Below are 57,671 nucleotides of genomic sequence, written 5' to 3'. Positions count from 1 at the left end.
GCGCAGCCGGGCGAGGACCGGCTCCCAGGCCGGGAGGCGTTGTGGGGGAAGGCAGCGGTGCAGGTAGTCGGCGGCGGCTCGGGGGGTGAGCGGCTCGGCCTCCAGCACTTCCGCCGAGGTCAGCACATCCCCCGCGGTGGCGACGGTGTGGGCGTATTCGTCGGTGCGGCAGGTCACCACCACCGGATCACCCTCATCCAGCGACCGGTTCAACGCGGTGAGCACGCTGGCCCGGGCGGGGACGGGCATTTCATCCAGCCCGTCCAGCATCGGCAGGATGCGTCCGCGCTCGGCCAGCCGGTCCGCTGCGCCCGGGGGCATGCCGGGGGTGCGCAGCAAGGGGTAGTCCCGGTCCAGCACGGCGGCAACCCAATCGGCCAGGCGGGGGTGGCGGTCGACATCCCAGTCGGCCGCCGACAACAGCACCGGCACCGCCTCTCCCTCCCGCCGGGACTCCAGCAGGCTGCGCAGCAGCTGCACCGCCAGCGTGGTCTTGCCGCTGCCCGGAGCGCCGAGGATGACCAGCCGCCGCCTGCGCAGCGCTCGGAACCGCTCCACTAGGGCGGGGATGTCATCACTGCACGCCTCCTCCAGCACCCCGGGAGTGCGGTTGACGGAATGGTCCACCAGCTCGGCCCGTCCGGTGGCCCGCCAGCGCACCGGCATCGGGGCCGGGTCGTTCAGCGACCGCGCCTCGGCCTCCTCACGCCATTGTTCGGCCACCGCTTCGGCCAGCTTTGCCGCGGCCTGTTCCAGCTCCTCGCCCGAGGGGGCCGGTCGGGGGGCGGTGCTTGTTCGCCACCAGCCCACCAGCCATGCCAGCACGGCCGGGACCGCCAGTACCGCGGCGGCGATGCCGGCCACCCATGCGGCCGCTTCCAGACCCTTGGTCATCCAGGTCAGGACCGTCCAGGCCAGCAGCCCGGCCACCCCGACCAGCCCGGCCGCCAGCACGGCCATCCGCCACACCCGCACCGGTCTGCTCTGCCCCGCCATACCTCTCATCATCACGATCGGAACGCTCGACGACAGCGGAAGTGTCGAAAACGTCTTTCACCAGCAACAACAGCACGCTGCCTCTCTTGTAAGAGGTAGAAAATACGCAACTGACACTGCGGATCCGAGCGTCGCGGCGATCGACACGATGTACTGATCCGGACGGGCGCTGTGTGGCCTACGGTCCGAATGACCGATGAGCTGGAGCAGCCAGGGTGTCGTCGCCGCCAAGGCGATAACTGCAAGCAGTTCTGGAGAAGCGACCGTTGCTTTATCGGTGATGGAGTCGGCTTATGGTTGAGATTTGGGTGATGCTCAATCGCGGAGGTTGGATACAGGGTTCGGCGGTGTGTGCGCCAGTATATGTCCTGAGGATGGTTGTTTTGGGCCCTGGCCAGATCGGCCTCGCTGTCCAGATTGCCTTAGTTTGGACATTATCTGGTGGCAAACCTGTTAGGGAAATGTTGTAGGGCTATCTTTTTGCTGAATGAGGACCCTGTTTGCTTGTGGTCGATTTTTGAGAATGTGTTTGAGGGTATCGTGAAACTGTTTGGTGATGTCGCTTGTTTGGTCTTGGTGGCAATTCTTGGTTTTGGTGGGAAATGCTGTTTGTTGGGGTGAATTGAGTCCACGATGTCGGGAAGTCGGTTGTGGCGAGTTGAACAGGTGTCGGGGTGCGACGGGAGATGACGAACCATGGGACAGAGCCCTGAGGAGCCTCTCCCAGATGGTTGAGGTGGTGGTATGCGGTACGGGCGGCCATGGCCTGAGCGATGTGATGCTGAGCTTGGCGGAGCCGAACAACGGTGTCCACCAGCGTGATGAGGCTGGTGATCAAGAGCAGGGCCGTGTGGGCGGTGCGGTCCTTGCCGGGGGTGGTCAGAGCCAGAACCCGGGCTGCGGTACGCAGAGCAACGCCTGCCGGGCTGGGCGGTGGGGCGGGGGTGTAAGGGGTCCGGGCGGCGCGGTCATAGGCGTCAGCGGCTTTGCGTAAGTGGGGGTTGCCGGTGGCCCGTGCCGCGGTGTGCAGGAGGTCGGCGGCGGCCCAGCAGATGTCGCCGGCCGCGTAGGGGTTGATGGCGAGATGACGCCGAAGGTGGGCGGTGGCGTAGGCGGCGGCGCGGGCGGCGTCCTGGTAGATCGCCTGCCGCTCTTCGGCGGTCAGTCCCGGCCAGTTGAGAGGGGCGGGATCAGAGGACCAGCGGCGGCGCAGAGCGGGCATGGTGAGGTCCTCGGCCAGGCGACTTCCGCTGTACCAGAGTGGTTGTCCGTCAGGGCCGACATGATCGGGGAGGGCGAGGGCATAGCCGGTGATCTGGCCGGGGTGGAGCGTGCTGTAGCGGAGACGGACGAGCATCCCGGTTCGATGCAGGTGGTCGAGGAATTCCTCGATGCTCCGGGACTGCGCCGCCGCTCGGCGGGCCATGGTCCGCAGGACGGTCCGGACGGTCCGGGAGGACAGGTGCCGTCCGGATATCGGGCCGTAGTGCGCGGATTGCGGACTGGTGCGCCGACCGCGGGCCGGACGGGCGGACCAGCGTCGGCGGAGTTTGGGCAAGGTCAGGTCGGGAGCGAGCTTTCCACCGCCATACCAGATGGGCTGTCCTGCCTGGTTGACGTTGCCGGGCAGGGCGACCGCATAGCCGATCCGATGGTTCGGATCGTGGCGGCCTGCACGTGGCGGCGCAGCACGATGCGGGCGGGTTCGGCGTGGCCGTGACGGCGAGCCTTTTCACTCTCGCCGCGTTTGGGCCGGCGGGCGGCGGTTCGGTCCGCCGGCGCGGTGCGGAACAGACCGTAACGCTCCTCGACGGCCCGGCAGGCTGCGCGGATGCGGTAGCCGTCGTTCCAGACCTTCGGGCGAGTACCGTCCAGGCGGGCAAGGGTGGCCACGATGTGGATGTGGTCGTCGGCATGCCGCACCGCGATCCACCGGACCGCCTCGCTGTCTCCCTGCGGGGCCAGGCCGACGTGGTCCATGATCTGGCGGGCGATCTCGCCCCACTGGTCGTCCGACAGGATCGGGTCGTCGGGGTGGGCACGGACCGGCAGATGCCACACCGGTCGCGCATAGTTCCGTTCCCCGAGCAGGACCAGCGGCTGGGTGAGCAGCGCATCCAGCCGTCGGAAATCACGGCTGCCGTCTGGCCGCAGCACGGGCTCCAGCGCAGCCGGGGCATCGAAACCGGCGACGATGCGCGGGTTGCGGTGCTCGTTGAACCGGCCCGGCCCGTACAGGTAGCGGATCAGTCCTTGGACGCGACGCCCGCGCAGTACCTTGGCGATCACCGTACCGTCGGGCTGTCCGGGCTTTCGTGGCCCGGGTGGCGCCCGTCCAGGAAGCTGAGCCGATGGCCCCGCAGCTGATGCCGGTCCCCGAGGGCCGAGCAGGTGAACCCGGCACGGGCTGTCGGCTTGGTGAACGGTTCCGAGGAGAGAGCCGGATATCCGCAAGTCGGCTGCGGGCTTTCAAGCCGTTCGCTCTCACTCGGGCCGAGCGGAGACTCGAGCAACATGGCCGCATCGGCTGCTCGCCGGGTCGATCCGGTCACCGCAGACGCTCTCGGATCTCTTCGGCCAAGTCGTCCAAGTTCTCCACGGTCGCCGAGGCCACTCGCGCATACCCCTGAAGAGCCTCGGTGGGGTAGCCGAGGGCGTGCAGCGCGGTCACCGCCTGGTTGAGGTTGTTGCCGATCCGGCGGACCTGAGCTGAGGCCCGAAGCAACTGGCCCAGCAGCTCCCGCAGCGGCGTCCATTCGGGTGGATCGGTGCGTTCGGCCACCGCGACCAGCACTTGGCCTGCATAGGCGGCCACCGCCATCTGCTGCTGTGCGGCGGCTGCGCGCACCGCCGCGTACTCGGCCTCGGTGAGCGAGACCCGCACTCCGCGGGAACGCCCTCCTTTGTGCCGACGCCGCCGGTGCCCTTGACGACCCGTGCCGCCGTGCCGTGCCGTCATCGGCGCCCCTGCCATGGGGACGGACCGCGCCCGGTCCATCTCCTCGCTCCGGCCGGAGCGAGGAGATGCCCACGGCTCTGGACCGCGTCGGTCCAGGGACGCATCGACCATTAAGGGCATTACTTGCTCTGCGTCGCGGCAGGTCCTTGCCCACAGGCTGAGCTCGGCGCCACGACGGGCCTTCACCCACACGCGGGAAGCGTGTGATCATGGCAGGTCTCTCCGTATCTTGGCCGCGTGGGAACGCAGGGTGGCGACGGCTTCCGCCGGAGCGGCGGTCTCGACGGCCCGGTAGGTTCCGCTGGCCGTCCGTACTCGGGCGATGCGATCGGCGGTCTCCAGGACGCAAATGCGGCCGTGGGGCCAGGGGCCGAGCATCAGCCCGGCGATGCGGTGCTCTTCCGCGCGTTGCATGACCGGGTGGACGACGTCGGCGTCGGCTCCCGGAGTGGCGAACCAATAGGTGAAGACGTCAGTTCGTGGGACGCCGCATGTGATGTCCGGATTTGCTCGCTCGGCGTCGGCGAGGGTGATCTCCAGCTGCAGATGGGTGATGGCGTCCTCCAACAGGTCGAACACATGGAGGTTCGGAGAGAACGCCTGCTGCAAGGCGGCGTCGAAGGCCCCTTCGAACAGCAGCTCCAGCTCTTTACGAGTGATGATCACCTGGATCCGCGCCGAATCCGCGGTGAGCAGCTCGACCAGGACGGCGCGTAGGAAGTCATGGGCTCCCGGGCCGGTGATGCCTGCGCCGAGGGGATGACCGAGCTCCCACCCCAGGACCATGGGATCGGCCAGTACCGGAGGCTCGACGGGATCCGACCACAGGCCCAAAGCGGATCGGTCGAGGTGATGTGCTGGATGAAACTCCGGCTTCGGCTGGAGTGCGCGAGGCGTTGTTCGCGCCGGCCTTCGCCGGAGGCTCGTCGCTGCGCACGCGATGAGGAAGCCCGAGGACAACGCCATGATCAGAATCGCGACGGTGCCGACATCGGCCGGTTTGAGCGGGCCCGGGCCCTGGTGCGCGACATCGGAGGTCGGCTTCCCCCGGCTGTCGGCGCTCACTGCGGGAGGAAGCGGTGACCGGAGCTCTGCGGGACCGCGGACGGGAGCGCTCTCGTCCGCAGTCGAGGACGACGCCGTGGCAGGTGCGGCCGCGGTGGGGGAGGGGCGGCCAGGGGACACTCGCCGGTGGTTGCCCCGCTTGGTCAGACGTTCCCTGTGCGGCCGGTTCCCGGACATGGGCCCTCTGGCCACTCGGGTGCGGGGGTTTTGTGAAGTCGCCGCTCTAGGACGCCGGACGGCGAAGGCTTTCTTGCTCGGCTTGGTCGGATGGACGCGCTGACCGAGCGAGAACCGTTCGGTGCGGAGACCGGAGACTATCCGGCGGCAGAGCCGGCGCGCGTCCACGACACTCCTGGCCACCGGTGACTGCTGTATCCGGCAGTGCGGCTTGTGCACGGCGACGGCAACCCAGCGCGGGCTCGTCGGCTCGTCAGGGGAGACGGTGAGGCCAACGGGGCCAGCGCGAGCGCCATGGCGCACACGCCACCTGAGAGCATCGCTCCGACGGCGCTTCGTCTCAGCACCGACGGACTCACCGGCACCGTCCGCGTTCTCCTGGTGCTGTCTCGTCCCATGCCAACCCCCCGTTCAGTGACGCTTGTCGGGCGGCTATGGAACTCGTGCACGACTGCAGGAACCAAGGCGTGAAACGCTCAGCAACGACAAGAGGCCACCGAAGAAGCAGGAGTCTGGCCCGGCCACATGCCGGAACTCCCTGTTCACCGATGGACCGGGCCGACCGAGGCGCCGGGTGACCGGATGGCGACAACTCACCAAGGCGAGGAAGTGCTCACCTCGTTGCGTTCGGTGACCGTGCGGACGCAAGAGAAGAGAGAACCCGCCGCGCGCTTCGGTAGCAGTTCTCACACGAGACGCTACTCTCTGTCGCGGAGGTGTCTGTGAGCGGGTGGGACGAACAGAGCGCCCGGCGGCTGCTGGAAGGCGTCATCCCCGACGAGCTGCTGGCGGTGTATATCAAGCTCCTCGCCGAGGACGGTTGCCCGCAGCCCGAGGCGGTTTCTTTCTTAGGCGGCCCCGAGGCGGTCGAGGCGTTGACCCGCCGCGGCATGGCGCACATCCGCCCGGACGGGCCGGTGGCCCCGCCGAAACTGGTGCCCGCGCCCCCTGACCTGGCCCTGCAGGGTGTGCTTGCTGAGCTGGGACGGCGCCTGGTCACCGACCAGGAACGTCTGCTGACCGGGCATCGCCGGCTGAGCGAAGCGCATCGGGCTCCCACGGCGGACGCCGACGGGCTGCCGGATCGCCTGGTGGAGATCGTGACCGATCGGGCCGAGATCAGCCGCCTGTCGTACTCGCTGATCAACGCCGCCCGCCGTGACTGGCTCACCCTCGACAACTATGTGCTGGAGACACCGGTTGAGGAGAGCACCGGTTTTGCTCCGCTGCCGGTCTTTGACGGTGAGGTGACCTGCCGGGCGATCTATGAGACCAGGTGCGCCGAGCATCCCATCGGGGTGAAGACCATCGAAGCCGCCGTCCAGGCCGGAGAACAGGCCCGGCTGCTGCCGCGCATCGGCATGAAGATGAAGCTGGCCGATGAGGCCGTGGCGCTGCTGCCGCTCACGCCCACAGGCATGTCGGGTGCGCTGCTCGTTCGGTCACCGGTCATCGTGGGCGCGTTGCGGGAGTACTTCGAGCTGCTGTGGGAACGCGCCATCCCCTTCGGCGGCGCCTCGGCCGAGGCGCCGCTGACCGATGTCCAGGCGGCTGTGTTGCAGATGCTCGCCCAGGGACTGTCGGATGAGGTGATCAGCCGCCGGATGAATCTGAGTCTGAGCACGGTGCGGCGTCATATCACCGCCATCCGGGAGGCGCTCGGTGTGGAGACCCGTTTCGCCGCCGGGGCCGCAGCAGTCCGCCGCGGCTGGATCCAATGACCCTTGATGTTGTTGATGTTGGGAGAGCGGCCCCGTGCCCGAGTACGTGGACTTCGTCCCCCGCCACCGGTTCCAGCCGACCCTGGCCCTGTCGCCGGACGCCACCGCCGTGGCGTATTCGAGCAACGTCTCCGGGAGCTATGAGCTGTGGGTCGTCCCCGTCCACGGCGGCGAGCCGCGCAAGGTCGCAGGACTGCCCGGTGGTGCGGTGCGGCAGATGGCCTGGACGCCTGATGGCAAGGAGCTGGTGTTCTCCGCCGACCGGGGCGGGGATGAGCAGTACCGGCTGTACCGCGTGCCGGCCGAAGGCGGTGAGCCGACCGAGATCTCCTCCGGCGGTGACTGCCAGCGCATTTTGCCGGCTGCTCCGTTCGACGCCACCGGCCGGCTTCTGGCGTACGCCGCCAACGACCGTGACCGGCATGTTCAGGATCTTGTGGTGCTGGATCTGCAGGAGGGGACAGAGCGTCGCTTCATCCCCGCGCCCGGTGTGGCGTTTGAGCCGGTGGGGTTCTCTCCGGACGGGCGGTGGCTGCTGTCTGCCGGATTCCGTTCGCACACGGACATCGACTGCTACCTGATCGACCTGAGCGACCCGAGGCCCGAGCCGGTGTGCGTGAGGGCCGGGCGTGGTGGTGGGGTGTCCGACCCTTGTGCCTGGGCGCCGGACTCCACCGGGTTCTATCTGCTCACCGATGCGTGGGGTGAGTTCACCGCGGTGGCCTTCTACTCCCTGACCGAAGGAACCTTGACCCCTGTCGCTCGGCCGGAGTGGGACGTCGAGCTCCTCGACGCCGGCGCAGACACGTTGATGTGGTCGGTCAACCAGGCCGGACGCTCCGTTCTGCACGCCCACCGCAACGGCACCCCGGTGGCTTTGCCCACCCTTCCCTCAGGGGTCATCACCGCGTGTGATGTGGCCTGTGACGGGTCGATCGCGGCGGTGCTGATCGACGCGGCCACCCGCCCTGCCGAGATCGCCGTCCTCGACCTGGAAGGGTGTCGGTTCCGCTACCTCACCGACACCCGGCCCCCGGCCCTGCAGACCATCGAGCCGACCGAACCTGAGATGGTCACCTACCCCGCAGGGGACGGCCGCCATATTCATGCCTTGCTTTACCGCCCTTCGGGGGAGGGGCCGCATCCGGTGCTGTTGTCCATCCACGGCGGCCCAGAGGCCCAAGAGCGCCCCACCTACGTCCGCGCGGGCCTTTACCAGTACCTCCTCGCCCGGGGCATCGCCGTCTTCGCCCCCAACATCGCCGGCTCCACCGGCTATGGCACCGCCCACCAAAGGCTCATCTACCGCGACTGGGGCGGCATCGACCTGCACGACCTGGACCACGCCGTCCGCTACCTGCACACCTTGGGCTGGGTCGACCCCGACCGCATCGCCGTCGCCGGAGCCTCCTACGGCGGTTTCGCCGCCCTGTCCTGCCTGGCCCGCCTCCCTTACCAGTGGGCCGCCGGCGTTTCCATCTGCGGCCCGGCCAACCTGCTCACCCTCGCCCAAGCCTCACCGCCCACCTGGAAGACCTTCGTGGCCACCGTCCTCGGCGACCCCGACACCGAGGCCGAACGGCTCTTGGCGCGCTCACCGGTCACCCACGCCGACAACATCACCGCCCCGCTGTATGTCATCCAAGGCGCCCAAGACCCCCGCGTCCCCCAAGCCGAAGCCGACCAGCTGGTCCACCGCCTCCGCGCACGCGGTGTGAACGTCCGCTACGACACCTACCCCGACGAAGGCCACGGCTTCACCAACCGGGACAACGAGATCAAAGCCTATGGCGAGATCGCGGACTTCCTGGTATCGCAGCTTCGCTGAACCGTCTGAACGGTCTTTGGTCAACGACTTGTATGACGAAGTTGATTTGTCGATAGTGCTGGCCGCGCAGTCGGTGTGCGGAAAATAGTGAAGCGGTAACGTTCCGGGCTATGTCCGATAAACCCTCCCTCCTCGCTTTGCTCAAGAGCCGCTCAGTCGCCTTCCTGGCGACGGCTTGACTGAGTTCCAGCGCCGGTGACGGTTTTGGTCAGATCGCCCTTGCCTGGGGGACTTTGCAGCTCGGTTACGGGCCAGGTGGTCTTGCGCTCGTCCTGGCGTGCCGGGCGGTGCCGGCATTGCTGGTGCTCGCTGGAGGAGCTCTGGGCGACCGGTTCCGACGGCACGCGGTGCTGGCCGGTGCCGAAGCGCTCGCCGCGGTGATCTGGGCCGCTTTAGCGCTGTGCTTCCTCTGGGGAACAGCACCCTTGGCGCTGTTGTGCGTGCTGGCCGGAATCTCAGGACTGGAACGGCCGCTGTTCATGCCTACCCTGCGCAGCATCGTGGTCGACCTGGTCCCCGGCGAAGACCGCCAGCGCGCCAACGCACTGCTGGGCCAAGCCGATGCGGCCGGGCTGCTCCTCGGGTTGGCCCTGTCCGGGATCGTGGTCGCCGCTGTGGGGTCCGGATGGGCCGCGGCCTTGAAGGCCGCATCCGGAATCATCGGTGTGCTGTCGCTGATCCGTCTCAACACCTCGGCCTGGGGAGGGGAACGGCACGGACTGCTCGGCGATCTGCGGGCCGGCTGGCGGGAGTTCATCTCCTGCCAGTGGGCGTGGGTCCTCACCGCCCAGTTCACGGCGGTGGCCGTCGCGGTCAGCGCCTTCATGGGCGTGGCCGGTCCAACCCACATGAGTCAAGACCACGGCGGAGCCCGGGCCTGGGGCATCGTGGCCGGCTGTGAGGCTTTCGGTGCCCTGATGGGCGCGTTCGTGGCCGCGCGCTGCAGCCCGTCCCGCCCTCTCTTGGTCACTGCGCTGCTTCCGGCCTCGGCGGCAGGTCCCATGCTGCTGTTGGGCGGCGGCGCTCCCTGGCCGGTGTTAGCGGTGGCGATGTTGATTCCCGGGGTGTGTCAGACGATTTATTTCGTGTTGTGGTCCACGACCGTCCAGCATCACTTCCAGCCTCAGGTGCTGGCTCGCATCAACAGCTGGGGCCTGCTGGGAAACTTTGCCCTCACCCCCATCACCCTGCTGGCGGCCGGTCCCATCATCACCACGATCGGTGCACGCAACACCGCGATCACCTGCGGGCTGCTCATCTTCACCGCGACCGCCATGGCGATATGCGCACCTCAGGTGCGGCGGTTTCGAACATCCCCGGATAAGTCTGCTATTTTTGACAAACGAGAAGAGCTAGTGGGTCATAGGGGAGCACAAGATTGACCAGTCGGCGTCGACACGTCTTACGGAATACGCCGTGAGCCTTGCTGCGTCGACACCATCGAGCAAGCCGCTCTGGTTCCAGAGCAGCGCTTGACGGTGACTTTCGTTGGTAAGGACTCGCCGGCTGTTTGAGTTCATTTGGCTGCATCGATCCCGGCTCTACGGCCCCTGCCTGCGTGCTGTCTCAACGTGACCGACGCCGAGTGGACCGCGACCACCTTCACCGCGGCCTGCCCGCCGGACGGTCCGCACGGTCGCCAGAGCCCAGGAGGCAGGGGGCGGGCGTGCTGTGGCTCAGCCTCTTTGGAGCCGGCCTCCGCCGCCGGATGCTGCAACGGCGATCTCCCCCAAAGCTGACGGCGAGCTGGCGATGTTGATCACAGGCGTACTTCGGTAGACCCGAGTGGGTCTGAGGCAGAGCCTCGATTGCTCCTCTGGGCCCGGAGCTTTTGCCGATGAGCGGCGGCCCGCCCGGGGAGACGGTCGATATGTCCTGTTTGGTGTGGTCGGTGAAGAACTTCGTTTGAACACGGTCGGTCGGTGGGCTGCTGTGACCGTGGAAGCCCTGGTGAGGCAAGGGATGCTGCGACACCGGTCAGGACGGGACGGCAGGTCGTCGGCCACGGTCGAACGACGGTCAAACGATCAAGAGGCCTGATCATCGAGGTGATGATCAGGCCTCTGACCTGGCGTTTCGCGTCGGGATGGCGGGATTTGAACCCACGACCCCTTGACCCCCAGTCAAGTGCGCTACCAAGCTGCGCCACATCCCGATGCCTGTCGCAGCAGGCGTGACTTACCTTAGCGCAGTCGGAGGAGTAGTGCGTACCGGGTTTCCGGCAAGACGGTCCGAGCGGGGGCGGGAGGGCCGGTGGGGAAGAGCGGGGTGGACTGCGTGAGAGGGCGCGCGGCGGGGACGGGAGCGCTGGTCATCGCGCTCGCGCTCGGGATCGCCGGGTGCGCTTCGGGGGAGCCGCGGGGGCAGGAGACGCGGAGGAGCCCGGGGGTGCGGCCCTCGACGCCCTCCGCGGGACCTTCCGCGAGCGCCGCGCCGCCGGCGGTGCGGGTTCCGGCGGGGACTCGGGCGGGGTTCGTGGTGTTCGACCGGGCGGCGGGGCGGGTGACCGTCAGCCGGGACGCGCACGGGACGGTGCGGTCGGCGTCGGTGGTGAAGCTGCTGATCGCCGTGGACTTCCTGGAGCGGAACCGGGCGGTCTCGGCCCGGGATCGGGCTCTGCTGCGGGGGATGCTGCGGTCCAGTGACGATCGGGCGGCGACGGTGCTGTGGAACCGCGGGGGTCGTGGGGCCATCGTGTCGCGGACGGCGCGGCGGATGGGGTTGCGGGACACGGCTCCACCGCCGGCGTCCAGGCCGGGGTATTGGGGGTACACGGCGCTCAGCGCGGCCGATGTGGTGGAGGTCTACCGCTACCTGCTGGAGCGGGCCGACGCCCGGGTGCGGGGGCTGGTGCTGGGGGAGCTGCGCAGGGCCACCCGGTGCGGCCGGGACGGGTTCGATCAGTACTTCGGGATTCCTCGGGCGGTGCCGAGGCCATGGGCGGTCAAGCAGGGGTGGTCGGGGTTCGGGCTCGTTCCGTCGGAGCCGTGCGGGGCGGCGCGGGGCGACGTCGCGGGGGTGCGGCCGGTGGCGGTGGCGGCGCCGACGCTGGGGGTGGGGCGGCCGGTGCTGCACACGACGGGGACGGTGGGGGAGGGGGACCGCTGGGTGGTGGCGGTGTGGACGTTGTCGCCGCCGGGGACGTCGTTCGCGGCGGCGGCGTCGCGGATCACCGCGCTGACTCGTCAGGTGCACCGGGCGGGGACCCGCTGACGATCACCGGGGTCCGGTGGCGGGTCCGGGTGGTCGGCGGTTGTTTCGCCGCTGTTGCTTGATTGTTATCGCTCGCAACAAATGTGTGCCCTCTCCCCCCTGGCGCTGCTGGTCGCGGCGACATATGTTGCGGTGCACAACATTCGTGCGGCGGGGCCGCGACCCGGACCCCGCCGGGCGACGCGCGTTGCCGCATCATCCGCGACACCCCGAGGCCGCCATCCGCGGCCGCTACGCGAGAAAGGACCCGTGCAGATGCGCAAGGGCTTCCTGGGCCTGGCCGCCCTCACCACGGCCGCCGCCCTCACCCTCACCGCCTGCGGCGAGGAGTCCTCCGGAGGCGACTCCGCCTCCGGCGAGGTCAAGGGCAAGGTCGGGGTGATCCTCCCCGACACCAAGTCCTCGGTCCGCTACGAGAGCTTCGACCGCCCCTACCTGGAGCAGGCGTTCAAGGCCGCCGGCGTGGAGTACGACATCCAGAACGCCGAGGGCTCCGCCCAGCGCTTCCAGACCATCGCCGACCAGATGCTCACCAGCGGCGTGACCGTGCTGCTGATCGACGGCATCGACTCCAACTCGGCCGCCGCGGTGACTCGCAAGGCCCAGCAGCAGGGCGTCAAGACCATCGACTACGACCGGCTGACGCTGGGCGGCGTGTCGGACTACTACGTCTCCTTCGACAACGTGAAGGTCGGCGAGGAGCTGGGCAAGGGCCTGCAGAAGTGCCTGGGCGACAAGCAGGCCAACATCGTCTACCTCAACGGCGCCCCCACCGACAACAACGCCACCCTGTTCGCCCAGGGCGCCCACTCGGTGCTCGACAAGGTGTCCGGCTACAAGAAGGTCGCCGAGCAGGCGGTCCCGGACTGGGACAACCAGCGCGCCGCCACGATCTTCGAGCAGATGTGGACCCAGCACAACGGCCAGATCGATGGCGTGCTGGCCGCCAACGACGGGCTCGGCAACGCCGCGGTGTCCATCCTGAAGAAGAACAAGGCCGCCGGGAAGGTCGCCGTCACCGGTCAGGACGCCACCCTGCAGGGTCTGCAGAACATCCTGGACGGCACCCAGTGCATGACCGTCTACAAGCCGATCAAGCAGCAGGCCGAGGCCGCGGCCAAGCTGGCGATCTCGCTGCTGAAGGGTGAGAAGGCCGAGACCAACGGCACCACCAAGGACCCCGAGGGCAACCGGGACGTGCCGTCGGTGCTGCTCACCCCGATCGGGATCTACAAGGACAACGTCAAGCAGGTCGTCGACGACGGGTTCGTCAAGAAGGAGGAGCTCTGCGCGGGCTCCTACGCCGACAAGTGCAAGGAAGCCGGCATCCAGTGACGGCCGCCGCGGGACGCCCGCGCCCGCCCGGCCCGGGCGTCCCGCGCCGTCGGGAAGGAACGACGTGGCTGACGTAGCCGATGAGAAGACCCCGGTGCTGCGGCTGGCCGGAGTCAACAAGAGCTTCGGTGCGGTCAAGGTCCTGCACGATGTGGACTTCGCGGTCTACCGGGGGAAGGTGACCGCACTGGTCGGCGACAACGGGGCGGGCAAGTCCACCCTGATCAAGTGCATCGCCGGCATCCACCCGATCGACTCCGGCCAGTTCTACTTCGAGGGGCGTCCGGTCAGCATCAGCACCCCCCGTGACGCGGCCGCGCTCGGCATCGAGGTCGTCTACCAGGATCTCGCGCTGGCCGACAACCTCGACATCGTGCAGAACATGTTCCTGGGGCGGGAGCGCCGCCGGGGCCTGGTGCTGGACGAGGCGTCGATGGAGGAGTCGGCGCGGCAGACCCTCAGCAAGCTGTCGGTGCGCACCGTCAAGTCGGTGCGGCAGCTGGTGTCCAGCCTGTCGGGCGGGCAACGGCAGACCGTCGCCATCGCCAAGGCGGTGCTGTGGGAGTCCAAGGTGGTGATCCTGGACGAGCCGACCGCCGCGCTGGGCGTGGCGCAGACCCGGCAGGTGCTGGAGCTGGTGCGGCGGCTGGCCGACACCGGGCACGCCGTGGTGCTGATCTCGCACAACATGAACGACGTGTTCGAGGTGGCCGACCGGATCACCGCCCTGTACCTGGGGCGGGTGGCCGCGGACGTGGCGCGCGAGGAGGTCACCTCGACCCAGGTGGTCGAGCTCATCACCGCCGGCCGGTCGGGCGACCTGGGCCTCGCCTCGACCGCCGAGAGCATGTGAACGGGGCCCGTCATGTCAACATACGACCTCAAGGAGGCCGCCGTGAAGGTGGCTGACGCGGACTTCGCGCTGGACCGGCGCGAGCAGACCGTCACCTCGGCGGTCCGCGACTACTGGGCGCGGGTGCGGGGCGGGGAGCTGGGCGCACTGCCGTCGATCTTCAGCCTGGCCTCGCTGGTCATCTTGTTCACCGCGTTGCGGCCGGAGACGTTCCTGTCCGAGCGCAACATCGCCAACCTGTTCGTGCAGGCGATGTCGGTGACGATCCTGGCGCTGGGCCTGGTGTTCGTGCTGCTGCTGGGCGAGATCGACCTGTCGGCCGGGGTGACCAGCGGGGTGTGCGCCGCGGTGATGGCCAAGCTGATGACCGAGGCCGGGCAGCCCTGGTACGTCACCGTGCCGGCCGCGCTGCTCACCGGGCTGGTCATCGGCACCTGCATCGGGCTGCTGGTGGCGGTGGTGCGGATCCCCTCGTTCGTGGTGACCTTGGCGTTGTTCCTCGGCCTGCAGGGCGTCACGCTGCGGCTGATCGGCGAGGGCGGCACCGTCCCGGTGCGGGACGAGGTGATCGTGGCGCTGGCCAACGACAACATGCCGATCTGGCTGGGGTGGACGCTGGCGGTGCTGTGCACCGCCTGGTTCGCCGCCTCCCAGCTGCTGCGCTGGCGGCGGCAGAGGCGGCGGGGCCTGGCCCGCCGGCCGCTGGGGCTGGTGCTCGCGCAGATCGCGGTGGTGGGGGCGGCGCTGCTGGGCCTCACGTTCCTGATGGGCCTGGACCGCGCCCCCAGCCCGGCGATCGTGCTCAACGGCGTCCCCTGGGGCGTGCCGCTGGTGGGCGTGCTGGTGATCACGGCGACGTTCGTGCTCAACCGCACCGTCTACGGGCGGCACGTGTACGCGGTCGGCGGGAACGCCGAGGCCGCCCGCCGGGCCGGCATCCACGTGACCGCGATCCGGATGTCGGTGTTCATGATCGCCTCCACGCTGGCCGCGGTGGCGGGGATGGTGGACGCCTCCCGGCTCAACTCGGTCACTCCCGACGCCGGCGCCGGCAACGTGCTGCTGTACGCGGTGGGCGCCGCGGTGATCGGCGGCACCAGCCTGTTCGGCGGCAAGGGCCGGGCCCGGGACGCGGTGCTGGGCGGCCTGGTGGTGACGGTGATCATCAACGGGCTGGGGCTGCTGGGTTCGCCGGCGTACATGCAGATGCTGATCACCGGAGGGGTGCTGCTGCTGGCGGCGAGCATCGACGCGTTGGCGCGCCGCCGTCAGGCGGCCACCGGGCGGTGAGCCGGCCGGGGAGCGTCGAAGGAGCCTCAAGGGGGCGTCGCGCCCCGTCGTCGGGCCGGGGCCTGGATCTTCGGCCCCGGCCCGACGGGTCCCGGCTGATAGGCTCCGGCGTGGGACCGTCTCGCCCGCCGTGGCGAAGGCGCGCCAGTGGGAGCCCCTCGACGAGATGTCCGTGACGCCTGTTCTCGATCTGCGCGGTGTCGACAAGAGCTTCGGCCCCGTGCAGGTGCTGCACGGCGCCGCCCTGTCGGCGTACGCCGGTGAGGTGACCGCCCTGGTCGGCGACAACGGGGCCGGCAAGTCCACGCTGATCAAGTGTCTGGGCGGGATGCTGCCGATGGACGGCGGCGAGTATCTGTTCGAGGGCCGGCCGGTCCGGGTGGGCTCTCCCCGTGAGGCCGCCGCGCTGGGGATAGAGATCGTCCACCAGGACCTGGCGCTGTGCGAGAACCTCGACGTGGTGCAGAACATGTTCCTGGGCCGGGAGCGGCGCAGCGGCATGGTGCTGGACGAGGCGGCGATGGAGGAGATGGCCGCCCGCACCCTGACCGGTCTGTCGGTGCGCACCATCAAGTCGGTGCGGCAGCCGATCTCGTCGCTGTCGGGCGGGCAGCGGCAGAGCGTGGCCATCGCCCGCGCCATGCTGTGGGACAGCAAGGTCGTGGTGCTGGACGAGCCGACCTCGGCGCTGGGCGTGGCGCAGAGCCGTCAGGTGCTGGAGGTGGTGCGGCGGCTGGCCGACAGGGGGCGGGCCGTGGTGCTGGTCTCGCACAACATGAACGACGTGTTCGCCGTGGCGGACCGGATCTGCGTGATGTTCCTCGGCCGGACCGTCGCGCAGGTCCGCGCCAGCGACGTCACCCACGCCCAGGTCGTCGAGTTGATCACCTCCGGTCGCAGCGGGGACGGCGTGGAGGCGGGGCGGCCCGTGCCGGTGCACGGCCGTGGGACGGGGCCGGGCGGCGGGGCCGGTCGGGGATGATGCGCGCCGCACCGTCTCCCGAGGAGGTCCGCCGGCACAACCTGGGCACCCTGCTGCGCCACATCCATCTGCGGGGGTCGGCCTCGCGGGCCGAGCTGGCCGAGGGCATGGGGTTGAACCGCAGCACCATCATGGCGCTGACCAGTGAGCTGACCGCCGCCGGCGTGGTGCGCGAGGAGCTGCCGCGCAGCACCGGCCGGCGGGCGGGCCGTCCGTCGCTGGTGGTGCGGCCCGAGTCCACCCGGGTGTACGTGCTGGCGTTCCAGATCGGCGTGCATCGCCTGGTGGCGGCCCGGGTGGGGCTGGGCGGGGTGATCTTGGATCGGCGGGAGACGACCCGGCCGCGTGGACCGTTCGATCCCGATGAGATCGTCGGCGTGTTGGCGTCGTTCACCCGCCAGCTGGTGCGCCGGGCCGATCCGGACGCGGTGTGCGTGGGCGCGGGGGCGGCGTTCTCCGGCATGGTCCGCAGCTCCGACGGGATGGTCCGCTACGGGCCCAACATCGGCGCGGTCGACGTGTCGCTGGGGGAGATGCTGTCGCGGCGGCTGGGGCTGGGGCTGACCGTCGCCATCGCCAACAACGCCAATCTGGGGGCGTTGGCCGAGCATCGCCGCGGTGTCGGGGTCGGCTGCCAGAACCTGCTGTACCTGCACGCGGACGTCGGGGTCGGCGGCGGCATCATCGTCGGCGGCCGGCTGCTGGAGGGCGCCGACGGCTACGGCGGCGAGGTCGGGCACATGGTGGTCAACCCGGCGGGGCGGCGCTGCGGCTGCGGTTCCCGCGGCTGCCTGGAGGCCGAGGTCGGCGAGCTGGCGCTGCTGGCGCACGCCGGCCGGGAGGACGCGGTGGCCGAGCTGGGCGGCCGGGAGGCGGTGCAGGCGGTGCTGGAGGCCGCCGACCGGGGCGATTCGGCCGCCCGGGAGGCCCTGCACCGGGTGGGGGACTGGCTGGGGCTGGGCGTGGCCAACCTGGTCAACGTCTTCAACCCGGAGATGGTGATCTTCGGCGGCACGTTGCGCGACATCTACCTGGGGGCGGCCGCCCAGGTCCGCAGCCGGCTGGCGACCGGTGCGATGGCCGCCTCCCGGGAACGGGTCCGGCTGCGCACCGCCGAGCTGGGCGAGGACACCACCTTGGTCGGCGCCGCCGAGCTGGCGTTCTCCGAGGTGCTGAACGATCCGCTGGAGGTGCTGGCCCGGCTGCGCACCGGGGCGGCGGCCGGGCGCCCGCTGCGGGACCGCAGCGGCAGCAGGGTCTGAGGCGACCGCGGCGAAGGGGGAGAGGATGAGGACACGGACGTTCGCGGGGAGGCCCGTCGGTGCGGTGGGGCTCGGGTGCATGCCGATGAGCTGGGCCTACACTCCGGCCGAACGCGATGATGAGGCGTCGGTCGCGCTGATCCGCGAGGCGGTGGAGCTGGGCGTGACGTTCCTGGACACCGCCGACGTCTACGGGCTGGGCCACAACGAGACGCTGCTGGGGCGGGCGCTGTCGGGGCTGCGCGACCGGGTGGTGCTGGCCACCAAGGCGGGGCTGCGGCCGGAGGCGGACGGTCGGTTGGGACGCGACGGCCGTCCCGAGCACATCCGCGCCGCCGTGGAGGAGAGCCTGCGGCGGCTGGGCACCGACGTGATCGACCTGTACTACCTGCACCGGGTCGACCCCGCGGTGCCGTTGGTCGACACCTGGGGCGCGATGGCCGAGCTGGTCGCCGAGGGCAAGGTCCGCCGTCTGGGGCTGTCGGAGGTCACCGTCGCCCAGGCCGAGGAGGCGCACGCCGTCCACCCGGTCGCGGCGATCCAGTCGGAGATGTCGCTGTGGACCCGCGACCCGATGGGCGTCCCCGGCGGCACCGCCGGAGGCTCGCTCGGCGCGGGCGAGCTGGCCGCCCACGGCCCCGGCGACGTGGTCGGCTGGTGCGCGGCGCACGGCGCCGTGTTCGTGCCGTTCTCTCCGCTGGGCCGGGGGTTCCTCACCGGCACCATCACCTCGGCGGACTTCGATGACGCGGACGTGCGCAGCCGCAGCCCGCGGTTCCGGGAGGAGGCGCTGCGGCAGAACCTGCGGATCGTGGAGGTCGTCCGCCGGGTCGCCGAGCGGCACGGCGCCACGCCCGCCCAGGTGGCGATCGCCTGGCTGCTGGCCCAGGGCGAGCACGTCATCCCCATCCCCGGCACCAAGAAGCTCCGCTATCTGCGGGAGAACGCCGCGGCGGCGGACCTGGAGCTGACGGAGGAGGACCTGGCCGAGCTGGACGCGGTGCCGCCGCCGGTGGGCGGACGCTACTGAGGACCGCTGTCGAGGGACCGCCGGCGGGGAGGGCGCCGTCCCGGCGGCAGCAGCCTCTCCAGCACCTGCTCCGCGGGCAGCTCCGCGGCCAGCCGGTGGCCCGTGCCCGCCCACAACGCCATCGCGTCCGCCTCGCCCCGCTGCGCCGCCGCCCGCCGCAGCGGAGCGGTGATGTGGTGCACGTGCGGATAGGCGGCGGGGGCGTGCGGGCCGTGCTCGGACATGAAGCGGTTGACCAGCCCGCGGGCGGGCCGCCCGGTGAACGCCCGGGTGACCGCGGTGGCGGCGAACCGCGCGTCGACCAGCGCCGCCTTGTGGGCCGGCGGCGCCCCGCTCTCGGGGGTGCGCAGGAACGCGGTGCCGACCTGGGCGGCGATCGCCCCGCGCGCCAGCACCTCCGCCACGTCCTCGCCGGTGGCCAGCCCGCCGGCGGCCACCAGCGGAACGTCGGTGACCTCGCGCACCGCCGTCACCAGCTCCCGCACCCCGTAGGCGGGCGGGTCCTCCGCTCCGGCGAACGAGCCGCGATGTCCGCCGGCCTCGCCGCCCTGCACGCACAGGGCGTCGGCGGCGGGGACGCGGCGGGCCTCCTGCGGGGTGGTCACGGTCACCATCACCAGCGTCCCCCGGGCGCGGAACGCCTCGATCACCTCCCGGGAGGGGCAGCCGAAGGTGAAGCTCACCACCGGCACCGGGTCGGCCAGCAGGTCCTCGATCTTGGCGTCCCAGTCGTCGTCCCCCGCCCGCGGTTCGCCCGGCTCGACGCCGAGCCGGGAGGCCTCGGGCCTGAGCCGCTCGCGGTAGGCCTCGAGCGCCGCCGGGTCGGCCGCGCACGCGCCGGGCACGAACAGGTTCACCCCGAACGCCTCGGTCGTCGCCCGGAGTCGGGTGATCTCCTCTCGCAGTCGGGCGGCGTCCTTGTATCCGCCGGCCAGGAAGCCCAGTCCGCCGGCCCGGGAGACCGCCGCGGCCAGGGCGGGACCGCTGACCCCGCCGGCCATGGGGGCGGCGATGATCGGATGACGGATCAGGTCGCGCAGGTCGCCTCGTGTCGTGGCCATCGGGGGGAGCTTATCCGGGCCTCCGGGCGTCCGGTCCGGCCAGCCGGTCCAGCAGCCCCAGCTGCCCGGCGATCGTGGCCAGGTCGAAGTACACCCGCTCGCAGGCGATCCGGTCGCCGTCGAACTCGAAGACCGCCGCCATGCGGCAGCTGAAGGTCCGGCCGGTCGGCTCCAGGCCCAGGAACGGCCCCAGGTGGGTGCCCTTGAGGTCGAACTCGGCGATGACCGCGTCGTCGGCGTGGTGCAGCACCACGTTCTCGTTGCGCTGGTCGGGGAAGGCGGTCCGGGTGGCGCGGTAGTACTCTCTGACCTCCTCGGGGCCGTCGTAGACCTGGCCGGTGGCCACCAGCTCGTACCGTGGATGGTCGAAGGCGTCCAGGGCCCGGTCGAAGTCCCTGTCGTTCTCGGCCTGCATGTGCGCGCGGACGACGGCCTCGCGTCGCCGACGAAGGCTCTGCGATGGCGATCCCGCCGGGGCGCTCTGCACGGAACCTCCTCGGTCTGTGACACAGGAAAGGTGATTTGATCACGATTGCACGGGTGCATTGGTGGATAAATCCCGATACGCCGTACGGCGCAGGCCGGTGTCGGCCATGGGAATGCCCGGCGGGACGGGCGCGTTTGCAGCGCCGGACGAAAACGGTTCGCCGCCTGACCGCGGGACGGCTACGGTCATCCAGGTCAGGCAGGTCATACCCGCCGGTTCGACGAGCGCGACGAGGGTGAGGGAACGCGTGAGATCGCCGCTGGGCGAACTTCGGCAACGGCTGCCCGAGCTGATGGTGCGCGATCGGCACCGGCTGCGCCGCCGCATCGACGGGGCCCGGGGACTGCGCGACGAGGCCCGGCTCGCCGAGGTGATCAGGCAGATCACGGCCGACCTGGAGCGGGCCGAGGCCCGGGTGGCGCGCCGGCGCGCCGCCGTGCCGCCCATCACCTACCCGGCCGAGCTGCCGGTCAGCCAGAAGAAGGACGAGATCGCCGCGGCGATCCGCGACCACCAGGTCGTGGTCGTGGCGGGGGAGACCGGATCGGGCAAGACCACCCAGCTGCCCAAGATCTGCCTGGAGCTGGGCCGGGGCGTGCTCGGGACCATCGGGCACACCCAGCCGCGGCGGCTGGCGGCCCGCACGGTCGCCGACCGGATCGCCCAGGAGCTGGACAGCCGGCTCGGTGAGATCGTCGGCTACAAGGTGCGGTTCACCGACACCTCCGGTGAGGACACGCTGGTCAAGCTGATGACCGACGGCATCCTCCTGGCGGAGATCGCCGGCGACCGGCTGCTGCGCGCCTACGACACGATCATCATCGACGAGGCGCACGAGCGCAGCCTCAACATCGACTTCCTGCTCGGCTACCTCAAGGAGATCCTGCCGCGCCGGCCCGACCTGAAGGTGATCATCACCTCGGCGACCATCGACCCCGAGCGGTTCTCCCGGCACTTCGGCGATGCCCCGATCGTGGAGGTCTCCGGCCGCACCTACCCGGTCGAGGTCCGCTACCGGCCGATCGTCGACCCCGACGACCCCGACGCCGACCCCGATCGCGACCAGGTCCAGGCGATCTGCGACGCCGTCGACGAGCTGCGCGCCGAGGGGCCGGGCGACATCCTGGTGTTCCTCTCCGGCGAGCGGGAGATCCGCGACACCGCCGACGCGCTGGCCAAACGGAACCTGCCCGACACCGAGATCCTGCCGCTGTACGCGCGGCTGTCGGCGGCCGAGCAGCACCGGGTGTTCCAGCCGCACCGGGGCCGCCGGATCGTGCTGGCCACCAACGTCGCCGAGACCTCCCTGACGGTGCCGGGCATCAAATACGTCATCGACCCCGGCACCGCCCGGATCTCCCGCTACAGCCACCGCCTCAAGGTGCAGCGGCTGCCGATCGAGCCGATCTCCCAGGCCTCGGCCGACCAGCGCAAGGGCCGCTGCGGACGCACCAGCGAGGGCATCTGCATCCGGCTGTACTCCGAGGAGGACTTCGCCTCCCGGCCCCGCTTCACCGACCCGGAGATCCTGCGCACCAACCTGGCGTCGGTCATCCTGCAGATGACCCACCTGGGCCTGGGCGAGATCACCGAGTTCCCGTTCGTGGACCCGCCGGACCGCCGCAACATCAAAGACGGCGTCAACCTGCTGCACGAGCTGGGCGCCTTCGAGCCGGACGGTCAGGGGCGGCGCCGGCGGCTCACCCCGCTGGGCCGCAAGCTGGCCCAGCTGCCCATCGACCCGCGGCTGGGACGGATGGTGCTGGAGGCCGACAAGAACGGCTGCCTGCGCGAGGTGCTGGTCATCGTCTCCGCCCTGTCCATCCAGGACCCCCGCGAGCGCCCCGCCGACAAGCAGCAGGCGGCCGACGAGAAGCACCGCCGCTTCGCCGACCCCTCCTCGGACTTCCTGGCCTACCTCAACCTGTGGAACTACCTGCAGGACAGGCAAAAAGAGCTGTCCGGCGGCCAGTTCCGCCGGATGTGCCGGAACGAGTTCCTGCACTACCTGCGCGTGCGCGAATGGCAGGACCTGCACGGCCAGCTCACCCAGATCGCCCGCGGCCTCGGCCTCACCCCCAACACCGCCGACGCCGCGCCCGAGGCGATCCACCGCTCGCTGCTGGCCGGGCTGTTGTCGCACGTGGGGCTGATGGACCCGGAGAAACGCGACTACCTCGGCGCCCGCAACGCCCGCTTCGCGATCTTCCCGGGGTCGGGGCTGTTCAAGAAGCCGCCGCGGTGGGTGATGTCGGCCGAGCTGGTGGAGACCTCCCGGCTGTGGGCCCGGGTCAACGCCAGGATCGAGCCGGAGTGGATCGAGCCGCTGGCCCAGCACCTGGTCAAGCGCACCTACAGCGAGCCGCACTGGTCCGCCAAGCAGGGCGCGGCGATGGCGTACGAGCGGGTCACCCTGTACGGCATCCCGATCGTGCCCCGCCGGCGCGTCAACTACGGCCGCATCGATCCGGAGCTGTCGCGGGAGCTGTTCATCCGGCACGCCCTCGTCGGCGGCGAGTGGAACACCCACCATGCGTTCTTCCACGAGAACCGGGCCCTGCTCGAAGAGGTGGAGGACCTGGAGCACCGGGCCCGCCGCCGCGACATCCTCGTCGACGACGAGACCCTGTTCGACTTCTACGACCGGCGGATCCCCGCCGAGGTGGTCTCGGTCCGGCACTTCGACGCCTGGTGGAAGAAGGCCCGCCGCACCCGCCCCGACCTGCTGAACTTCACCAAGCAGATGCTGATCAACGAGGGCGCGGGCCAGATCAGCGAGGACGACTATCCCGACGAGTGGCGCCAGGGGCCGCTGCGGCTCCGCCTGACGTACCTGTTCGAACCGGGCGAGGACGCCGCCGGCTCCGACGGCGTGACCGTCCACATCCCGCTCCAGCTGCTCAACCAGGTCTCGCCGGAGGGGTTCGACTGGCAGATCCCCGGGCTGCGGGCCGAGCTGGTCACCGAGCTGATCCGCTCGCTGCCCAAGCGGCTGCGGGTGAACTTCGTGCCCGCCCCCGACGTGGCCCGCAGGGCGCTGCAGCGGATGACGCCGCAGGAGGGGCCGCTGCTGGAGGCGCTGGAGCGGGAGCTGCGCGCCATGACCGGCGTCACCGTCCCCCGCGACGCCTGGGACCTCTCCCGCGTCCCCGACCATCTGAAGATGACCTTCCGGGTGGTCGACGAGCGGGACCGCACCGTCGCCGAGGGCAAGGACCTGGAGGAGCTCAAACGCCGGCTCAAGAGCAGGATGCGCGGCACCCTGCAGGCCGCGGCGCGCAAGGACGGCGTCGAACGCCGCGGCCTGAGGACCTGGAGCATCGGCGAGCTCCCCCGGGTGTACGAGCGCAGGCGGGACGGTTATGCGGTCAAGGCGTTCCCCGCGCTCACCGACGAGGGCGACAGCGTGGCCGTCCGCCTGTACGAGACGCCCGCCGAGCAACGGCAGGCCATGTGGCGCGGCACCCGCCGGCTGCTGTTGTTGAACTCCCCCTCCCCGGTCAAACTCGTGCACGACGGCCTGAGCGGCCAGGCCAGGCTCGTGCTCAGCCGCAACCCGCACGGCTCGGTCGCCGCCCTGTTCGACGACTGCGTCACCGCCGCCGCCGACAGGCTGATGGCCGACGCCGGAGGCCCGGCCTGGGACGAGGAGGGCTTCGCCAAGCTCCACGACCACGTCCGCGCCGAGCTCGTCGACGCCACCGCGGCCGTCGTGGGCCAGGTCGAACGGATCCTGCGGGTCGCCCACGAGGTCGATCGGCGGCTGCGCGGCGCCGCCGGCCTCGCCCTGGTGCCGTCGCTGACGGATCTGCGCGCCCAGCTCGACGAGCTGATCGCCCCGGGCTTCGTCGCCGCCACCGGCTGCGCGCGCCTGCCCGACCTGCTGCGCTACCTGCGGGCGATGGAGGCCAGGCTGGACAAGCTGCCGGAGAACCCCGTCCGCGACCGGCAGCTCATGCAGCAGGTGCACCGGATCCGGGAGGAGTACGACGACCTGCTGCGCCGGCTGCCCCCGGCCCGCCGCGACGAGGAGGCCGTCCGGCAGATCCGCTGGATGATCGAGGAGCTGCGGGTCAGCCTGTTCGCCCAGCGACTGGGCACCCGCTACCCGGTCTCCGACAAGCGCATCCGCAAGGCCATCGCCCAGATCACCGGGTGAGGGACGGCCGCGGCGGGGCGACGACCGCCTCGAGCCGGCGTCGCCCCGCCCGGCGTCGCCGGCGAGCGGCCCCCCGCGGCCCTCCCGCCGCCGTGTCGGGACGCGCTCATAGAGTGGAACGGTGCTCCTCGAGCGCGAAGGGGGCGGGTCATGCCGACCGCGGTGGTGGCCGGAGGCGGGATCGGCGGGCTGGCGGCGGCGGCCGCGCTGACCGCCCGCGGCTGGAGCGTCCGGGTGCTGGAACGCTCCTCCGGGCTCACCGAGGTCGGCGCGGGGATCTCCCTGTGGCCCAACGCCCTGCGCGCCCTGGACGCCCTCGGCGTCGGCGACCGGGTGCGGGACCGCGCCGTCCCCCAGGCCGAGGTCGGCATGCGCACGCCCTCCGGCCGTTGGCTGATCCGCACCGACGTGGCCGAGCTGATCCGCCGCCACGGGCCGCTGGTGATGATGCATCGGGCCGACCTGCTGGCCGCCCTGCGGCAGGCCGCCGCCCGCGCCGACCTGGTCCTGTCCGCCGAGGTCACCGACGTGCGGACCGACCCCGAGGGGGTCGAGGTCGTCCATGCCGGCGGCGTCGCCCGCGCCGATCTCCTCGTCGCCGCGGACGGCGTCCGCAGCGCCGTCCGCCGCCGCCTGTGGCCCGAGGCGCGACCGCCCCGATACGCCGGGTACACCGCCTGGCGGCTGCTGACCCGGCCCGCCGAGCCGATCGGCGTCGGCGGGGAGACCTGGGGGAGGGGGCCCGGTTCGGGATGGCCCCGCTGGCCGACGGCCGGGTCTACTGCTTCGCCGCCGCCACCGTGCCGCCCGGCGGACGCAGCCCGGACGGCGAGCTGGCCGAGCTGCGCCGCCGCTTCGGCGCCTGGCACGACCCCATCCCCGCCCTGCTGGAGTCGGCGTCGCCCGCGGACGTGCTGCGCCACGACATCGAACGGCTGCCCCCGGTGCCGACCTTCGTCCGCGGCCGTGTCGCGCTGCTCGGGGACGCCGCCCACGCCATGACCCCCGACCTGGGGCAGGGCGCCTGCCGGGCGCTCGAGGACGCGGTCACCCTCGCCGCCCTCCTCGACGCCCGCCCCACCGTCGCGGAGGCGCTCGCCGCCTATGACGCCGCGCGCCGTCCCCGCACTCGGCGCATCGCCCGCCGGTCCCGCCTGGCGGGCGCCGTGGCCCAGTGGGGCTCGCCGCCGGCCGTCGCCCTCCGCGACGCCCTGATGCGCCTGACCCCCGGGTCCGTCCTGCTGCGTTCCCCGGCCCCCATCCTGTCCTGGACGACGCCTCCCTGACCGGCCTCCCCGATCCGTCTTCCCGGCCCGAGGGCGAGGGGTCCGGACCCCTCGCCCTCGGGCCCGCCGAGCCGAGGCGTCCCGGCCCGCGGCCCGGTGCGGGCCGGGGAAGGCGCGCATCCGGGGCGCCGGCGGAGCGCCCGAGCCCGGCATGAGGGCGGCTCAGCGGCGCCCGGCGGGCGGCTCCTCCAGACAGCAGTCGCCGCACAGGCCCCCGCCGGGGACCCGGTAGTACAGGCAGCAGCTGCGGCGGCGGAAGAGCAGGCCGGGACCGCGCAGCACCCCGCCGCCCCGCAGACGGCCCATGCCCAGCAGGCGGACGGCCAGGTCGCGGGCGGCGTCGGCGTGGGCGGGACGGGCCGCGACGATGACCCGGAGCGTCCCGATCAGGGCCGAGGCGGCGTTCCCCCACAGCAGGCCCTCGGCGAGGGGGACCCGTTCCCGCACGGCGGCGTTGATCGCCTGGAGCCGCCCCTCCGCCACCGCGCGATACGCGGCCTCGGCCAGCTCCTGCGCCCCTGCGCAACGCCGGCCCCGCACCCGCTCCAGCCACAATGGGACGACGCCGTCCTCGGCGGCCCGATGCCGCAGCGGCGTCAGGTCGGGCACGACGCCGTGCAGCAGCGCGCAGCCCAGCACCGGGGACCACAGGCGGGCGGCCAGGGACAGCTGCGCCGTGGAGGCGGCGACCCGGGGCTCGACGGCGCCCAGGCGGGCCGCGGTCGTCTCGATCAGGCGCTCGACGCCGTCGGGGAACGGCCGCCACGACGGGTCGGCCGCCTCGGCCGGGTCGATGGAGACGGCGAAGAACGGGCCGAGGGCGGCGACGTCGGCCAGCGCCTCGGCGGTGGGGACGGCGGAATCGTCCCGGCGGGCCGTCGGCACGGTCGGAGTATAGGACGGGCGGGCCGGAGAACCGACCTGGATCACCCCACATATGCCCCGATCAGGGACGATTCACCGCAAGTGCGCACAAGTCGCTGCAGCCTCGTCGGTCGACTGCGTAAGGTTCAGAACATGTCGAACAGCGAGGAGCCCGGCGCCGAGAGCACGGACCTGGTCGCGCGCTCCGGCGAGCGAGGCGTTCAGGGGGACGCTGCGACCCGCCCCGACACGACCGACGCGGAGACCGGTGCCCGGACGGGGGTGGCCCGGGTGGGGGACCCCGTCGCCGTGTGGCCCTGCGCCAACTGCGGCCGCCCGGTGCCCCAGCCGGTCGGCGGCGTCCGCACCATCCGGTACTGCCAGGACAACGACGGCGCCTGCGCCCGCGAGGCCCGCAGCCGCCGCGAACGCAACCGCGACGCCCCGGGGCTGACCGGACAGGTCGCCTGGACCTGGGAGATCGTCGAACGGCTGGAGAAGGTGGCCGACGGGCTGGCCGAGTCGCTGACCTCCGAGCTGAGCGTGGCGGGGGTGGAGCGGCGGATCGCCGAGATCCGCGCCGAGGCGGCCCGCGAACTGGCCGTGGCGCAGAGCGAACGCGAGATCTCCCTGCAGCAGGCCGAGGAGGCCCGGAACGAGGCCGCCCAGGCCCGCCGGCGGATGGAGGCCGCCGAGGAGGAGGCGCGCCGCGCCCGCCAGGAGGCCAAGACTGCCACCGCCAAGCGGGACGCCGCCCAGCAGGCCTGGAAGGAGGCCCAGCAGCTGGCTCAGCAGGCGGTGGCGGCCAAACAGGCGGCCGAGTCCGAGCGCGACCGGGTCGCCGCCCGGGAGAGCGAGCTGCTGGCCGCGCTGGAGTCCAGCCGCGCCGAGCTGGTGTCGCTGCACTCCCGCCTGGCCGAGGCCGAGGCGGCGGTGGAGGCGCAGCGGGCCGAGACCGAGGCCGCCCGGAAGACCGTCGAAGAGCTGCGTGCCGTCGTCAAGGAGGCCGAGGCCGCACGGCAGCAGGCGTTGCAGGCCGCCGCCAAGGCCGAGGAGGAGCGCAGCGCCGCGCGCCGCGCCCAGGCCGAGGCCGAGGCCGAGGCGCAGCGGGCCTCCGCCCAGCGGACCGAGGCGGTCGGCGAGCGCGACGCCGCGCTGGCCCAGGCGCAGCAGGCGATCGCCGAACGCGATCAGGCCAACGCGCGCGCCGCCGAGCAGTCCGCCCAGATCCAGCACCTGGCCCAGTCGGTGGCCGAGCTGCAGGCGGCGATGTCGGCGCTGGCGGCCGAACGGGACGCGGCCCGCGCCGAGGCCGACCGCGCCCGCCGCCAGGTCGACACCCTCCTCAGCCAGCGGCAGGCCGGCGTGCTGCCCGGGGTGACGACGGGGAAGGCGACCGGCGGGATCCCCGTTCCCGGAGGGAACGCGATGAGCGGGACGGGACCGTTCCCGGCGGCCACCGTCCCCGACACCGCCGGCGGATCGTCGGTGCCCTCCCGCGCCCCCGCCTACTCCGCCGACCAGCAGACCGGCCAGCGGACCGGCGGCGAGTCCGGGCGGCGGGACGGCGACGAGAACCGGGAGGACCCGTTGTACGCCCGGCCCTGACGGACGTGCGGCCTCACGGCAGGGGCCGTTGGTCGCGGCGGAGCGGATGGTCGGGCGGCACCTCCACCAGGACGATCCGCACCCCGTCGGGGTCGGCGATCCACATCTCGATCAGGCCCCACGGCTCCTGCCGGGGTTCGCGCAGCACCGTGACCCCCGCCTCGCGCAGCCTGCGGTGCTCGGCCGCCACGTCGCGCACCTGGAGCCAGAGCATCAGCGGGCCCGGCGGCGCGCCGTCGGAGCGGCCGGAGACCTCCAGCAGGCCCTGCCCGAGGAAGTAGACCGCCCCGGGCTCCTCGGGCGGCCCGAACTCGCGGTACACGGCCAGGCCCAGGACGTCCCGGTAGAAGCGGTGGCTGCGCGCCGGATCGACCGGGCGCAGCAGGATGCGACTGCTGAGCACGTCCATGACCGGACCCTATCGGCCCGTCACGGGACGTCCAGCCGCTCGGCCTGACCGGCGGGGACGCGGTAGGGGGCGGCGAACGTCTCCAGGGTGCGGTCCAGGTTCTGCGTCCACCAGGACACCAGCGCCGCGTCCGCCGCGCCCGCCGGATCGCGGCGTTCCAGATAGTGCCGTCGCAACGGGCCCAGGTCGCACAGGCGCTCCCACCACAGCCGGTGCACCGCCGAGCAGATCTGACCCGGGTCCAGGGGGAACGCGGTGCGATGACCGGCCACGAACGCCTGGGCCCGGTCCAGGTCCAGCCCGCGCTCCTCCCCGTGCCCGGCGAAGAGCGCCGCCGCCGCGCGCACCAGGTCCTCGGCGAACGGGGCGATCCGCAGCCCGCCCCATCCGACGACGGCGGCGACCTGCCGGGTGCGGCCGTACAGCACGTTGCGGGCGTCGAAGGCGCCGTGGACGTAGCCGACCGCGAACGCCTCGGCCTCCGGCGGCTGGTGGTCGGCCAGCTCCACCAGCAGCGCCCGTCGCTCGGCCAGCCGCCGCCGGGCCAGCGCGGCGAAGTCGTCGCCGTCCTGCGGCAGGGCGGCCAGCAGCCCGTCCAGGGCGGCCACGGCGTCGGCGGCGCGGCTGGTGGGCACCAGCAGGCTCTGCTGCACCGGCGGGGTCAGCCGGTCCAACTCGGCGTGCAGCCGCCCCAGCAGCCGCCCGAGCTCATGGCACTGGCGCAGCGACAGCTCCAGCCCTCCACGGCGGGTGCCGTCCGTCCACGGGAACACCGCATGGCCCTGCCCGTCGGCCCGCACCAGCGTGCGGCCGTCCCGGGCGGGCACCGGAGCGGGCACCGGGAGTCCGGCCTCGTCCAGCGCCGTCCGCACCGAGTGCTCGAACAGCACCCGTCGCCGGTCGGCGCCGGCCTCGTACCGTTTGAGCAGCACGACGCCCGCGGCGGTCTCCACCCGCCAGGCGCGATGCGGCCCGTCCTGCGGCAGCGGTGCTATCCGGTGCGCGTCGCCCAGGTCCCAGCGGCGCAGCAGGCGCGGTGCGGGCGGTGCGGACGACTCGGTGTCGGACGGCATCCCGGGCTCCATGTCAGCCTCACCAGGCGTTGCGCTGACGGGGTCCTCGAACTGATGTTCAGCGCACGACGCTACCGCGCGGTCCGTCGCGGCGAAAGCCCGTCGCATCGCCGGACGTGACGCGCCGCGCGCCGCCGTCGAGGGGCGTGATGCACCTTACGCCGTCGGCGGGAACGCACCGACGGTCACGGCTGTCTAGCCGGATGGGGCGGCGTCGCGCGCGTTCGGCCGCGCGGCGTCCGCACGAGGTCGCAGGGAGTCCGAAGCGAGATCCGGAGAGGTCCGGAAAGACGCGCGGAGAGGAGGTCGGATGAACGACACCGTCGACGCCGCACCGCCGGTGCGGACGGTGACGTCCGGCAAGGTCACCGGGGACCACGTGGCGATGGCCGAGCGCGCGGTGCGCGCGGCGCTGACCGGTGTGCGGGACCGGGTGTCGTCGGCTCAGGTGACGCTCACGATGCTGCGGAACGCGGCGCCCCGCCCGGCTCTGGCCCAGGCCGTGGTGGATCTGCAGGGCCGCAGGGTGCGCGCTCAGGCGGCCGCGCCCAGCCTGCCGGAGGCGATCGATCTGATGCGGGAGCGGCTGACCCGTCGGACCGCCTGACGGTGGCGGCGCGTCCCCGGGACGCGCCGCCACCGCTCAGGAGTCCTCGTGCTGTCGCAGCAGCTCCTCTGTCAGCACACTCTGGTAGGGGCGGCTGGGGTCGGGCCGATAGGTCAGGCTGGCCAGCGGAGTGCCGTGCTCGTCGCGGATCTCGAAGCGGTAGCCGTCCTCGGGTTGTTCGAGGTCGGCGGCCGCCTGGTCGTACCGCAGCCGGCACATGGTGTCGACCTTGTCCAGCGCTCCCCGGAGAGTGTCGGCGTCGCTGACGAACCGGGCCGGTTCGCCGCTCTCCCATATCTGGAACATCAACGGTGTCCTGTCACGTCGGGGTCGACGCGAAGGCGCTGTGGCCCCCGACCTTCGCGCACAGGGGACAGCTTGCGCACGATCGTTGAAATCTTCAACCGTTCTGCACAGACAGGGCCGGCATGTCAGGTCATGTCAGTGCACGAGGGGGCCGAAGACGGGCGGCGCCGGAGAGGGGCGGAGGCCCGATCGGCGCTTTCGGTGATCATCTGTGCGCGATGCGTCGAAGGCGAGGGGGCAACGAGCGTCGGCCGGGAAGGTTACGGGTGATCTTTTCCTGAAATGCACGTGCATTAGACCTTGCACCTGCACAATGTACGGAGCAGGATAGCCCGCAGGCCCCCAGGCGTGACCCCCCGGAGATCGCGATGAACGCACACCTGTCCGACAGCGATCGTGAAGCCCTGTGGATCGCGCACGAGCTCCGTGAGGAGCTGCGACAGGCGCTCGAGCGGAGAGGGGTGACCAGCGCTCCCGGCGTGTCACCCTTCGTGGACTCCGCCGGGCGACCCAGCGTCATCGTCCGGATGGACGCCGACGCCGCGCGGGCCCTCTCGCTGATCATGGGCGAGCAGCGGGGCGCCGTGGCGCCCGCCGCGCCCCCCGCCCCCGCGGCGCCGCCCGCGCCGATGCCTCCGGCCGCGCCGATGCCTCCGACCGCCGCGCCCCGCCGCGACGACGGCTCGCACGTCTTCCCGGGCCCCCGGCCGGTCGCTCATCAGCATCTGTGAACCGCCGCTGAATCCAGGCTCGTCCTCCTCGCCCTCGGCGAGGGTCCTCGCAAGGCCGGCGCGTCGCGCGCCGGCCTTCGTGCTGCCCGCGCCCGCTCGCCCCGGCGCCCCTTCCGGTCTCCATTCTCAAAAGATCTACCTGCGTGGGTGAATAAAAGCGTGGGTTTGGTCCGTTCTTGGTAGTCGTATGCATCCTCGAGGTACGGCGACGGTCAACCGACCGTCAAGCAGGATGACGACAGCCCAGACCGAATAACGGTGGCGCCCCGCCCGCCAGGCGGGGTTCGCCGACGCCGGCCCCGCCGCCGATCCGCGGCGATCTCTCGGGCGTTCCGCCCCGCGCCGGTGTCCCCTCGCTTCTTCTTCGGGCCTCCAAGGCCGGCGGCCGCGTGCCCGCGTTCCGGACCCGCGGCGAGCCCGTCGCGCCCACGGCCCCCGCGGAAAGGAGACCCATGCGCCAGCACGCCAAGAACGCCGCCGTCACCGGGTTCGCCGGAGCGGTCCTGGTCGCCGGCATCACCGCCGGGATGACCGCCGACGCCGGCGCCGAGTCCACCGCCGAGCGGCGCGCCCCGGCCGGAGCCGCGCAGGACCGGGCGAAGGGCGAGGCGCGGGCCCAGGCGAAGGCCGAGCGGACCGAGGTCCTGCTCACCGGCACCACCACCGCGTCCTACTTCTGGGACGACGGCTCCGGCGTTCGCGGCGACACCGGCGCCCCCGCCAGCGGCAGGCCCATGCAGAAGGGCATGTTCGCCAGCCCGAGCTGGCCGATGCTGACCAAGGTCAGGGTCACCTACAAGGGGCGCAGCGTGACCGGGTTCATCGGCGACCGCGGCCCCGGCGAGCCCTCGCACCGCGGCATCATGCTGGACCTGGACACCTACTCGTTCCGCTACCTGCAGGACGGCGGCCGGCCCAAGAGCAAGTACGACGCCGGCGGCGGCATGGGCCACCTCAAGGGCGTCACCTACGAGGTCCTGGAGTGGGGGCCGGGCCGCGGCGACCGGGGGCACCCCAAGCCGTTCGGCTCCTGACCCCTCCTCGGCGGGGGAGGCCCCGAGGCCTTCCCCGCCGGTCCTCCCGGCGGTCCACCGGCCGCTCCCGACCGTCGACCCGGCCGGGCGATCCGACGAGGGTCGCCCGGCCGCGGCGTGACGGGGCGGCGGAGCATGATCTTGCCCACGGTGCGCCCGCCCCGGCCTTGTGGTGCGACCATCATGAGGTTAGGCTCGCCTAACGAAGGCGAGCCTAACCTAACTGGTGTCGCAACGTTCGTTCCCGAGGCCGCGGAAAGGACACCCATGCCCCTCCCCCCGACCAACGGCCCCGCCGATCGCGTGCACGATCTGGCGGGCATCGGTTTCGGTCCCTCCAACCTCGCCCTGGCCGTCGCGCTGCGCGAGCACAACGCGACGGCGGCCGAGGGGGACCGGCTGGACGCGGTCTTCTTCGAGAAGCAGCCCGCGTTCGGGTGGCACCGGGGCATGCTCATCGACGGCGCCACCATGCAGGTGTCCTTCCTCAAGGACCTGGCGACGATGCGCAACCCGGCCAGCGAGTTCACCTTCCTGCAGTACCTCAAGGCCCGCGGCAGGCTGGTGGACTTCATCAACCACAAGACCCTGTTCCCGACGCGGATGGAGTTCCACGACTACCTGGAGTGGGCCGCCGGGCACTTCACCGACCAGGTGCACTACGGCGCCGAGGTGGTCACGGTCCGGCCGGTGCCCGGTGACGGGCCGGTCGAGGCCCTCGAGATCGTCGTCCGCCACGCCGGCCGCTCCGATGAGCTGGTCGCCCACCGGGCCCGCAACGTGGTGATCGCCACCGGGCTGGAGCCGGTGCTCCCGCCCGGCGTGACCGCCGGGGAACGCGTCTGGCACAGCCACGAGCTGCTGCACCGCATCGACCGGCTGCACGAGCCCCGCCGCCTGCTGGTGGTGGGGGCCGGGCAGAGCGGCGCCGAGGTCACCGAGTACCTGCACCGCAGGTTCCCCTCCGCCGAGATCTGCGCCGTCTTCACCAAGTACGGGTACACGCCCGCGGACGACAGCCCGTTCGCCAACCGGATCTTCGACCCCGAGGCGGTGGACCACTTCTACACCGCCCCCGAGGACGTCAAGCGGATGCTGCTGGACTACCACCGCTCCACCAACTACTCGGTGGTGGACCTGGAGCTCATCGACGAGCTGTACCGACGGGTCTATCAGGAGAAGGTGACCGGCGAACGGCGACTGCGCATCCTCAACGCCTCCCGGATCGCCGAACTGCGCACCGACTCCGCGGGCGTCCGCGCGGTGGTGGAGTTCCTCCCGACCGGGGAGCGCACCGTGCTGGAGGCCGACGCGGTCGTCTACGCCACCGGCTACCGGATCGGCGACCCGACCGCGCTGCTGGGCGAGGTGGCAGAGCACTGCCTGCGGCTGCCCGACGGCGGACTGCGGGTGGAGCGCGACTACCGGATCGCCACCACCGAACGCGTGCGGTGCGGCATCTACCTGCAGGGCCCCACCGAGCACACCCACGGCCTCACCGCGACCCTGCTGTCCACCACCGCGCTGCGGGTCGGGGAGATCATCGAATCGATCGTCGCCGCCCGGGCCGCCGCTCCGCCGTCCTACGCGCTGTCCACCTGAGCGGTCGCCGCGCGGGCCGGCGCGTCCGCGCTGCGCCTCCCCGGGCGCCGATCCGGTGGAGCGGCGTCCGGGCCGCCGCTCCGCCCCCCGGTCACGCCCCGCTGATCCGGCGGGCGCGGCGGAACAGGGCGAGGGTGATGGAGTGCAGCAGATCGCCGGTCTGCCGGGGCGCCTTGCCCGCACAGGCCCGGGCGTGCGTGCCCTCCAGCACGATCCCGAGCTTGAAACAGGCCAGCACCGTGTACCAGTCGACGGCGTCCAGCTCGCGCCCGGCCGTCGCCTCCGGCCGCTGCGCATAGGCGGCCACCAGCTCCTCGGGCCGAGGCAGCCCGCCGGCCCGCCCCAGCGGCCCGGCGACCGCCGCGCTCTCGGCGTCCTCGCCCGGCCAGGTCGCCAGCAGCCACCCCAGGTCCAGCAGCGGGTCGCCGATCGTGCACATCTCCCAGTCCACGATCGCCGCCACCTGCGGGCCGTCGAAGGAGAACATCAGGTTGGCCAGGTGGTAGTCGCCGTGCATGACGCCCGGCCGCCAGGTGCGCGGCCGGTTGGCCTCCAGCCAGTCGGCGACCCGCTCCAGGCCGGGGATGTCCGGTCCCGGGTAGCCCTCCAGCGCCGAGTACGACTCCAGCTCCGACAGCCAACGGCTGACCTGACGTTCCAAGAACCCCTCGGGCCGGCCGAAATCGGCCAGCCCCACCGCCTCGTGGTCCACCGCGCCGAGCGTGGCCAACGCGCGGGCCGCCGACAGGCCCATCGCGTGCCGCATCGAGGCGTCCGAGGCGTGCGGCTCGGGCAGCGTCGTGGTGGCGTTGAACCCCTCCACCGGCGTCATCAGATAGAACACCGAGCCGTTCATCACCCGCTCGTCGAGGCAGGCGGCGATGAGCCGCGGGGCGGGCACGTCGGTGCCGTCCAGCGCCGACAGCACCCGGGCCTCCCGGCGCAGCGCCTCGTTGGTGCGCGCCCGCAGATGCTCCGGGCCGCGCCGCAGCACGTACGAGCGCCCGCCGCGACGGAACCGCACCAGGATGTTCTGGGTGCCGCCGGTCAGCGGCCGGACGTCTTCGATCGGTCCGCCCGGCAGCCCCTGCTGGTCCATCCAGGCGGCCAGCACCGTGAAGTCCACCGTGTGCGGATCGATCTGCGCGCTCACGTGACGGAGCGTAGCAGTCTGGGCACGGGTGCGGATCTCCCGTGACCGCGCCCCGTCGGCCGGGTCCGCGCGGCCTCCGCCTCGACCGGGGAGCGGCCGCCCGTTGGGACGCCGTGCGCACCTCCTCCGGAGACCGCCGCGCGTCCACGGACGCCGGCTGGAGAACGGGACGCCGGCCCCGGCGCCTCGGCGACCTTCGGCTTCGACGCCGGCGGCGGCCGGATCTCCGGCCGCCCGGTGAACGGCGCCGCCTGCGCCCCCTGCGGCGACCGGTGGCGGGACCACGACGCCCCGCCGCCATGGCGACGAAACGGCCTGCGCCGATGGCCGTCGATGACCGCCGATGACCGGGGATCGGGCGGCGCGTTCTTCTGGGGGCTGAGCGGCGGCACCGTCGACGGCGAACCGGTCACCGCCGTCCGCGGTGGTCTGCGCTGATGCTCGGCGCGATCGATCGACTCCACCGATCCCGGGCCCGGACGGGCCCGGGATCTGTCACGTCCAGGTAGATCAATTATTGATCGACTTTTCCCTTCGGGTTCTTTCTTGTAGCGTTCGAGCGCTCCGAGCTACTGCGCGCCGGATAGGCGCAGATGACCAGAACGAGAAAGGGCGCCGTCGGGCGTGAGAACATGATCGTGCTGTGCATGTGCCTGATGCTGCTGGCGGCCTGGTCGCTGGCGAGGGCGCTGCGGCCCGGTGTGCGGAAGACCGAGGGCGAGGGCGGATACCCCGAGTCGATGACCGAGGTCCTCGAACCGGACGCCGAGGAGTACCTGGCCTGGCTGGCCGACCGCCACTGGCCCCATGACGAGTATCTGGACCTGGAACGGCAGTGGCTGGCCGAGTTCGACGCCGCCGGCGAGGAGCCGGCGCCCGGCCCCTACACCGGCCCGCACGCCTGCCCCGGCTGCCATCGGCACGGTGAGGACGTGTGGCCGTGCCGCATGTGCGGGCGGCTGCTGCACGCGGCCTGCGGCCACGGCATGCGCCGCCGCCGCGTCCCCCGCCCCTACCGCACCCGCGACATGCGGGCCGAGGCCGTCATCGCCGAGTGGATCTGCACCAACTGCTCCTCGGTCGTCGGCCTCGACCTGGACGAGAACCTCTCCTGACCGGCCCCCGGGACGACCCGGCGACCTCGTGCACGCCCGTGCGCGCTCGTGCACGCCCGTGTGAGAGGCGGTCGTCGAAGGGGCCGACCGCCCGGGGCGTTCCGCCGTCTCCGCGCGAGGGGCGGCCCGGGGCGACGGCATGGGACCTCCTCGTCCGCCGTCCCCGGGCCGGCGACGTCAGTTCAGGCGGCCCGGCAACCCCTTGTCCAGCCCGGCGCGGCGCAGCGCGTCCGCGAGGGCGCCGTTGCCCCAGCTCTCGCCGCGACGACCGCGCTGGGGCCGGCCGCCGCCCCGCCGGCCCCGCCCCGAGCGCCGGTCGGCCGGATCGTCGTCCAGCCGCAGGGTCAGCGAGATCCGCCTCCGGGGGATGTCCACCTCCAGCACCCGGACCTTGACGATGTCGCCGGGCTTGACCACGTCCCGCGGATCCTCGACGTACTCCTTCGACATCGCCGAGATGTGCACCAGCCCGTCCTGATGCACCCCCACGTCCACGAACGCCCCGAACGCGGCCACGTTCGTGACCACGCCCTCCAGCACCATCCCGGGCTTGAGGTCCTCCAGCGTCTCCACCCCGTCGGCGAACGCCGCCGTCTTGAACGCCGGCCGCGGGTCCCGCCCGGGCTTCTCCAGCTCCGAGAGGATGTCGGTCACCGTGGGCAGCCCGAAGGTGTCGTCGACGAAATCGGCGGGCTTGAGCGACCGCAGCACCTTGGCGTTGCCGATCAGCGACCGGATGTCGGTGCCGGTGGCGTCCAGGATCCGCCGTACCACCGGATACGCCTCCGGGTGCACCGCCGAGGCGTCCAACGGATCGTCCCCGCCGGGGATCCGCAGGAACCCGGCGCACTGCTCGAACGCCTTGGGTCCCAGCCGCGGCACCTTCTTGAGCGCCTGCCGGGTGCGGAACGGGCCGTTGGCCTCCCGATAGGCCACGATGCTCGCCGCCAGGCTCTCCCCGATGCCCGACACCCGGGTCAGCAGCGGCACCGAGGCGGTGTTGACGTCCACCCCGACGGCGTTCACGCAGTCCTCCACCACCGCGTCCAGCGACCGCGACAGCTTCACCTGTGACACGTCGTGCTGGTACTGCCCGACCCCGATCGACTTGGGATCGATCTTGACCAGCTCGGCCAGCGGATCCTGCAGTCGCCGCGCGATCGACACCGCCCCGCGCAACGAGACGTCCAGATCCGGCAGCTCCTGCGCGGCGTACTCCGACGCCGAGTACACCGACGCCCCCGCCTCCGACACCACGACCTTGGTCAGCTTCAGCTCCGGGTGCCGCTTGAGCAGATCCCCGGCCAGCCGGTCGGTCTCCCGGGAGGCGGTGCCGTTGCCGATCGCCACCAGCTCCACCGCGTGCTTCCTGGCCAGGGCGGCCAGCACCGCGATCGACTCGTCCCAGCGGCGCTGCGGCTCGTGCGGGTAGATCGTCGCGGTGTCGACCACCTTGCCGGTGCCGTCCACCACCGCCACCTTCACCCCGGTGCGCAGCCCCGGGTCCAGCCCCATGGTGGGGCGGGTGCCGGCGGGCGCGGCCAGCAGCAGGTCCCGCAGGTTGGCGGCGAACACCCGCACCGCCTCCTCCTCGGCCTCGGTGCGCAGCCGGGTCCGCAGGTCGATGCCCAGATGCACCAGGATCCGGGTGCGCCAGGCCCAGCGCACCGTCTCCAGCAGCCACCGGTCGGCGGGCCGGCCCCGGTCGGCGATGCCGAACGTCTCGGCGATCTTGCGCTCGTACCAGGACGGGCCGGGGGCGGCGGCGGCCTCGTCATCGGCCTCCGGCGACAGCTCCAGGTCGAGGACCTCCTCCTTCTCCCCGCGGAACATCGCCAGGATCCGGTGCGAGGGCAGCTCGGTGAACGGCTCGGAGAAGTCGAAGTAGTCGGCGAACTTGGCGCCGGCCTCCTCCTTGCCCTCCCGCACCCGCGAGATCAGCCGGCCGTGCGACCACATCCGCTCCCGCAGCGCCCCGATCAGGTCGGCGTGCTCGGAGAACCGCTCCACCAGGATCGCCCGGGCCCCCTCCAGCGCCGCGGCCGCGTCCGCCACCCCCTTGTCGGGATCGACGAACGCCGCGGCGGCCGCCTGCGGGTCCTGGGCGGGATCGGTCAGCAGGGCGTCGGCCAGCGGCTCCAGTCCCGCCTCCCGGGCGATCTGCGCCTTGGTGCGCCGCTTGGGCTTGTAGGGCAGATAGATGTCCTCCACCCGGGCCTTGGAGTCGGCCTCGCGGATCTGCTTCTCCAGGGCCTCGGTCAGCTTGCCCTGGGAGCGGATCGACTCCAGGACCGCCTCTTTGCGTTCCTCCAGCTCGCGCAGGTAGTGCAGCCGCTCCTCAAGCCTGCGCAGCTGGGTGTCGTCCAGCGCGCCGGTGGCCTCCTTGCGGTAGCGGGCGATGAACGGCACCGTGGCGCCGCCGTCCAGCAGTTCCGCGGCCGCCCGGACTTGGTGCTCGCGCACCCCGAGCTCCTCGGCGATCCGCAGGTACAGCGCATTGCCGGAACCGCTGTGGGTCCCGGTCTGGGACATCGTCACGATCTCGATCCGCCTTCTGTTCCGTTGTCGGCACAGCATTGTGCAGGTGATCGGGCCGCTTGTCGCGCCGGTGCCCGTTTTCCGCCGCCCCGCCCCGCGGCGGCGTCACCGTCGGGGCATGAGAAGGCCGCTGATACTGCTGGACGTCGACGGGGTCCTCACCCCCCCTTTCGGCGGCCGGCCATCGGTTATCGCCGCCATCGGGTGGCCCCGGACGGAGCCCCCGTCCAGATCTGGCTGAACCGCATGGCCCCCTGCTGGTGGAGCTGGCGGAGTCGACCGGCGCCGAGCCGGCCTGGGCCGGCTATTGGTGCGGAGGGGCCAACGAGTGGATCGCGCCCCGCATCGGGCTGCCGGAGCTGCCGTTCGTCCCCGTTCCCCGCTTCCCCGGCACCCCCGAGGCGGTCTCGCTCGACGCCTGGAAGGCCCGGCACGTGGCCTCCTGGGCCGGCGGGCGGCCGTTCGTGTGGTTCGAGGACGAGCCGGACGCGGCCGAGCGTCTGCTGGACCACCTGGCATGGGACTCGCACCTGCTGATCCCCGTCGACCCGTGGGAGGGCCTGCAGGAGGAGCACCTGGAGCGCGCCCGCCTGTGGCTCGAGCACCTCGACGCCGCCGAGGACGCCTCCTGACCGGTGCGCCCCGGCGGGAACGGCCGGGCCCCGCCTAGCGGCGCGTCCAGTCCGGCTGCAGGAAGTCCGCCACCCGGGCGGTGCGGCCCAGCAGCACCACCTCGCGGAACTGCCACAGCAACGCCCCGGTCGGGGCGTGGATCGTCATCCGCGGCCCGAGCGTCATCTGCAGCAGACGCCCCCCGTCCAGCTGGGGCACCCAGCGGACCGCGTCGTCGGCGACCAGCCGGGTCAACGTCACGTGGTGCACCGACCGGACCTCGCCGGGGTTGGCTCGCACCGGCCCCGGATCGGGCAGCGCCAGCACCAGCGGGGTGATGATGAAGCCGGAGGAGGCGGGGAAGTCGTCCAGCCGGCCCAGCACATGCTCCGGGTCCGCCCGCAGCCCCACCTCCTCGTGCAGCTCCCGCAGGGCCGCCTGCTCGGCGGTCTCGCCCTCGTCCAGCCGCCCGCCCGGCAGCCCCCACTGCCCCGGATTGCGTCCCCGGTCGGCCCGCTTGATCACGATGACCGCGGGCTCGCCGGTGTGCTCGGTCACGCACAGCGAGACCGCCGCCCGCCGCATGCCCCGCTCGCCGTCGATCTCGGTGTGCCGGTGCGCGGCCAGCCGACGGCGGGCCAGTTCGGTGAACGCCGCCAGATCCATGGGAGGTCGCATCCCTCGATGGTCTCAGGTCCCGCCCGCGGCGTCGGCGGCGCACCGGCGGGCGTACCGGGCCGGGGGAACGCCCACCGTCGCGGTGAAGTCGCGGACGAAATGGGCCTGGTCGGCGTAGCCGAGCCGGGCCGCCAGCCCCGCCCAGTCCACCTCCTCCTCGGCCTCCGCCCGCTCGGCCGCCTCCTGCATCCGGCACCGCCGGATCACCCACTTCGGCCCGACCCCCACGTACTCGGCGAACCGGCGCTGCAGCGACCGCGTCCCCACGCCCGCCTCGGCGGCCAGCCGGTCCACCCGGCTGATGGAGGGGTCCTCGGCGATCCGCGCCACGATCGCCGCCACCTCCGCGATCAACGGGTCGGGGCGGTCCGGGAGGCGCGCCCGCAGGAACCGCTCCACCAGCGCCACCGCCGCCTCGTCGCACCCCTCGGCGAGGACCGCCTCCGCCAGGGCCCGGCCCGGCGGCCCGAAGACCTCCTCCACCGGCACGCGCCGGTCGGTGAGCGATGACACCGGTCCGTCCAGCAGCGGCCGGAAGCCGCCCGGCCGGAACCGGACCCCCACCACCCGGCCGCGTCCGGCGATCGTCTCGTCGAACGCCCCGCGCACGATCCCCACCACCCGCGCCCGGCCGCCGGTGGTGAACGTCAGGTGCACCGTCGGATGGGTGAGCACCCGCTGTGCGTGCGGCTCGCGTAGATCCCAGTGCAGGATCCAGTGATGCTCGACATAGGGCGACAGGCCCGGGGAAGGAGCGGTCCGGTGCATCCGGAAACGCCGCAGCCCGGCGGCGGCCCGCAGGATGCCCCTGGTCGAGTCCGTCACGGGCTCCATTGTCGCGTTTGTTCAAGACCGCTCGAACGTGTGTTCCTATGCTGTGCCGCGCATGCGAGACACCGCCGAGGAGGAGAGGCCCATGGAGCTGAGAACGCAGCTGATCCCCGCCGCCGAGGCCCTGATCGCGATCGTGGAGGGCGTCGAGGAGTCACGGCTGGGCGACCCCACCCCGTGCCCGGACTTCGACGTCCGCGCCCTGATCAGCCACCTCGCCCACTGGACCGGCGAACGGGGCGAGGCCGCCGCCCGCAAGACCCCGCTCGACGACGGGCGGGGCCCTCAGGAGGATCTGACCGCCGAGGCCGGCTGGGCCGCCCGCTACGCCGAACGCGCCCGCCGCACCGCCGCCGCCTGGTCCGACCCGGCCGCCTGGGAGGGCGTCACCGCGCTCACCGCCAAGGGGGAGATGCCCGCCGCGGTCATCGGCGGGATCATGTTCGTCGAGTTCACCGTGCACGGCTGGGACCTGGCCGCGGCCACCGGGCAGAAGCCCTCCTATGACGACCGGGTGGTCCAGGCACTGTGGGAGCACCTGCAGACCATGGCCCCGTTCGCCCGCGACAACGGCGTCTTCGGCCCCGAGGTGCCGGTGCCCGAGTCGGCGCCGCTGCTGGATCGCGCCCTCGGCCTGGCCGGCCGCGACCCGCACTGGACCCCCTGAGGCGTGCCGGCGCCGGGCCCGGAAAGCTCTAGGCTTGTGCCCATGTCTTCGTCTTCGCTCCGTGTACGCTTCGCACCGTCTCCGACCGGCATGTTCCACGTCGGCGGGGCCCGTTCCGCACTGTTCAACTGGGTGATGGCTCGACAGTCCGGTGGGACGCTGGTGTTGCGGATCGAGGACACCGACGCCTCCCGCAACAAACCGGAGTGGACCGAAGGCATCATCCGGGCCCTGGCCTGGCTCGGCATCGACGGCGACCAGTACGAGGGGCCGTACTTCCAGTCCGCCAACCTGGACAAGCACCAGGAGGCGCTGAAGACCCTCCTCGAGCAGGGCCGCGCCTACTACTGCGACTGCACCCGCCAGGACGTGGTCGCCCGCACCGGCGACCCCAACAAGGGCTACGACGGGCACTGCCGCGACCGCGACCTCGGCCCCGGGGAGGGGCGCGCGGTCCGGTTCCGCACGCCCGACGAGGGGACGACCACCGTGGTCGACCTGATCCGCGGCACCCCCACGTTCGAGAACAAGGTGCTGGAGGACTTCGTCATCGCCCGCTCCGACGGGTCGGTGCCGTTCCTGCTCGCCAACGTCGTCGACGACATCACCCAGGGCATCACCCACGTGGTGCGCGGCGAGGAGCACCTGTCCAACACCCCCAAGCAGCAGCTGCTGTGGGAGGCGCTGGGGCACGAGCCGCCGGTGTGGGCGCACGTCCCGGTCATCGTCAACGAGAAGCGGCAGAAGCTGTCCAAGCGCCGCGACAAGGTGGCCCTGGAGGACTACCAGGCCGAGGGCTACCTGGCCGCCGCGATGCGCAACTACCTGATGCTGCTGGGCTGGGCCCCCTCGGGGGACCGCGAGGTGGTGCCCTGGGAGGTCATCGAACGCGAGTTCCGCATCGAAGAGGTCAACGCCTCCCCGGCCTTCTTCGACGTCAAGAAGCTGCGGGCGATCAACGGCGACTACATCCGGGCGTTGTCGGTGGAGGAGTTCATCGCCGAATGCCGGCCGTTCCTGGAGAAGGCGCCCTTCACGGTCGACATGGACGTCTTCGCCCGCCTGGCCGGGCTGGCGCAGACCCGGGTGGCGGTGCTGTCGGAGATCGTCCCGATGGTCGACTTCGCGTTCCTGGACGAGCCGGTCTTCGACGAGGCGTCCTGGAAGAAGGCCATGAAGGAGCCGGCCGCGGAGATCCTCGCCGCCGCCGAGGAGGCCTACCGCGACGCCCCCTGGAACGCCGACGAGCTCAAGACCCGTCTGGAGCGGGTCGGCGCCGGCTTCGGCCTCAAGCTCGGCAAGGCCCAGGCCCCCGTCCGGGTCGCCGTCACCGGCCGCACCGTGGGCCTGCCGCTGTTCGAGTCCCTGGAGGTCCTCGGCCGCGACGCCACCCTGGCCCGCATCGCCGCCGCCCGCGCCCGCCTCGCCGGCTGATCGCGGCCTCGCGGCCTGCGACGGAGCCGTCCCGGCCGATCGGCCGGGACGGCGTTCTTCACCAGGAGGGGGACGAAGGGGTCACCGGGCGTTCGCCGTGACCGCCTTCAGGGCGTCGGCTCCGGAGATCCGGTCCGCGTCGGCGGTGCTCTTCGCGGTGTAGAACGGGCAGATCACCAGGCCGCCGTCGGGCTCGTTGTCGCTCCCGCCCCGGAAGTAGATCTGGTTGACCCAGCCGGCCTGGCCGTTGTCGGCGACCGTCAGCGCCCACCAGTAGTTGGTGGCGCCGTGAGCGGTCTGCCGGCTGCCGGTCCACCCGCAGACGTACCAGTCGTCGCCCGGCGCGTAGATGTACCCGACCACCCGGGAGGTGTGGTCGTTGTACTCGTGGACCGGGATCGAGTTGTTCGGAGCCCAGTCGGGGCAGGTCTGCACGTAAAGCTGCTGCCCCGAGTGCCACCACTGCGGGCCGCAGGGGTACGCGTCCGCCCGCGCATGAGCGGCGGGCGCCATGGCCCCCAGGGCACCGAGTGTCATGACGCCCGTCGCGATGGTGGTGAGGATCTTGCGCACAGTCCCTCCAGGACATCGTGTACGGCGGGGCGTTGTGCGCCCCGTGCCCGGACGCCCGTCATCATGGCTTTCGCGCCGAGTGTTCGGCATCCGGGGAAATCCGGTATCAGGCCTGTCCTGAAAGGAGTCAAGATCCGGGAGAACCCTTACCGGGGACCCGGATGCACGGGGGCGGTCACGGTGTCGTGGGGGACGCCGCGGGGCCGCGCAGACCCTCCAGCGCCGCGTGCAGCTCCTCCACCCGCCGGGACAGCTCCTCCACCGCCGGCCGCAGGTCCGCCGGGGATCGCTCCAGCACCGTCTCCACCTGCTCGCGCACCTGATCGAACCGGGCGGTCAGCTCGCCCGACCGCGGCGCCCCCGGCCCCTCGGACCGGGCCCGCAGCAACGCGGCCTGATCGCGCAGCAGGGCCGCCTGCTCCCGCAGCTGCCGGTTCTTGCGGTGCAGCTCCACGAACACCGACACCTTGGCGCGCAGCACCCACGGGTCGAAGGGCTTGGCGATGAAGTCCACCGCCCCGGCCGCGTATCCGCGGAACGCGTAGTCGGGGTCGCCGTCGGCCGCCGTCAGGAAGATGATCGGCACGTCCCGGGTCTTCTTGCGGCGCTTGATGTCCCGGGCCGTCTCGAACCCGTCCATCCCGGGCATCACCACGTCCAGCAGGATGACCGCGTACTCGTCGGTGAGCAGCGCCTTGAGCGCCTCCTCGCCGGACCGGGCCCGCACCAGGTCCTGATCCAGGGAGCTGAGGATCGCCTCCAGCGCGACGAGGTTCTCCTCACGGTCGTCCACCAGAAGGATCTTGGCCTTGTCGTCGTCCACGCCCGGTGTCTCCTGATCGTGATCGTCGGACGGGCCGCCGGCCGCGTCCCGTCCCGGCCGGCCGCTCAGCGCACCGCGGCACGCTGCAACCAGGTTCGCATGACATCCAGCAGGTGATCCACGTTCACCGGTTTGGGCACATAGTCCGAGGCGCCCGCGGCCAGGCTCTTCTCCCGGTCGCCCTTCATCACCTTGGCCGTGATCACGATGATCGGCAGATCGGTGAACTGCGGCATGCCGCGGATGGCCTCGGTGGTGGCGTACCCGTCCAGACCGGGCATCATCACGTCCATCAGCACCAGCGAGACGTCCGGGTTGCGCTGCAGCAGGTCGATGCCCGCCTGGCCGTCCTCGGCGTACAGCACCTCCATGCCGTAGCCCTCGAGCACGCTGGCGAGGGCGAACACGTTGCGCACATCGTCGTCGACGATCAGCACCTTGCGCCCCGACAGCACCGCGTCCAGGTGATCGGCGGGCGGCTCCTCCGGCTCCCCGGCCGGTACCGGCTCCGGAGCCCGGAGCACCGGCTCGGCGGCGGGCGCACTCGGCGCGCCCGCCGTGCTCGGCGCACCGGGCGCGCTCGGCGTGCTCGGCTCCGCGGGGGCGGCGGCGCCCTGCTCGGCCGCCGCCTCCGGTTGGGCGGCCGGGCCCTCGCGGTACTGCGACGGCAGGTACAGGGTGAACCTGCTGCCCTCGCCCACCGCGCTCTCGGCGTGGATCTCCCCGCCCAGCAGGTGCGCGATGTTCCGGCTGATCGACAGGCCCAGCCCGGTGCCCCCGTACCGGCGGCTGGTGGTCCCGTCGGCCTGCTGGAACGCCTCGAAGATCACGTGCAGCTTGTCCTCGCTGATGCCGATCCCGGTGTCGCTGACCGTGAAGGCGATCACCGTGGAGGCCTCCCGCAGCGCCGGCGAGGTGAACTCCGCGTCCTCCGGCGCCGGGGCGATGGTCAGCCGCACCTCGCCCTCGGAGGTGAACTTCACCGCGTTCGACAACAGGTTGCGCAGCACCTGCTGCAGCCGCTGTTCGTCGGCGTACAGCAGCTCCGGCACCTCCGGCGACACCTCGACCGTGAACGCCAGCCCCTTGTCCACCGCCATCGGCCGGAACGTGGCGTCCACATAGTCGACCAGCTTGGTGAACGGCAGCGGCTGCGGATGGACCTCCATCTTGCCGGCCTCCACCTTCGACAGGTCGAGGATGTCGTTGATCAGCTGCAGCAGGTCGGTGCCCGAGTCGTGGATGGTCTTGGCGAACTCCACCTGCTTGGGGGTCAGGTTGCCCTCGGGGTTCTCCGACAGCAGCTTGGCCAGCACGAGCAGGCTGTTGAGCGGGGTGCGCAGCTCGTGCGACATGTTCGCCAGGAACTCCGACTTGTACCGCGACGACAGCGCCAGCTGCTCGGCCCGCTCCTCCAGCGTCCGGCGGGCCTGCTCGATCTGGAAGTTCTGCATCTCGATGGCCCGGTTCTGCTTGGCCAGCAGCGCCGCCTTCTCCTCCAGCTCGGCGTTGGAGCGGCGCAGCTCGGCCTGCTGGCGCTGCAGCTCGTCGGAGCGCTCCTGCAGCTCCTGGGCCAGCCGCTGGGACTCGGCCAGCAGCGCCTCGGTGCGCGAGTTGGCGCTGATCGCGTTGATCGTCACCCCGATGCTCTCGGCGAACTGGTCGAAGAACGCCAGATGGGTGTCGGTGAACGGGCTGAAGGAGGCCAGCTCGATCGCCCCCAGCACCTGGTCCTCGAACAGGATCGGCAGCACGATCACATGGGTGGCCGAGGCCTGGCCCAGCCCCGAGCGGACCCGCACGTAGTCGCCCGGCGCGTCGTCCAGCCTGATCATGCGGCGTTCCAGCGCGGCCTGCCCGATCAGTCCTTCGCCCAGCCGGAACACCGCGTCGGGCTCGGGCCGCACCCCGTACCCGGCGATCATCTTCAGCTCGAGCTCCCCGTCGTCGGCGGTCCGCGCCAGGTAGAACGCGCCGTGACTGGCCGAGGCGATCGGCGTCAGCTCGCTCATGATCAGCTGCGCCACCTGCACGATGTCGCGGTGCCCCTGCATGAGGCCGCCGATGCGGGCCAGGTTGGACTTCAGCCAGTTCTGCTCCTGGTAGGCCTGCGTGGTCTCGCGCAGGGTCCGCACCATCAGGTTGATGTTGTCCTTCAGCTCGGCGACCTCGCCGGCGGCCTGGACCGTGATCTCCCTGCTCAGGTCGCCGCTGGCGACCGCGCTGGCGACCTCGGCGATCGCGCGCACCTGAGTGGTCAGGTTCCCGGCCAGCTCGTTGACGCTCTCGGTCAGCTGCTTCCAGGTGCCGTGCACGCCCTCGACCTTGGCCTGTCCGCCGAGGCGCCCTTCGCTGCCGACCTCGCGGGCCACTCGGGTGACCTCGGAGGCGAACGCCGACAGCGTGTCCACCATCGTGTTGATCGTCGTCTTCAGCTCCAGGATCTCCCCGTGCGCGTCGACGTCGATCTTCTTGGTCAGATCCCCGTTGGCGACGGCGGTGGTCACCTGGGCGATGTTGCGGACCTGGTAGGTGAGGTTGGAGGCCATGCCGTTGACGTTGTCGGTGAGGTCTTTCCAGACTCCCGACACGCCGTGGACTTGGGCCTGTCCGCCGAGGCGTCCTTCGGTGCCGACCTCGCGGGCCACTCGGGTGACCTCGTCGGCGAAGGCCGACAGGCGGTCGACCATGGTGTTGAGGGTGTCCTTCAGGTCCAGGATCTCGCCTTGGGCGTCGACGGTGATCTTCTTGGAGAGGTCGCCGTTGGCGACGGCGGTGGCCACCTGGGCGATGTTGCGGACCTGGTAGGTGAGGTTGGAGGCCATGCCGTTGACGTTGTTGGTGAGGTCCTTCCAGACCCCTGACACGCCCCGCACCTGCGCCTGTCCGCCGAGGCGTCCTTCGGTGCCGACCTCGCGGGCCACCCGGGTGACCTCGTCGGCGAAGGCCGACAGGCGGTCGACCATGGTGTTGAGGGTGTCCTTCAGGTCCGCGATCTCGCCTTGGGCGTCGACGGTGATCTTCTTGGAGAGGTCGCCGTTGGCGACGGCGGTGGCCACCTGGGCGATGTTGCGGACCTGGTAGGTGAGGTTGGAGGCCATGCCGTTGACGTTGTTGGTGAGGTCCTTCCAGACCCCTGACACGCCCCGCACCCGCGCCTGTCCGCCGAGGCGTCCTTCGGTGCCGACCTCGCGGGCCACCCGGGTGACCTCGTCGGCGAAGGCCGACAGGCGGTCGACCATGGTGTTGAGGGTGTCCTTCAGGTCCGCGATCTCGCCTTGGGCGTCGACGGTGATCTTCTTGGAGAGGTCGCCGTTGGCGACGGCGGTGGCCACCTGGGCGATGTTGCGGACCTGGTAGGTGAGGTTGGAGGCCATGCCGTTGACGTTGTTGGTGAGGTCCTTCCAGACCCCTGACACGCCCCGCACCCGCGCCTGTCCGCCGAGGCGTCCTTCGGTGCCGACCTCGCGGGCCACCCGGGTGACCTCGTCGGCGAACGCCGACAGCTGATCCACCATCGTGTTCACGGTGAGCTTCAGCTCCTGCAGCTCGCCCACCGCCTCCACGGTGACCTTCCGGGTCAGATCGCCCTTGGCGACCGCCGTGGTCACCACCGCGATGTCCCGCACCTGCGCGGTCAGCCGGCCCGCCATCAGGTTCACCGCGCTGGTCACCTCACGCCACCGGCCCGTCTGGCCGCGCAACGACGCCTGCCCGCCCAGCCGGCCCTCCACGCCGACCTCCCGGGCCACCTGGGTGACCTCCCAGGTGAACTTGTCCAGCTGCTCGACCATCCGGTTCACCGACCGGGCCATCCGCAGCACCTCGCCGCGCATCGGCCGCCCGCGCAGCTGCAGCTCCACCCGCTGGCTCAGATCGCCCGCGGCCACCGCCTCCACCACACGGGCCATCCCGGTGGACAGGTCGGTCAGCTTGTCGATGATCGCGTTGGCGTCCTCCACCGCGGCGGCCCATCCGCCGCGCGCCACCGGGGGCGCCAGCCGCTCCCGCAGATGCCCCTCGCGGCCCAGCTCCCGGCGCACCCGCGACAGCTCGCCGCTCAGATGCGCGCCGTTGTCGCGGATCTCCTGCACGATCGCCAGCCCGTCGGCGACCGCCCCCTCCGCGGGCAGGTCCAGGTCGGCGTCGAACTTCCCGTCGCGCACGGCGATCAGCGCCTTCAACAGCGGTGCGAGGTCGGCGTCGCTGTACCGCGGCGTGGTGTCACGCTGTGACTTCGGCTGCTGCCTCATGCGGGACGCGGTTCGCGGCATAGTCTTTATCCTCCTGGCCCGGTTCACCGGTCCGGGATCTGCGGACACACCCGTTGGGCCGTACATTTGCAGTCTGTCACGATGACCGGGATCGGTATCACCTCTTCACCCGGGGGGAGCGCGTGGAACGACGGTCGACGTCGGCCACATTCCCGCCGGCGGCCACGTCGGTGGCGGCCGCGCGGCGCTTCGTGCGTCGGACCCTGAACGAGTGGGACCTGACACAGGTCGCCGACGACGCGCTGCTGGCCACCAGCGAACTGGCCACCAACGCCGTCACCTACGCCGGCACCGAGTTCGAGGTCCGCTGCACGCTGGAGGACGGCGGAGTGCGGATCGAGGTGCTGGACCGGCACCCCGCCCGGCACATCGCCATGCCGGAGATCGAGGCCACCAGCGGACGCGGGCTCCCCTCCGTCGACCGGCTGGCCTCCTCCTGGGGCATCACCTACAACGGCCTGACCAAGGGCGTGTGGTTCCGGCTGGACAGGCCCGGCGCCCGGACCGGCGAACGCCCCGCCGCCCCCGCCCTCAGCGTCCCCTCCCTGGCGATCGACGACACCGCCGGCCTCTCCCTGCCCTCCGATCGGGTGCTGGACCTGCGGCCGGGGGAGGAGTCCCTGGACGGCGCGGTCGAGACGGTCCGCGACATGCTCTCGGCCGACGGCGTGGCGGTGCTGCTCACCGACCGCGGAGGCGACCTGGTGCTCGGCGCCTCCACCGGGCGGATCCCCGACCCGCCCCTCGCCCGGCTCACCGTCGCCAGCCTCGGCCCGCACGCCCGGGTCGGCGCCCCCTGGACGACCGACGACCCCACCGACCCGGTCGCCGCCGCCCTGGCGGCCCGTTCCCTGGTCGCCGCCCCGCTCCAGGTGCAGGGGCGGCTGACCGGCGTGCTGGTGGCCGTCGCCGGCGAACGGGGCCGGTTCGACGAGGCCGTCGGCAAGCGGCTCGGCCGCATCGCCGAGGAGATGGCGCTGTCCATGGAACGCGCCCGCATCAGCGAGCTGGAACGCTCCTGGCGCGGCTGGCTCAGCTTCGTCGCCGAGGCCAGCGACCTGCTGGCCGGCACCCTCGACCAGGAGCGCACCATGGCCCTGGTCGCTCAGCTGGTCGTGCCCCGGCTGGCCACCTGGTGCGCCGTCTACACCGTCGACGAGACCAAGACCGCCCGCCCCGCCTACGTCTGGCACGCCGACGAGACCCGTGCGGACGGCCTGCGCGAGCTGCTCACCGCCGCGCCCCAGCCCCCGCTGGACTCCTCCGGCGCCTGGAACGGCCACACCGCCGCGCCCGGGGACGCCCGCGCCGCGGCCGGGTCCACCGCCGACGACCTGGCCTATGCGTTCCCGCTCATCGCCCGCGGCCGCCGGATGGGCGTCCTGGTCATCGGCCGGCCCGCCGGGGACCGCTTCCCGCAGAGCGCCATCGACCTGGCCGAGGAGCTGTCCCGGCGGGCCGCGCTGGCCATCGACAACGCCCGTCTCTACACCGCGCAGACCGCCACCAGCCGCGCTCTGCAGCGCAGCCTGCTGCCGCCGGGCATCCCCAAGATCCCCGGCCTGGAGGTCGAGGTGGTCTACCAGCCGGCGGGGGAGGGCAGCGAGGTCGGCGGCGACTTCTACGACGTGTTCGAATGCGGCGCCGACCCGACCGGCGCCGTTCCCGCCGCCCGATGGCGGTTCGCCATCGGCGACGTGTGCGGCACCGGTCCGGAGGCGGCGGCCGTCACCGGGCTGGCCCGGCACGCGCTGCGCATCCTGGCGGCCGAGGACATGCCGGTGCCCGACGTGCTGGCCCGGCTCAACCGGCTGATCCTGGCCGAGGGGCCGCGCGCCCGGCTGCTCACCCTGCTGCACGGCGAGATCACCCGCCGCCCCGGCCGCGACGGGGTCCGCATCGACCTGGTCAGCGCCGGGCACCCGTTGCCGCTGGTGCTGGACCCCGACGGCGGCGTGCACGAGGCCGCCGAGGCCCAGCCGCTGCTGGGGGCGTTCGACGACGTCGAGTTCACCGCGCAGACCATGGAGCTGCGACGCGGCCAGGTGATGCTGTGCGTCACCGACGGGGTGACCGAACGCCGTTCCGGCGACCGGCTGCTGGGCGACGGCCGCGGCCTGGAGAACCTGCTGTCCGGCTGCCGCGGCCTGTCCGCCGGGGCGGTCGCGGCCCGGATCCAACGCGCGGTCCGCGACTTCGGGCCCGAGCCCTCCAACGACGACGTCGCGTTGATCGTGCTGCGCGCATCGTGACCGGAGCGGGCTGCCCCGATCGGCCGACCGGCGTGTTCGAGGTCACGCGATGTTCTATCGTGAGTGGCGATGGGTCTCGCTTTGCATACGACGCGACAAGGTGACCGCGTGGTCGTGACGGCGCGCGGCTCCATCGACCTGCACTCCTCCGACGAGCTGCGGCAGCGGCTCGAGGCGCTGGCGGAGGCGGGCCACAAGGAGATCGTCGTCGACCTGACCGCGGTCGACTTCTGCGACTCCTCCGGTCTCAACGTGCTCGTCCGCGCCTACAAGAACGCCCGCGACCGCAACGCCTCCTTCTCCGTGACCGGCGCCTATGGCAGAGTCGAGAACGTTCTGCACACCACCGGGCTCGATCGGTTCCTCATCGGTGCTCCCCGCGAAGGGTGAGCCGATGCCCGAGACGACCCTCCGCGCCGCCCCGCAGAGCGAGGCGGTGGAGCTGGCCCGTCGGCTCGCCGCCCGCACCATGCGGACCTGGTCCCTGCTGGAGCGTGAAGAACAGGTCACCGCGATCGTCGCCGAACTCGTCGCCAACGCCGTCCGGCACGCCGGCACCGTGCTGGAACTGCGGCTGCTGCGCCGCCCCGACGCCGTCCGCGTCGAAGTCCGCGACCGCGCCCCCGCCATGCCGAAGATGACGGTGCCCGCCCCCCTCGACGAGGGCCACCGCGGCCTGTTCATCGTCGACCGCTTCGCCACCTCCTGGGGCGCCGTCCCCGTCACCGGCGGCAAGGTCGTCTGGGCCGAGGTCGCCACCTGACCGTCCAGGCCGCGGCCGCCGCCGGACGTCCGCTCCGGCGGGAGACGGCGGACCCGGAACGGGACGGACCCGGAGCGGGCGGCGTCCGCGCCCCGGGGCCCGCCCCGCCGTATCGGCGAGCCGCTCGGCGCGCGTCTCAGTGAACGTCGCGGTACATCTCCGCGACCATGAACGCCAGATCCAGCGACTGACTGCGGTTCAGCCGCGGGTCGCAGGCCGTCTCGTACCGCTGGTGCAGGTCGTCCTCCACGATCGCGGCCCCGCCGCCCACGCACTCGGTCACATCGTCGCCGGTGAACTCGATGTGGATGCCGCCCGGGTGGGTGCCCAGCGACCGATGCACCTCGAAGAACCCCGCCACCTCGTCCAGCACGTCGTCGAACCGGCGGGTCTTGTGCCCGCTGGGCGCCTCGAAGGTGTTGCCGTGCATCGGATCGCAGATCCACGCCACCGGCGCCCCGCTCTGCGTCACCTTCTCCACCAGCGGCGGCAGCACCTCGCGGATCCGGCCCGCCCCCATCCGGGTGATGAACGTCAGCCGGCCCGGCTCCCCCTCCGGGTTCAGCCGCTCGATCAGCGCCAGCGCGTCATCGGGCGTGGTGGTCGGCCCCAGCTTCACCCCGATCGGGTTGCGGATCCGGCTGGCGAACTCCACATGCGCCCCGTCCAGCTGCCGGGTCCGCTCGCCGATCCACACGAAATGCGCCGACACGTCGTACGGCAGCCCGCTGCGCGAGTCGATCCGGGTCAGCGCCCGCTCGTACTCCAGCAGCAGCGCCTCGTGGCTGGAGTAGAACTCCACCCCGTGGAACTCCTCCGGGTCGGCCCCGCAGGCCTTCATGAACGCCAGCGCCCGGTCGATCTCCCCGGCCAGCCGCTCGTACCGCTGTCCGGCCGGGCTGGCCGCCACGAAGTCCTGGTTCCACGCGTGAACCTGCCGCAGGTCCGCGTACCCGCCCTTGGTGAACGCCCGGCACAGGTTCAGCGTCACCGCCGAACAGTGATAGGCCTGCAGCAGCCGCCGCGGATCGCTGCGCCGCGCCTCCGGGGTGAACTCGATCCCGTTCACCGCGTCGCCCCGATACGCCGGCAGCGTCACTCCGTCGCGGGTCTCGGTGGGTTTGGACCGCGGCTTGGCGAACTGCCCCGCCATCCGCCCGATCTTCACCACCGGGACGCTGCCGGCATAGGTGAGCACCACCGCCATCTGCAGCAGCGTCTTGAGCTTGTTGCGCACCGCGTCCGCGGTCGAACCGGCGAACGTCTCGGCGCAGTCGCCGCCCTGCAGCACGAACGCCTCGCCGCGGACCACGTCGGCGAGCCTGTCCTTGAGCTGGTCGCACTCGCCGGCGAACACCAGCGGCGGGGCTTTCGACAGTTCCTCGGCCACCGCCCGGACCTCGTCCGGGTCGTCCCATTCCGGCTGCTGTGCGGCGGGGAGGTCGCGCCAGGCGTCGAGCTCCCCTGCGGCGGTCGTGGTATCCACGACCCCAAGGCTAGGTCACCGGTCCGGCCGCGACATCACGCCCCCGGCGGTATCGCGGCGGCCCTAGGCGGCCTTGGTGGGAACGGGCGGGGACAGCTTGCGGCGCGGCCTGTGCGGCCCATGGCCCAGCGGCTTGGGCTGCGACGGAGACGAGGACCGCGCCCGGTGCCCGGTCACGTGCTCGACCCGGTCGGACTCGGCCGCCAGCTGACGCAGCCGCCGCAGCGACCGGTCGGTGATCTGCCGCACCCGGTTGTGGCTCAGCCCGTACCGCGCCCCGATCTGCGCGTATGAGAGCGGCTGCCCGTCCTCCATGCCGAACCGCGCCCGCAGGATCGCCGACTCGCGCTCCGGCAGCCGCTCCAGCAGCCTGCCCAGGCCCGCGATGTCGTCCAGCGCCAGCACCTCGGCCTCCGGGCTGACGCCCTCGGGGTCCTCCAGCAGGTCGCCCATCGGGGTCTCGCCGTCGTCGTCCACCGCGGCGTCCAGGCTCGCCGGATCCCGCCGCCACCGCATCAGCTCGTCCACGTGCTCGGGCTCGGCGCCCAGCGCCTGCGCCAGCTCCTCACGGGTCGGCTCCCGCCCCAGCTCACGGCCCAGCTGCCGCTCGGCCCTCCGCAGCCGCGACAGCTCCTCCTCCACGTGCACCGGGAGCCGGATGGTCCGGGCGGTGTGGCTGAGCCCGCGCCCGATGGCCTGGCGGATCCACCAGGTGGCGTAAGTGGAGAACTTGAAGCCGCGCCGGTAGTCGAACTTCTCCACCGCCCGCATCAGCCCCAGGTTCCCCTCCTGGATGAGATCGATCAGCGGCAGGGCGTCCGTGGGGTACTTGCGCGCGATCGACACGACCAGCCGGAGGTTCGCCTCGACGAAACGCTGTTTGGCGCGCAGCCCGTCGGCCACGAGCTCCTCCAGCTCCGCCCGGCTCACCCCGGGCGGGATCCGGTTCTCCTCCAGCAGCCGCTCGGCGTACAGGCCCCCCTCGATGGCCTTCGCCAGGTCGACCTCCTCCTGCGCGTCGAGCAGGTGAGTACGGCCGATCCTGTCGAGGTACGCACCGACCAGATCCTTGTCCTGCGCCTCGACACTCTCGCCCTTGGTGCGGGTTTCAGCCATCCTGACCCTTCTCCGGTCGAACTCCCTGCTCATTCAACGCTAATTACGGCTCTGTGATTCCCGAGCGGGAATACCGCAGGCCACCGCGCGGCTTGTGCTGACTGATACCCGTATCGAGGAAGGCAGCGACATGGCGACGGTCACACTGACCGCGAAGGATTTCGACGTCACCGCCCAGGCCGACGGCATCGTTCTGGTCGACTTCTGGGCGTCCTGGTGCGCCCCCTGCCGGCGGTTCGCCCCGATCTTCGAGGAGGCCTCCGAGCAGCACCCCGACATCGTGTTCGCCAAGGTGGACACCGACGCCGAGCCGGAACTGGCCGAGCGCTTCGGCATCACCTCGATCCCCACCCTCATGGCCATTCGCGACGGCGTGATCGTGTACGCCGAGCCCGGTGCGCTCCCGGCCCCGATGCTGGAGAGCATCATCGAACAGGTCCGCGCCCTGGACATGGACGAGGTCCGCGAGCGCCTGAAGTCCTGACCGGCCGGGCCGGCGGCACAATGGGGTCCCGTGCTGACCGACGTGCTGGACCTGCTGGCCTGCCCCGTCTGCGGGGCGGGGCTGGCGCCGGAGGAACGGGCCCTGCGCTGCGCGTCGGGGCACGCCTTCGACATCGCCCGTCAGGGCTACGTCAACCTGCTCACCGGTGACGCCCGGCCGGGCACGGCCGACACCCCGGAGATGATCCGCGCCCGAGAGGCGTTCTTGGGCGCGGGCCACTTCGCACCCCTGGCGGATGCGCTCGCCGCGCAGGCGGCGGAGGCACTGCCGCCCGCCGGGCGCATCCTCGACGCCGGCGCCGGAACGGGCTACTACCTGGCCCGCCTGCTCGACCGGGCCCCCGGCGCGGTCGGCCTCGCCGTCGACGCCTCCAAACACGCCATCCGTCGCGCCGCCCGCGCCCACCCGCGCATCGGAGCGGTCGTCGCCGACCTGTGGCGGCCCCTCCCGGTCCGGACGGCCGCCGTCGATGCGATCATCAACGTCTTCGCGCCCCGCAACGGCCCCGAGTACCGCCGCGTCCTCACCCCCGACGGCCTCCTCCACGTGGTCACCCCGACCTCCCGCCACCTGGGGCGCCTCATCCCGGAACTGGGCCTGCTCACGGTCGACGGCCGCAAACGCGAACGCCTCGATCGGGCCCTGGGCGCCCACTTCGTCCACGTCGCCACCACGACGGTGGAGACCGAGGCCGTCCTCGATCGCGACGAGGTCCTCACCCTCGTCGCCATGGGCCCCAGCGCCCGCCACGTCTCCGCCCCCCGGCTGCACGCCAGGCTGGCCGAGCTCCCCGCCCCGATCCGGGTCCCCCTCTCGGTCTCCCTCGCGACCTACCGCCCCGCCCGGCACCCTCGTCGTGACGACGCACGGGACCGTCGCGCGAGATCGTCGTGACGACACGGTGGGGAACCCGATCGCCGTTCGTCGCGCGGTCGGGCACGCGCCCCGCACCTCGACGGTCCGGCGTTCCGGTCGACTTTTCGGCGCCCTGTGCCTCGATCCGGTGCTCTGCGCTCGAACGTCCTCGGGCATCGCCCCGGCGACGCCATGGCGCGGCCCGGGAGCCGCTGGGGCGATCGCATGGGCGTCATGCGCGATGAGCCCGATGGGCGGACGACCGACCGCATCCCGACGGTTCGCGAGATTTCATCACCCGTTCCGTCCGCCGCCGGGACGGAAGGAATGACAGGGCCCGACGGAGCGGGCCGCGGTCTTGATCTTGCTGATCGAATGACGGGCGATGAGGGACGCGCACCGAAGAGACCGGATCGATGCATGCGATCGGCGTGATTTCCCCGGCTCCGCCGGTGTTTTTGAAGGATCATTCGTCGGGTCTTTCTTCGGCGCTCAGGGGCGCCGTCGGTGAGCCGGACCGACCGGCCGGTGTGCGTCAGAGGGGCGCGGTGCGGCGGGGGCGGAGGTCGACACCGGCCGCGCGGGCACCGTACGAGCCCGTACGAGCCCCGTGCGAGCACTGCGGGAACACTCGAACTCGCGCGGCAGATCTCGGTTTGCCGTTCCCCGGTCGGGCTTGGGGCCGCACCGTCGGACGTCCGACATGGACTTCCGGCCGCCCTCGCCTTCCGCTGAGTGCGACATGAGCCCGCCCCCTCGGCGAGGGGAGCCTCCCTCCTTCCCCCGTCCGGCTCTTCTCCGCGGCACGCCCCTGAGGAAGAGACGGAGAAGCCGCTCAGGCGCCGTGGACGGCGGCGAAGATCACGCCCGGCGCAGGTCAGGGCGCGCGGCCCCGGACAGGCGGTTTCAGCGGCCCGCCGGGCGCCTCGACCGGTGGGCCGCTTCGACCGATGGGGGCCGGTCGGTTCCGATCGTCGGGTTCGGGCTCACCCGGCTTCGGCTGCTGCAGGACGGTCGGTCCTCTGCGGCCGTGCCGTGCGCTGGACGCCGACCGTGATTCGAGCTCACTGAACGGCTTCGGTGTCATGGCCTGCCATATGACGTCGTTCCGGAACGCAGCCGGGCATGACGCCGCACCGCGAGCGGCCCGTGATCGGACGATGTCCGGAGCTTGAGCCCCAGGGACCATCGGCCTGCCGCTCCGTGCTCGATCGAGGACCTGGACGGGCGCGGGAGAGGAGCGCGTCGATCATGCGAGGCCGCTGCCCCGATGTCGCGTGAGCTCCGTCCGCAGCGGCCTTGAGGCTCCCGGGAGCGGAGCGATGCGCATCGGCGGACGACGCCGGCGATGCGTGGCGTTCCGCCATGGGAGCCCTGTGACCAGCGGTTCTGTAGAGGTCGACGATTTCGATTTGACGCCTTCCCTCCGGCTGTCTACAGTCTTCCGTGCCCCGAGGGGATGCGGAACGCCGCGAGGCGGTCGGCCCCGGGGACACCGTCCCGCAAGAAGCGTTCGGATCACAGGGTCCGGCGCGGTATGCTGGGAAGGCCAGCCCGAAGGGGATGCAGGACGCCGAGTAAGGCGGCCGGCCCTAGGGCGAACCCGCGAGCCCGATGAGTCAGCAGGTGTCAGCCTGCAGATTGTCGTGGTGCGCGGTACCTGGTCGAGGATCCCGCGACGAGATTTCCGTCAGGAAACTTGACGCTGGTCCTAGATCAGGTAAGTTGGAAGGGTTGCCCCTGCAGGGCTCTGCCGGTGTGGTGGAGTTCTGGGGTGGGTGTCCGTTTCTTGAGAACTCAACAGTGCGTTAAAAGCCAGTGCGTGTGAGGCGACCCTCTTTGTNGGTGGGTGTCCGTTTCTTGAGAACTCAACAGTGCGTTAAAAGCCAGTGCGTGTGAGGCGACCCTCTTTGTGGGGGTTGTGTCCTCGTTAAGTGGTTTATGTGCATGCTCTTTTGCATCGTGTGGTGCAGGAGGGTGTGCGCTGGGGTTGATTCCCCATCGTGAGGTTTGGCTCGCCCGACTCTGTGTGGGTCGGGTGGGTTGTTGGCCTTTGAT

Annotated in this window: 47 protein-coding genes and 1 tRNA gene (1 of these 48 running past the window's edge); 27 read left to right on the top strand and 21 right to left on the bottom strand. The window is 71.8% G+C overall.

From position 1 onward, the window contains the following. The 5 genes from EIO00_RS07025 to EIO00_RS07005 form a co-directional block, all read right to left on the bottom strand. Positions 1–960, bottom strand: the 5' end (the start) of a protein-coding gene (locus EIO00_RS07025; protein ID WP_161602664.1) for an NACHT domain-containing protein. Its footprint begins 1,227 nt before the window's first position; 960 of the gene's 2,187 nt are visible here — the first part of the coding sequence; its start codon is at positions 958–960; the stop codon falls past the left edge of the window. 508 nt (positions 961–1,468) lie between these two features. Beyond that, positions 1,469–2,422, bottom strand: a complete 954-nt coding sequence (locus EIO00_RS07020; protein ID WP_140176366.1) for a hypothetical protein — start codon at positions 2,420–2,422, stop codon at positions 1,469–1,471. A gap of 134 nt (positions 2,423–2,556) precedes the next feature. Then, on the bottom strand, positions 2,557–3,285 hold the full coding sequence (locus EIO00_RS07015; protein ID WP_140176365.1) for a relaxase/mobilization nuclease domain-containing protein: 729 nt from the start codon (positions 3,283–3,285) through the stop codon (positions 2,557–2,559). A 259-nt stretch (positions 3,286–3,544) separates the two neighbouring features. Next, complete coding sequence (locus EIO00_RS07010) at positions 3,545–3,880, bottom strand: plasmid mobilization relaxosome protein MobC (protein ID WP_140176363.1); 336 nt, start codon at positions 3,878–3,880, stop codon at positions 3,545–3,547. A gap of 282 nt (positions 3,881–4,162) precedes the next feature. Beyond that, a complete protein-coding gene (locus tag EIO00_RS07005) occupies positions 4,163–5,020 on the bottom strand; it encodes a hypothetical protein (protein WP_140176361.1) in 858 nt (285 codons plus the stop codon). Between the two features lie 899 nt (positions 5,021–5,919). On the opposite strand from EIO00_RS07005, the gene EIO00_RS07000 reads away from it, so the two are divergent. From EIO00_RS07000 to EIO00_RS06990, 3 genes are all read left to right on the top strand, one after another. Beyond that, positions 5,920–6,918: a helix-turn-helix transcriptional regulator gene (locus tag EIO00_RS07000; protein ID WP_140176359.1), complete on the top strand. Its 999-nt coding sequence runs from the start codon at positions 5,920–5,922 to the stop codon at positions 6,916–6,918. 34 nt (positions 6,919–6,952) lie between these two features. After that, positions 6,953–8,746, top strand: a complete 1,794-nt coding sequence (locus EIO00_RS06995) for a S9 family peptidase (protein ID WP_140176357.1) — start codon at positions 6,953–6,955, stop codon at positions 8,744–8,746. 179 nt (positions 8,747–8,925) lie between these two features. Next, positions 8,926–10,128 carry an MFS transporter gene (locus EIO00_RS06990; protein WP_140176355.1) on the top strand — a complete coding sequence of 401 codons (1,203 nt, stop codon included), beginning with the start codon at positions 8,926–8,928 and terminating at the stop codon, positions 10,126–10,128. Between the two features lie 699 nt (positions 10,129–10,827). On the opposite strand, the gene EIO00_RS06985 is transcribed toward EIO00_RS06990, so the two are convergent. Beyond that, positions 10,828–10,901 (bottom strand) — tRNA-Pro (locus EIO00_RS06985). Between the two features lie 320 nt (positions 10,902–11,221). On the opposite strand from EIO00_RS06985, the gene EIO00_RS06980 reads away from it, so the two are divergent. The 7 genes from EIO00_RS06980 (at position 11,222) to EIO00_RS06950 (ending at position 18,711) form a co-directional block, all read left to right on the top strand. Next, positions 11,222–11,959, top strand: coding sequence for a class A beta-lactamase-related serine hydrolase (locus tag EIO00_RS06980; protein WP_241661188.1), 738 nt, complete (start codon positions 11,222–11,224; stop codon positions 11,957–11,959). Between the two features lie 255 nt (positions 11,960–12,214). After that, complete coding sequence (locus EIO00_RS06975; RefSeq protein WP_140176353.1) at positions 12,215–13,294, top strand: sugar ABC transporter substrate-binding protein; 1,080 nt, start codon at positions 12,215–12,217, stop codon at positions 13,292–13,294. Between the two features lie 64 nt (positions 13,295–13,358). Beyond that, the gene (locus tag EIO00_RS06970) at positions 13,359–14,147 is read left to right on the top strand and encodes an ATP-binding cassette domain-containing protein (protein WP_140176351.1); all 789 of its coding nucleotides are present in this window, start codon (positions 13,359–13,361) and stop codon (positions 14,145–14,147) included. A 42-nt stretch (positions 14,148–14,189) separates the two neighbouring features. Continuing rightward, on the top strand, positions 14,190–15,437 hold the full coding sequence (locus EIO00_RS06965) for a sugar ABC transporter permease (protein ID WP_241661187.1): 1,248 nt from the start codon (positions 14,190–14,192) through the stop codon (positions 15,435–15,437). 166 nt (positions 15,438–15,603) lie between these two features. After that, complete coding sequence (locus EIO00_RS06960; protein ID WP_140176572.1) at positions 15,604–16,419, top strand: ATP-binding cassette domain-containing protein; 816 nt, start codon at positions 15,604–15,606, stop codon at positions 16,417–16,419. Then, entirely contained in the window at positions 16,419–17,681 is a 1,263-nt protein-coding gene (locus EIO00_RS06955; protein WP_175596148.1) for an ROK family transcriptional regulator, read from the top strand. The genes EIO00_RS06960 and EIO00_RS06955 overlap by 1 nt, the downstream gene beginning before the upstream one ends. A gap of 25 nt (positions 17,682–17,706) precedes the next feature. After that, on the top strand, positions 17,707–18,711 hold the full coding sequence (locus EIO00_RS06950) for an aldo/keto reductase (RefSeq protein WP_140176345.1): 1,005 nt from the start codon (positions 17,707–17,709) through the stop codon (positions 18,709–18,711). Here EIO00_RS06950 and EIO00_RS06945 read toward each other — a convergent pair. Then, on the bottom strand, positions 18,705–19,772 hold the full coding sequence (locus EIO00_RS06945; RefSeq protein ID WP_140176343.1) for a nitronate monooxygenase: 1,068 nt from the start codon (positions 19,770–19,772) through the stop codon (positions 18,705–18,707). The two genes, EIO00_RS06950 and EIO00_RS06945, sit on opposite strands and share 7 nt — an antisense overlap. Positions 19,773–19,782: 10 nt before the next feature. Further along, the gene (locus tag EIO00_RS06940) at positions 19,783–20,259 is read right to left on the bottom strand and encodes an ester cyclase (protein WP_241661186.1); all 477 of its coding nucleotides are present in this window, start codon (positions 20,257–20,259) and stop codon (positions 19,783–19,785) included. Positions 20,260–20,506: 247 nt separating this feature from the next. Here EIO00_RS06940 and hrpA point away from each other — a divergent pair, with 247 nt between their 5' ends. The 3 genes from hrpA (at position 20,507) to EIO00_RS25090 (ending at position 25,704) form a co-directional block, all read left to right on the top strand. Next, on the top strand, positions 20,507–24,418 hold the full coding sequence (gene hrpA / locus EIO00_RS06935) for an ATP-dependent RNA helicase HrpA (RefSeq protein ID WP_206664062.1): 3,912 nt from the start codon (positions 20,507–20,509) through the stop codon (positions 24,416–24,418). Positions 24,419–24,568: 150 nt separating this feature from the next. Continuing rightward, positions 24,569–25,420, top strand: a complete 852-nt coding sequence (locus EIO00_RS06930; RefSeq protein WP_241661185.1) for an FAD-dependent monooxygenase — start codon at positions 24,569–24,571, stop codon at positions 25,418–25,420. Then, the gene (locus EIO00_RS25090; protein ID WP_241661184.1) at positions 25,417–25,704 is read left to right on the top strand and encodes a flavin-dependent monooxygenase; all 288 of its coding nucleotides are present in this window, start codon (positions 25,417–25,419) and stop codon (positions 25,702–25,704) included. Before EIO00_RS06930 ends, EIO00_RS25090 begins: the two co-directional genes overlap by 4 nt. 162 nt (positions 25,705–25,866) lie before the next feature. Here the strand turns inward: EIO00_RS25090 and EIO00_RS06925 are convergent, their stop codons facing one another. Then, entirely contained in the window at positions 25,867–26,589 is a 723-nt protein-coding gene (locus EIO00_RS06925; RefSeq protein ID WP_140176341.1) for a (2Fe-2S)-binding protein, read from the bottom strand. A 132-nt stretch (positions 26,590–26,721) separates the two neighbouring features. On the opposite strand from EIO00_RS06925, the gene EIO00_RS06920 reads away from it, so the two are divergent. Continuing rightward, positions 26,722–28,176 (top strand): coiled-coil domain-containing protein, encoded by a 1,455-nt coding sequence (locus EIO00_RS06920; RefSeq protein ID WP_140176339.1) that lies wholly within the window; start codon positions 26,722–26,724, stop codon positions 28,174–28,176. 13 nt (positions 28,177–28,189) lie between these two features. On the opposite strand, the gene EIO00_RS06915 is transcribed toward EIO00_RS06920, so the two are convergent. Both EIO00_RS06915 and EIO00_RS06910 read right to left on the bottom strand, forming a co-directional pair. Next, on the bottom strand, positions 28,190–28,585 hold the full coding sequence (locus EIO00_RS06915) for a VOC family protein (RefSeq protein WP_140176337.1): 396 nt from the start codon (positions 28,583–28,585) through the stop codon (positions 28,190–28,192). 20 nt (positions 28,586–28,605) lie between these two features. Further along, positions 28,606–29,658: a phosphotransferase enzyme family protein gene (locus tag EIO00_RS06910; protein WP_140176335.1), complete on the bottom strand. Its 1,053-nt coding sequence runs from the start codon at positions 29,656–29,658 to the stop codon at positions 28,606–28,608. Positions 29,659–29,968: 310 nt separating this feature from the next. On the opposite strand from EIO00_RS06910, the gene EIO00_RS06905 reads away from it, so the two are divergent. Next, positions 29,969–30,265 (top strand): HPF/RaiA family ribosome-associated protein, encoded by a 297-nt coding sequence (locus EIO00_RS06905; protein ID WP_140176333.1) that lies wholly within the window; start codon positions 29,969–29,971, stop codon positions 30,263–30,265. A 36-nt stretch (positions 30,266–30,301) separates the two neighbouring features. Here EIO00_RS06905 and EIO00_RS06900 read toward each other — a convergent pair whose 3' ends face one another. After that, positions 30,302–30,571: a hypothetical protein gene (locus EIO00_RS06900; protein ID WP_140176331.1), complete on the bottom strand. Its 270-nt coding sequence runs from the start codon at positions 30,569–30,571 to the stop codon at positions 30,302–30,304. Between the two features lie 368 nt (positions 30,572–30,939). Here EIO00_RS06900 and EIO00_RS06895 point away from each other — a divergent pair, with 368 nt between their 5' ends. From EIO00_RS06895 to EIO00_RS06885, 3 genes are all read left to right on the top strand, one after another. Beyond that, positions 30,940–31,302, top strand: a complete 363-nt coding sequence (locus EIO00_RS06895) for a hypothetical protein (RefSeq protein ID WP_140176329.1) — start codon at positions 30,940–30,942, stop codon at positions 31,300–31,302. A 452-nt stretch (positions 31,303–31,754) separates the two neighbouring features. Further along, entirely contained in the window at positions 31,755–32,336 is a 582-nt protein-coding gene (locus tag EIO00_RS06890) for an RlpA-like double-psi beta-barrel domain-containing protein (RefSeq protein WP_140176328.1), read from the top strand. Positions 32,337–32,603: 267 nt separating this feature from the next. After that, positions 32,604–33,938, top strand: coding sequence for a lysine N(6)-hydroxylase/L-ornithine N(5)-oxygenase family protein (locus EIO00_RS06885; protein ID WP_140176326.1), 1,335 nt, complete (start codon positions 32,604–32,606; stop codon positions 33,936–33,938). A 91-nt stretch (positions 33,939–34,029) separates the two neighbouring features. Here the strand turns inward: EIO00_RS06885 and EIO00_RS06880 are convergent, their stop codons facing one another. Continuing rightward, positions 34,030–35,091 carry a phosphotransferase family protein gene (locus tag EIO00_RS06880; RefSeq protein WP_241661183.1) on the bottom strand — a complete coding sequence of 354 codons (1,062 nt, stop codon included), beginning with the start codon at positions 35,089–35,091 and terminating at the stop codon, positions 34,030–34,032. A 593-nt stretch (positions 35,092–35,684) separates the two neighbouring features. Between EIO00_RS06880 and EIO00_RS06875 the strand changes: the two genes are divergently transcribed. Further along, positions 35,685–36,206, top strand: coding sequence for a hypothetical protein (locus EIO00_RS06875; RefSeq protein WP_241661182.1), 522 nt, complete (start codon positions 35,685–35,687; stop codon positions 36,204–36,206). 177 nt (positions 36,207–36,383) lie between these two features. On the opposite strand, the gene EIO00_RS06870 is transcribed toward EIO00_RS06875, so the two are convergent. Continuing rightward, positions 36,384–38,738 (bottom strand): Tex family protein, encoded by a 2,355-nt coding sequence (locus EIO00_RS06870; RefSeq protein WP_140176562.1) that lies wholly within the window; start codon positions 38,736–38,738, stop codon positions 36,384–36,386. A gap of 266 nt (positions 38,739–39,004) precedes the next feature. Here EIO00_RS06870 and EIO00_RS06865 point away from each other — a divergent pair, with 266 nt between their 5' ends. Next, positions 39,005–39,376: a hypothetical protein gene (locus EIO00_RS06865; protein ID WP_241661181.1), complete on the top strand. Its 372-nt coding sequence runs from the start codon at positions 39,005–39,007 to the stop codon at positions 39,374–39,376. Positions 39,377–39,410: 34 nt separating this feature from the next. Here EIO00_RS06865 and EIO00_RS06860 read toward each other — a convergent pair whose 3' ends face one another. Together EIO00_RS06860 and EIO00_RS06855 are read right to left on the bottom strand one after the other, a co-directional pair. After that, positions 39,411–40,034, bottom strand: coding sequence for an NUDIX hydrolase (locus EIO00_RS06860; protein WP_140176324.1), 624 nt, complete (start codon positions 40,032–40,034; stop codon positions 39,411–39,413). Positions 40,035–40,046: 12 nt separating this feature from the next. Then, positions 40,047–40,859, bottom strand: a complete 813-nt coding sequence (locus EIO00_RS06855) for a helix-turn-helix domain-containing protein (protein WP_241661180.1) — start codon at positions 40,857–40,859, stop codon at positions 40,047–40,049. A 91-nt stretch (positions 40,860–40,950) separates the two neighbouring features. Here EIO00_RS06855 and EIO00_RS06850 point away from each other — a divergent pair, with 91 nt between their 5' ends. Both EIO00_RS06850 and gltX read left to right on the top strand, forming a co-directional pair. Then, a complete protein-coding gene (locus EIO00_RS06850; RefSeq protein ID WP_140176320.1) occupies positions 40,951–41,532 on the top strand; it encodes a TIGR03086 family metal-binding protein in 582 nt (193 codons plus the stop codon). Between the two features lie 42 nt (positions 41,533–41,574). Continuing rightward, positions 41,575–42,966, top strand: coding sequence for a glutamate--tRNA ligase (gltX, locus tag EIO00_RS06845; protein WP_140176318.1), 1,392 nt, complete (start codon positions 41,575–41,577; stop codon positions 42,964–42,966). Positions 42,967–43,047: 81 nt separating this feature from the next. Here gltX and EIO00_RS06840 read toward each other — a convergent pair whose 3' ends face one another. The 3 genes from EIO00_RS06840 to EIO00_RS06830 form a co-directional block, all read right to left on the bottom strand. Continuing rightward, positions 43,048–43,539, bottom strand: coding sequence for a hypothetical protein (locus tag EIO00_RS06840; protein WP_140176316.1), 492 nt, complete (start codon positions 43,537–43,539; stop codon positions 43,048–43,050). 175 nt (positions 43,540–43,714) lie between these two features. Beyond that, a complete protein-coding gene (locus EIO00_RS06835; RefSeq protein ID WP_140176314.1) occupies positions 43,715–44,362 on the bottom strand; it encodes a response regulator in 648 nt (215 codons plus the stop codon). A gap of 65 nt (positions 44,363–44,427) precedes the next feature. Next, positions 44,428–48,615: a HAMP domain-containing protein gene (locus tag EIO00_RS06830; protein WP_241661179.1), complete on the bottom strand. Its 4,188-nt coding sequence runs from the start codon at positions 48,613–48,615 to the stop codon at positions 44,428–44,430. A gap of 212 nt (positions 48,616–48,827) precedes the next feature. On the opposite strand from EIO00_RS06830, the gene EIO00_RS06825 reads away from it, so the two are divergent. From EIO00_RS06825 to EIO00_RS06815, 3 genes are all read left to right on the top strand, one after another. Further along, complete coding sequence (locus EIO00_RS06825; protein ID WP_241661178.1) at positions 48,828–50,888, top strand: SpoIIE family protein phosphatase; 2,061 nt, start codon at positions 48,828–48,830, stop codon at positions 50,886–50,888. Positions 50,889–50,957: 69 nt separating this feature from the next. Beyond that, positions 50,958–51,278, top strand: coding sequence for an STAS domain-containing protein (locus EIO00_RS06820; RefSeq protein ID WP_140176310.1), 321 nt, complete (start codon positions 50,958–50,960; stop codon positions 51,276–51,278). Between the two features lie 4 nt (positions 51,279–51,282). Next, positions 51,283–51,651 carry an ATP-binding protein gene (locus EIO00_RS06815; RefSeq protein ID WP_140176308.1) on the top strand — a complete coding sequence of 123 codons (369 nt, stop codon included), beginning with the start codon at positions 51,283–51,285 and terminating at the stop codon, positions 51,649–51,651. Between the two features lie 136 nt (positions 51,652–51,787). On the opposite strand, the gene EIO00_RS06810 is transcribed toward EIO00_RS06815, so the two are convergent. Further along, entirely contained in the window at positions 51,788–53,137 is a 1,350-nt protein-coding gene (locus EIO00_RS06810; protein WP_140176306.1) for a class II 3-deoxy-7-phosphoheptulonate synthase, read from the bottom strand. 63 nt (positions 53,138–53,200) lie between these two features. Further along, the gene (locus EIO00_RS06805) at positions 53,201–54,253 is read right to left on the bottom strand and encodes a sigma-70 family RNA polymerase sigma factor (protein WP_140176304.1); all 1,053 of its coding nucleotides are present in this window, start codon (positions 54,251–54,253) and stop codon (positions 53,201–53,203) included. A 130-nt stretch (positions 54,254–54,383) separates the two neighbouring features. Here EIO00_RS06805 and trxA point away from each other — a divergent pair, with 130 nt between their 5' ends. Both trxA and EIO00_RS06795 read left to right on the top strand, forming a co-directional pair. Next, positions 54,384–54,737 (top strand): thioredoxin, encoded by a 354-nt coding sequence (gene trxA, locus EIO00_RS06800; RefSeq protein WP_140176302.1) that lies wholly within the window; start codon positions 54,384–54,386, stop codon positions 54,735–54,737. Between the two features lie 30 nt (positions 54,738–54,767). Continuing rightward, positions 54,768–55,652, top strand: a complete 885-nt coding sequence (locus EIO00_RS06795) for a putative RNA methyltransferase (RefSeq protein ID WP_140176300.1) — start codon at positions 54,768–54,770, stop codon at positions 55,650–55,652. Positions 55,653–57,671: the final 2,019 nt, after the last annotated feature.

The organism is Thermomonospora catenispora, assembly GCF_006363815.1.
GTDB classification, from domain to species: Bacteria; Actinomycetota; Actinomycetes; order Streptosporangiales; family Streptosporangiaceae; genus Thermomonospora; species Thermomonospora catenispora.
The sequence above is the reverse complement of the archived record's forward strand: the minus strand, read 5'-3'. Positions and strand labels throughout refer to the sequence as shown.

Coding starts and splice junctions, on each gene's coding strand:
- EIO00_RS06830 (WP_241661179.1), bottom strand. CDS start 48,615: ATGAGGCAGCAGCCGAAGTCACAGCGTGACACCACGCCGCGGTACAGC.
- gltX (WP_140176318.1), top strand. CDS start 41,575: ATGTCTTCGTCTTCGCTCCGTGTACGCTTCGCACCGTCTCCGACCGGC.
- EIO00_RS06875 (WP_241661182.1), top strand. CDS start 35,685: ATGACCAGAACGAGAAAGGGCGCCGTCGGGCGTGAGAACATGATCGTG.
- EIO00_RS06945 (WP_140176343.1), bottom strand. CDS start 19,772: ATGGCCACGACACGAGGCGACCTGCGCGACCTGATCCGTCATCCGATC.
- EIO00_RS06850 (WP_140176320.1), top strand. CDS start 40,951: ATGGAGCTGAGAACGCAGCTGATCCCCGCCGCCGAGGCCCTGATCGCG.
- EIO00_RS06955 (WP_175596148.1), top strand. CDS start 16,419: ATGCGCGCCGCACCGTCTCCCGAGGAGGTCCGCCGGCACAACCTGGGC.
- EIO00_RS25090 (WP_241661184.1), top strand. CDS start 25,417: ATGACCCCCGACCTGGGGCAGGGCGCCTGCCGGGCGCTCGAGGACGCG.
- EIO00_RS06895 (WP_140176329.1), top strand. CDS start 30,940: ATGAACGCACACCTGTCCGACAGCGATCGTGAAGCCCTGTGGATCGCG.
- EIO00_RS06860 (WP_140176324.1), bottom strand. CDS start 40,034: ATGCGACCTCCCATGGATCTGGCGGCGTTCACCGAACTGGCCCGCCGT.
- EIO00_RS06885 (WP_140176326.1), top strand. CDS start 32,604: ATGCCCCTCCCCCCGACCAACGGCCCCGCCGATCGCGTGCACGATCTG.
- EIO00_RS06815 (WP_140176308.1), top strand. CDS start 51,283: ATGCCCGAGACGACCCTCCGCGCCGCCCCGCAGAGCGAGGCGGTGGAG.
- EIO00_RS06870 (WP_140176562.1), bottom strand. CDS start 38,738: ATGTCCCAGACCGGGACCCACAGCGGTTCCGGCAATGCGCTGTACCTG.
- EIO00_RS06930 (WP_241661185.1), top strand. CDS start 24,569: ATGCCGACCGCGGTGGTGGCCGGAGGCGGGATCGGCGGGCTGGCGGCG.
- EIO00_RS06905 (WP_140176333.1), top strand. CDS start 29,969: ATGAACGACACCGTCGACGCCGCACCGCCGGTGCGGACGGTGACGTCC.
- EIO00_RS06920 (WP_140176339.1), top strand. CDS start 26,722: ATGTCGAACAGCGAGGAGCCCGGCGCCGAGAGCACGGACCTGGTCGCG.
- EIO00_RS06805 (WP_140176304.1), bottom strand. CDS start 54,253: ATGGCTGAAACCCGCACCAAGGGCGAGAGTGTCGAGGCGCAGGACAAG.
- trxA (WP_140176302.1), top strand. CDS start 54,384: ATGGCGACGGTCACACTGACCGCGAAGGATTTCGACGTCACCGCCCAG.
- EIO00_RS06960 (WP_140176572.1), top strand. CDS start 15,604: ATGTCCGTGACGCCTGTTCTCGATCTGCGCGGTGTCGACAAGAGCTTC.
- EIO00_RS06950 (WP_140176345.1), top strand. CDS start 17,707: ATGAGGACACGGACGTTCGCGGGGAGGCCCGTCGGTGCGGTGGGGCTC.
- EIO00_RS06915 (WP_140176337.1), bottom strand. CDS start 28,585: ATGGACGTGCTCAGCAGTCGCATCCTGCTGCGCCCGGTCGATCCGGCG.
- EIO00_RS06820 (WP_140176310.1), top strand. CDS start 50,958: ATGGGTCTCGCTTTGCATACGACGCGACAAGGTGACCGCGTGGTCGTG.
- EIO00_RS06890 (WP_140176328.1), top strand. CDS start 31,755: ATGCGCCAGCACGCCAAGAACGCCGCCGTCACCGGGTTCGCCGGAGCG.
- EIO00_RS06910 (WP_140176335.1), bottom strand. CDS start 29,658: ATGCCGTCCGACACCGAGTCGTCCGCACCGCCCGCACCGCGCCTGCTG.
- EIO00_RS06975 (WP_140176353.1), top strand. CDS start 12,215: ATGCGCAAGGGCTTCCTGGGCCTGGCCGCCCTCACCACGGCCGCCGCC.
- EIO00_RS06900 (WP_140176331.1), bottom strand. CDS start 30,571: ATGTTCCAGATATGGGAGAGCGGCGAACCGGCCCGGTTCGTCAGCGAC.
- EIO00_RS07020 (WP_140176366.1), bottom strand. CDS start 2,422: ATGGCCCGCCGAGCGGCGGCGCAGTCCCGGAGCATCGAGGAATTCCTC.